Genomic DNA, 55,164 nt, shown 5'->3' on the forward strand with positions numbered 1-55,164 from the left:
AAACGCCCGGTTACATTCCGAACCCGGAAGCTAAGCCTCACAGCGCCGATGGTACTGCAGGGGGGACCCTGTGGGAGAGTAGGACACCGCCGAACTCCTTTTACAGCTCCGGCTCTTGGGCACTGCCCGAGAGCCGGAGCTTTTTTGCGTTGAGGTAGGGTCAGGGAGCACTATCGGCTCTTTTCGCACAGGAGGCCCCCGGGTGGAGGTCCAGGAGACCCGTGTCCAGACAGACCGGGTCCTCACCATCCCCAACATCCTCAGCATGGCACGGCTGGCCGGCGTACCGCTGTTCCTGTGGCTGATCCTCAGGCCGGAGTTCGGCGGCCCCAAGAGCGATGGCTGGGCCCTCCTGGTGCTGGCTCTCAGCGGGGTCAGCGACTATCTCGACGGCAAACTGGCCAGGCGCTGGAATCAGATCAGCAACCTCGGCCGGCTCCTCGACCCCGCCGCCGACCGCCTGTACGTGCTTTCCACACTGCTCGGCCTCACCTGGCGGGAGATCCTGCCACTGTGGCTGACCGCGCTCCTGCTGGCCCGTGAAGCGGTCCTGCTGGTCATGGTGGGCATCCTCCGCCGGCACGGCTATCCGCCGCCGCAGGTGAACTTCCTGGGGAAGGCCGCCACGTTCAACTTGATGTACGCCTTCCCGCTCCTGCTGCTCAGTGACGGAAGTGGATGGATCGCGTCACTCGCTGCCATTTTCGGATGGGCTTTCGCCGGATGGGGTACAACCCTCTATTGGTGGGCAGGAGTGCTCTACGTGGTGCAAGTCCGCCGATTGGTTCGCGCGGAGACCACGACCGATTGAACTCGGCGATTGTCCAGACATGACGCCTCGATGGCCCGCGGTGTAAAAGTGCGGGACAATCTGGACGGGTGAAGTCGGCTAGACCGTCGTCTCTGGAGGAGGACGCTTCCGACATGAAGGCCGTCGTGATGGCCGGGGGCGAAGGCACACGCCTGCGCCCCATGACCTCTAGCATGCCCAAGCCGCTCCTGCCCGTGGCCAACCGCCCGATCATGGAGCATGTGCTGCGGCTGCTCAAAAGGCACGGGCTCACCGAGACCGTGGTCACCGTGCAGTTCCTGGCGTCGCTCGTCAAGAACTATTTCGGTGACGGCGAAGAGCTCGGCATGGAGCTGACCTATGCCAATGAGGAGAAGCCACTCGGTACCGCCGGAAGCGTCAAGAACGCCGAGGAGGCATTGAAGGACGATGCCTTCCTCGTCATCTCCGGCGATGCCCTGACCGACTTCGACCTCACCGAGCTGATCAACTTCCACAAGGAGAAGGGTGCGCTCGTCACGGTCTGCCTGACCCGCGTGCCCAACCCGCTGGAGTTCGGCATCACCATCGTCGACGAGGAAGGCAAGGTCGAACGCTTCCTGGAGAAGCCGACCTGGGGACAGGTGTTCTCGGACACCGTCAACACGGGCATCTACGTGATGGAGCCCGAGGTCTTCGACTACGTCGAGGCCGATGTGCCCGTCGACTGGTCCGGTGACGTCTTCCCGCAGCTCATGAAGGAAGGCAAGCCGGTCTACGGCTATGTCGCCGAGGGCTACTGGGAGGACGTCGGCACGCACGAGAGCTATGTGAAGGCCCAGGCCGACGTCCTCGAGGGCAAGGTCGACGTCGACATCGACGGCTTCGAGATCTCCCCGGGCGTCTGGGTGGCCGAGGGAGCCGAGGTGCACCCCGACGCCGTACTGCGCGGACCGCTGTACATCGGCGACTACGCGAAGGTCGAGGCCGGCGCGGAGATCCGCGAGCACACCGTCGTCGGCTCGAACGTCGTCGTCAAGAGCGGGGCCTTCCTGCACAAGGCCGTCGTGCACGACAACGTCTACGTCGGGCAGCACAGCAATCTGCGCGGCTGTGTCGTCGGCAAGAACACCGACATCATGCGCGCCGCCCGGATCGAGGACGGCGCGGTCATCGGTGACGAGTGCCTGATCGGTGAGGAATCGATCGTCCAGGGCAATGTCCGTGTGTACCCGTTCAAGACCATCGAGGCCGGCGCCTTCGTCAACACCTCGGTGATCTGGGAATCGCGCGGCCAGGCGCACCTGTTCGGCGCCAGAGGCGTCTCCGGCATCCTGAACGTGGAGATCACCCCCGAACTGGCGGTGCGGCTCGCCGGCGCCTACGCGACGACCCTGAAGAAGGGCGCCACGGTCACCACGGCCCGCGACCACTCCCGCGGTGCCCGGGCGCTCAAGCGCGCGGTGATCTCCGCCCTCCAGGCCAGCGCCATCGACGTACGGGACCTGGAGAACGTGCCGCTGCCGGTGGCCCGGCAGCAGACCGCGCGGGGCAGCGCGGGCGGCATCATGATCCGTACCTCGCCCGGTGTGCCGGACTCGGTCGACATCATGTTCTTCGACGGACAGGGCGCGGACCTCTCGCAGGGCAGCCAGCGCAAGCTGGACCGGGTGTTCGCGCGCCAGGAGTACCGGCGGGCGTTCCCGGGCGAGATCGGCGACCTGTACTTCCCGGCCAGCGTCTTCGACTCGTACACCGGGTCGCTGCTGCGCAACGTCGACACGACCGGGATAGCGGAGTCGGGCCTCAAGGTCGTCGTGGACGCCTCCAACGGCAGTGCCGGGCTCCTGCTGCCCAGCCTGCTCGGCAAGCTGGGCGTGGACTCGCTGACCATCAACCCCGGTCTCGACGAGACCCGGCCCACGGAGACGGCCGAGATGCGGCGCAAGGGCCTGGTGCGGCTCGGGGAGATCGTGGCGTCCTCGGGTGCCGCGTTCGGTGTCCGGTTCGACCCCGTCGGCGAGCGGCTGTCGCTCGTGGACGAGAAGGGCCGGATCATCGAGGACGACCGGGCGCTGTTGGTGATGCTGGACCTGGTGGCCGCGGAGCGGCGCAGCGGACGGGTGGCGCTGCCGGTCACCACGACCCGGATCGCCGAACAGGTGGCGGCGTACCACGGCACCCAGGTGGAGTGGACCACCACCTCGCCGGACGACCTCACGCGCGTGGGACGCGAGGAGGGCACCATCTTCGGCGGTGACGGCAAGGGCGGGTTCATCGTCCCCGAGTTCAGCAGCGTGTACGACGGCACGGCGGCCTTCGTACGGCTCATCGGGCTCGTGGCGCGCACCCAGCTCACGCTGAGCCAGATCGACGCCCGTATCCCGCGGGCGCACGTCCTCAAGCGGGACCTGGCGACGCCGTGGGCCGTCAAGGGCCTGGTGATGCGGCGCGTGGTCGAGGCCGCCGGGGACCGCTCCGTCGACACGACCGACGGCGTGCGCGTCGTGGAGAACGACGGGCGCTGGGTGATGGTGCTGCCCGACCCGGCCGAGGCCGTCACCCATCTGTGGGCCGAGGGCCCGGACGACGCCTCCGCGCAGGCGCTGCTGGACGAGTGGTCGGCCGTCGTGGACAGCGCCGGCCGGTAGGACCGTCAGTGAAGGGCCCCGGGGCCGCCGGTACGGCGGTCCCGGGGCCCTTCGCCGTTTCGCGGACCGGCGGCGGAAAAGCCGTCGCACGCGCGCGTGCCGGACACGTGTCCCCCTGGCGGGCCCGTCCGGCACGCCGGTGGGGCCGTTCGGAGGTACTGCTCGCGACATGCGACGATGTGCGGCATGCCGCAGCAACCCCCCGTTCGGAGCAGCCCCACGCGGCCGCAGCGCCCGGATGCCTCCATGTCGTTGATCACCAACGTCATGGACCACAGCCTCGACGACGGGTACGCCGAGGCGGCCGCCCGGAAGAAGGCCGACGGCGAGGGCGGCCTGCCGAAGACGCTGCGGGCCAAACTGGGACTGGCCGCCGGTCTCGTCCTCGCCGCGCTGGTCGTGACCGTGGGAGCGGCACAGGCGCGCGTGACGGCGCCCGTGGTGGCCAAGGAGCGCCAGGAGCTGATCGACCGCATCGACGACGAGACGGCGGACGCGGACAAGCTGGAGAGCGGCGTCGACGAGCTGCGGGACGACGTCGGGGCGCGGCAGCGGGCGGCTCTGAGGTCGAGCGGCGGAAGCGCCGAGGCGGATCTGGTGGGGCTGCTGTCGGGTGCCACCGCCGTGCACGGACCCGGCGTCAAGCTGGTGGTGAACGACGCCAAGGAGGCCAGTGGCGGCGGTGACGCCGCCAACCCGCGCGAGACGTCGGGCTTCTCCGACACCGGCCGGGTGCGGGACCGCGACATGCAGCGGGTGGTCAACGGACTGTGGGCGTCCGGGGCCGAGGCGGTCTCCATCAACGGGCAGCGGCTGACCGCCCTGTCCGCGATCAGGGCCGCGGGAGACGCGATACTGGTCGACAACAGGCCGCTGGTGCCGCCGTACACGGTGCTGGCGGTGGGGGACGGGCAGAGGCTGAGCACCAGGTTCCAGGACAGCGCCGACGGCCTGTACCTGCACGCCCTGGAGGAGAACTACGGCATCCGCGCCACCATCTCCGCCCAGGGCGACGTCCGGTTGCCCGCCGCCCCCAGTGTGATCGTACGTACAGCACAGCCGAAGTCCGAGAAAACCGGGAAGGGCACATCGTGATCGCCGTACTGGGCCTCGTCGTGGGAGTCGTGGCCGGCCTGTTGGTCCGGCCCGAGGTTCCGGCGGTCGTGGAGCCGTATCTGCCGATCGCCGTCGTCGCGGCGCTGGACGCCGTCTTCGGGGGCCTGCGGGCCATGCTGGACGGCATCTTCGACGACAAGGTCTTCGTGGTGTCGTTCCTGTCGAACGTGGTCGTCGCCGCCCTCATCGTCTTCCTGGGCGACAAGCTGGGCGTCGGCGCGCAGTTGTCCACGGGTGTCGTGGTGGTCCTCGGCATCCGGATCTTCTCCAACGCCGCGGCGATCCGCCGGCACGTGTTCCGGGCGTGACACTTATGAGCGAACAGAACGACCCGAACCAGGGCGACGGCCGCGACGACCGGCCCGGCAACCGGCTGCGCCGGGAACTGCCGGCCGAGGTGCCGGTGCCCGCGCCCCGGCCCGCGCAGCCCGTCGAGGGGCGGCCCGAGCAGTCGCTCACGGGCCGCCAGCGGCTGGTCAAGGGCCTGTGGCCGCCGCGTTTCACCCGTGCCCAACTCATCGTGGCGCTGCTGCTGTTCGGCCTCGGCTTCGGCCTGGCCGTGCAGGTGGCGTCCAACAGCGACACCGACAGCGCGCTGCGCGGCGCGCGTCAGGAAGATCTCGTTCGCATCCTCGATGAACTGGATTCGCGTACCCAGCGTCTTGAGGACGAGAAGCAGGGACTCGAAAAGCAGCGCCAGGAGCTGCAGAGCAGCTCCGACCAGGCCGCGGAGGCGCGCCGGCAGACCGCCGAGAAGGCGAGGCAACTCGGCATCCTGGCGGGCACCGTGGCGGCGCAGGGTCCCGGCATCACCATGACGATCGAGGACACGAAGGGGGCGGTCCGGGCGGACATGCTGCTCGACGCGATCCAGGAGTTGCGCGCGGCCGGCGCGGAGGCGATCCAGGTCAACGGGGTCCGCGTGGTCGCCGGCACGTACTTCGCCGATTCCGGCGCGAGCGTCGGCGTCGACGGGAACAAGATCAACGCGCCGTATCGTTTCCAGGTCATCGGCAAGCCGCAGGACCTGGAGCCGGCGCTGAACATCCCGGGAGGCGTGGTGCAGACTCTGGAGAAGGAGCAGGCCACGGTCACCGTCGAACGGTCGGACAAGATCATCGTGGACGCCTTGCGGCAGGCGAAGCGGCCTGACTACGCTCGGTCGTCCTCCCGGTGAACCGGCGGTGCATGGGGCCGGACGGGCAGGGGCATGAGCTTGCGGGGGGTCGGCGCACCGAAGAGGTGGTGCGTGGTGGAAACTGTTTGGCGGATACGGACGTTGTGAGAATGTCCGGCTCGGCCGGTGTAGGCAATCAGGGTTCGTCCTGCCCCACGGGCGGGTCTGTTTCGGTCAAGGGGAATCGCCCGTGAAGTTGTTTGCGAAGTTGTTCGGCAAGAGCGCGCGAGAGGGCAACGCCAACGCGACCGCTCGTCATCGCGCGCAGCCTGACGCGGAGGGCCAGCGCCCGCTGTTCCGGGACCAGGTCGCTGGTCCGGGCGGTGACATTTCGGGAGGTCAGGGCGCGGCGTCTGTTGACCCTGCCCAGTCCGGCGGCATAGGTTTCGGGCAACCGTCAACCTCAGGTACGGGTGGAGGGTTTGCCTCCGGTCCGTACGCGTCCAACGCCCCGGCGGGGCAGCCGCGGCAGGAGGATCCGTCGATGTCGGTCCTGGTGTGTACGAGGTGCGGTAACCGCAATGCGGAGAACGCCCGGTTCTGTTCCAACTGCGGGGCGCCGCTGCGCCCCGGGGTGGCACCGGAGCGGGCCTCCGAGACGACGTCCACCATCTCGATCTCCGGGCTGGAGGCCTACGACTCCGAGGCGACCGGCCAGACGCCGCTGCCGATGCTCTCTCCGGAGGCACAGGCCGCGGTGGACGCGCTGCCGCTGGGCTCGGCGCTGCTGGTCGTGCGCCGGGGGCCGAACTCGGGCAGCCGCTTCCTGCTGGACAGCGACCTGACGACGGCCGGCCGCCATCCGCAGAGCGACATCTTCCTGGACGACGTGACGGTCTCCCGGCGGCACGTGGAGTTCCGGCGCTCTCCTGACGGCTCCTTCACGGTGGCCGACGTGGGCAGCCTGAACGGCACGTACGTCAACCGCGAGCGCATCGACCAGGTCGCTCTGTCGAACGGTGACGAGGTGCAGATCGGCAAGTACCGGCTGGTGTTCTACGCGAGCCGGCAGGGCATCTGACCCGCCCCCGGACGGACGTCCGGGGGGACCACCCCCAGGGAAGGTCCATGCTTCAAACACCGAGCGGCGGTGCCGGAAGCGGTACCGCCGCCAGGGACAGTGGGCTGATGAGCATCGGCACGGTGCTGAACGTGCTGCGCGACGAGTTCCCCGAAGTCACCATCTCCAAGATCCGCTTCCTGGAGTCGGAGGGCCTGGTCGAGCCGCGGCGGACCCCGTCGGGGTACCGCAAGTTCAGCGCCGGGGACGTCGAGCGCCTCGCTCATGTCCTGCGGATGCAGCGGGACCACTATCTGCCGCTCAAGGTGATCCGGGAGCATCTGGACGCCATGGCGCGGGGCGAGGCCGTGGCGCTGCCCGTGGTGGGCCGCCAGCGCACCGGAGAGGACGGGCCGGCGCCCGTGGAGGGTCCCACGGTGGCCAGGATCGGCAAGGCCGAACTGCTGGCCGCGGCGGACATCACCGAGGACGATCTGAAGGAGTGGGAGTCCTACGGGCTCATCGCTCCCCTGGAGGACGGGGCGTACGACGCCGAGACCGTCACGGTGGCCTCGCTCGTGGCCGAACTGGGCCGGTTCGGGATCGAGCCGCGCCACCTCAGGGTGATGAAGGCCGCCGCCGACCGCGAGGCGGGTCTGGTCGACCAGGTGGTGGCCCCGCTCAGGCGCCACCGCAATCCGCAGACCAGGGTGCACGCCGAGGCCCGTACGCGCGAGCTGGCGGCCCTGACGACGAAACTGCACGCGGCCCTGGTGAAAACCGCTCTCGGGGTGCGGAATCCCTGAACCCCGGGGCCTCCGGGCGGCCGGATCGGGCACCTGTTCCCGGCCCGACTACCCAAACGTCCCGGGCACGGCCTAGGGTTGCTGTGTGAACGAGCTCGATGTCGTAGGTGTCCGGGTCGAAATGCCCTCCAACCAACCGATCGTGCTCCTGCGCGAAGTGGGAGGCGACCGTTACCTCCCTATCTGGATCGGGCCGGGGGAGGCGACGGCGATCGCCTTCGCCCAGCAGGGCATGGCCCCCGCGCGGCCGCTGACCCACGACCTGTTCAAGGACGTGCTGGAGGCCGTCGGCCAGGAGCTGACCGAAGTGCGCATCACCGACCTGCGGGAAGGCGTCTTCTACGCGGAGCTGGTGTTCGCCAGCGGGGTCGAGGTCAGCGCCCGCCCCTCCGATGCCATAGCGCTCGCCCTGCGCACCGGCACGCCGATCTACGGCAGTGACACGGTGCTGGACGACGCGGGCATCGCGATCCCGGACGAGCAGGAGGACGAGGTGGAGAAGTTCCGCGAGTTCCTCGACCAGATCTCGCCCGAGGACTTCGGCACCAGCAGCCAGTGAGACACCAGGAGCCGGTGAGACACCAGCAGGCGCTGAGCCGCCGCGCCGCAGTCGGCCAGGCGCGCGGCCGGCCTCCGGACCGGAGCTTCTCCCGGTATGGGCGGCGGCTTCGCGGGGCCGGCGCCCCGGCAATTGCCTCCGGCCGGTGAGAGCGTCCTACGGCCCGCCGCGAGGGCATTCGGCTAGCCTTTCCCCGCGGTGGGGCACGGGAAACCACTCCTAGGGTGATTATCACTCGGCGTGCCGAGTGTGGCGATCGTTGACGCACCCCTGGTGACTGCCTACCGTCGAGAAGGCAGGTCAAGGACGGAGGTCGGCGTGAGAACCAGCGGCGACGGTACGGCTGGGGGTGCCCCCGGACGCGGTTTCGGGGAGAGCGGTCCGTACCCGCCCCCGAACGCGCGGCTGCGCCCCGGCGCGGGACATGCCCATCCCGGCGGCGCGGTGGAGCACGCTCCGCAGCTTCCGACGGCGGTGCCGAACGGCGGAGGGGTTGCGTCCATGACGTCCGAGCAGATCGGCTACCGCGGGCCCACGGCCTGCGCTGCCGCCGGTATCACCTATCGGCAGCTCGACTACTGGGCCCGCACCGGCCTGGTCGAGCCCAGTGTGCGACCGGCCTACGGGTCGGGCACCCAGCGGCTGTACAGCTTCCGGGACGTCGTCGTCCTGAAGATCGTGAAGCGGTTCCTGGACACCGGGGTGTCGCTGCAGAACATCCGCACGGCCGTGCAGCACCTGCGGGAACGCGGTTTCCGCGACCTGGAGCGGATGACCCTGATGAGCGACGGGGCCACCGTGTACGAGTGCTCCTCGCCGGACGAGGTCCACGCCCTGCTCCAGGGCGGCCAGGGCATCTTCGGGATCGCCGTCGGCGTGGTGTGGCGGGACGTGGAGAGCGCCCTCTCCCAACTGCACGGCGAGCGCATCGACACAGGCGAGACCCTCGTCGGGCACAACCCCGCGGACGAGCTGGCGCGACGCCGCAACCGGGCGGTCTGACCGCCGGACCGGCCGGGGCGCCCCGGCACCGCGGCCGTTGTCAGTGCCGTGGTGCAGCATCGGAGATGTGAGAAACGCGCCCACGATCCTGCATCTCGACATGGATGCCTTCTTCGCCTCGGTGGAGCAGGCGTCCAAGCCGAGCCTGCGCGGGAAGGCGGTCGTCGTGGGCGGGCTCGGACCGCGCGGTGTGGTGGCCACCGCGTCGTACGAGGCACGGGTGTTCGGGGTGCACTCGGCGATGCCCATGGCGCAGGCCCGCCGGCTGGCGCCCAACGCCGCCTATCTGGTGCCGCGCTTCACGCTGTACCGGGCGATCAGCGAGCAGGTGATGGCGCTGCTGCGGGAGCTGTCGCCGCTGGTGGAGCCGCTGAGCCTGGACGAGGCGTTCGTGGACCTGGAGGCCGGGGGGACGGCCTGGGACGAGGAGTCGGCGCGGCGGGCCGGCGAGAAGCTGCGGAGGGACATCCGGACGGTCACCGGCCTCACCGGATCGGTCGGGCTCGCCGCCTCCAAGATGCTCGCGAAGATCGCCTCGGAGCAGGCCAAGCCGGACGGACTGGTGCTGATCGAGCCGGGCGGCGAGCGGGCGCTGCTGGGACCGCTGCCGGTGCGCACGCTGCCGGGCGTCGGGCCGGCCACCGGCGACCATCTGCGCCGGGCCGGGATCACCACGGTGCAGGAGCTGGCCGAGGCGGGGGAGGACGAACTGGTCCGGCTGCTCGGCAAGGCGCACGGGCAGGCGCTGTACGCGATGGCCCTGGCCCGGGACGAGCGGCCGGTGGTGGCCGAGCGGGAGGCCAAGTCGGTGTCCGTGGAGGACACGTACGACGTGGACATCCACGACCGGGCGCGGGTCGCTCTGGAGGTGCGGCGGCTGGCCGACCGGTGTGTGCGGCGGCTGCGCGGGGCCGGGCTGTCCGGGCGGACCATCGTGCTCAAGGTGCGGCGGTACGACTTCTCCACCCTGACCCGCTCCGAGACGCTCCGGGGGCCCACGGACGACCCGGCGGTCATCCGCGAGGCGGCGGCCCGGCTGCTGGACTCCGTGGACACCACGGGCGGGGTGCGGCTGCTCGGGGTGGGGGTGTCCGGGCTCGCCGACTACACGCAGGAGGACCTGTTCGCGCAGGCGATGCCGGTGCCCCTGGAGGAGGAGCCGGAGGCGGGCGCCGCCGAGTCCGCCGTGGAGCGGCCGGAGCCCGTCGAACGGCAGTGGCGTGCCGGGCAGGACGTACGGCACGCCGAGTACGGGCACGGGTGGGTGCAGGGCAGCGGGCTGGGGCGGGTCACCGTGCGGTTCGAGACGCCGCTGTCGGCTCCGGGGCGGGTGCGGACGCTCCCCGTCGCCGACCCCGACCTGGTGGCGGCCGATCCGTTGCCGCTGGTCGCGGATTCCCCCCGCCCGCCCGGCGCCGGGGCGGACGTGTCGGGTCAGACCTCCTCCGAGCCCGCCAGCTTGCCGAAGTCGTGGTCGGGGACCGCGGGGGGTGGGGCCGTATCGAGTCCGTAGTGGTGGTAGAGCTGGAGTTCCTGCTCCGGGGAGAGGTGACGGCCCACGCCGAAGTCGGGGGCGTCCTTGACCAGGGCGCGGTCGAAGGGGACGCGCAGCGTGCCGTCGACGAGTTCGCTCGGTTCCAGCGGGACGAAGGCGTCCCGGGAGAAGAGGCCGGTGCGTATGGCCGCCCACTCGGGCACGCCGGTGGCGTCGTCCAGGTACACCTCGTCGATGGTGCCGATCTTGGTGCCATTGCGGTCGAACACCTTGCGGCCGATCAGGCTGCGCGGATCGATGTCGGTCTGCACGGTCCCGCTCCCTCCACGTGGTCGCGACTCATCCGTCAGCACTACCAAAGAGCACATTCAGGCAGGCGGCCACTCGAAGACCACGGCGTTGACCTCGCTGATAGGCTGACGGCGGCTGCTGACCCCGCGCGGGAGAGTCCTCCGACCACCTCGGAGGCGCCGAAGGAGCAACTCCTCCCCGGAATCTCTCAGGCTCACGTACCGCACGGACGAGGTCACTCTGGAAAGCAGGACGGGCGTCCGACGGCTCCCGTCCTCACCGACGGTGAAAGCCGGTGCCCGCGGGCGTCCGGTGAAGCTCTCAGGTGCAGATGACAGAGGGGGAGGCCGTCGGGGTGCCCGTGCCGGGGCGCCCCTCGCAGGTCGCGTCAGACCAGGAGGCCTCCGCAATGACCGCCCACCGCATTCCGCTCGCCGAGCTCGAAGCGGGCATCCCGTTCGAGCAGCGCCACATCGGGCCCGACCAGGAGGCGCGGGCCAAGATGCTCGCCCAGGTCGGGTACGGCTCGCTCGACGAGCTGACCGCCGCCGCGGTCCCGGATGTGATCAAGAACGCCGACGCCCTGGACCTGCCCGGTGCCCGCACCGAGGCCGAGGTGCTCGCCGAGCTGCGCTCGCTCGCCGACCGCAACCAGGTCCTGGGCTCGATGATCGGCCTGGGCTACCACGGCACCTTCACCCCGCCCGTCATCCTGCGCAACGTCATGGAGAACCCGGCCTGGTACACGGCCTACACGCCGTACCAGCCGGAGATCTCCCAGGGCCGCCTGGAGGCCCTGCTGAACTTCCAGACGATGGTCGCCGAGCTGACCGGCCTGCCCACCTCCGGTGCCTCCCTGCTGGACGAGGGCACGGCCGCCGCCGAGGCGGTCGCCCTGTCCCGGCGCATGGGCAGGAACAAGAAGGGCCTGTTCCTGATCGACGCGGACGCGCTGCCGCAGACCATCGCCGTGATCCGGACGCGCGCCGAGCCGACCGGCGTGGAGGTCGTCGTCGCCGACCTCTCCGCCGGCATCCCGGCCGAGGTCGCCGGGCGCGAGATCAACGGCGTGCTGATCCAGTACCCGGGCGCCTCCGGAGCCGTACGGGACATCAAGCCCGTCATCGACCAGGCGCACGAGCTGGGCGCCCTGGTGACGGTGGCCGCGGACCTGCTCGCCCTGACCCTGCTGACCTCGCCGGGCGAGCTGGGTGCGGACATCGCCGTCGGCACCACCCAGCGCTTCGGCGTGCCGATGGGCTTCGGCGGACCGCACGCCGGCTACATGGCCGTACACGAGAAGTTCGCGCGCAGCCTGCCCGGCCGCCTGGTCGGCGTCTCCGTCGACGCCGACGGGCACCGGGCCTACCGGCTCGCGCTGCAGACCCGTGAGCAGCACATCCGCCGGGAGAAGGCCACCAGCAACATCTGCACCGCGCAGGTGCTGCTCGCCGTCATGGCCGGTATGTACGCCGTCTACCACGGCCCCGACGGCCTGAGGACGATCGCCCGCCGCACGCACCGCTACGCCACCCTCCTCGCCGCGGGCCTGACGGCCGCCGGTGTGGAGATCGTCCACGGCGCGTACTTCGACACCGTCACCGCGCGGGTGCCCGGCAAGGCCGCCGAGGTCGTCGCCGCCGCCCGGGACAACGGCGTCAACCTGCGGCTCGTCGACGCCGACCACGTCTCCATGGCCTGCGACGAGACGACCGGCCGGGCCCAGCTGGACGCCGTCTGGGCCGCCTTCGGCGCCGACGCCGACATCGAGGCGCTGGACGCGACCGCCGAGGACACCCTGCCCGAGGCGCTGCTGCGCACCGACGACTACCTCACCCACCCGGTCTTCCACCAGCACCGCTCCGAGACCGCGATGCTGCGCTACCTGCGCAGGCTGGCCGACCGGGACTACGCGCTCGACCGCGGCATGATCCCGCTGGGCTCCTGCACCATGAAGCTCAACGCGACCACGGAGATGGAACCGGTCACCTGGCCCGAGTTCGGCCAGCTGCACCCGTTCGCGCCGGCCGAGCAGGCGCAGGGCTACCTCACGCTCATCCGCGAGCTGGAGGAGCGTCTCGCCGAGGTCACCGGCTACGACAAGGTCTCCCTCCAGCCGAACGCCGGTTCGCAGGGCGAGCTGGCCGGCCTGCTCGCCGTACGCGGCTACCACCGCGCCAACGGTGACGAGCAGCGCACCGTCTGTCTGATCCCGTCCTCCGCGCACGGCACCAACGCGGCCAGCGCGGTGATGGCCGGCATGAAGGTCGTCGTCGTCAAGACCGCCGGGGACGGCGAGATCGATGTCGAGGACCTGCGGGCCAAGATCGAGCAGTACCGCGACGAGCTGGCGGTGCTGATGATCACCTACCCGTCGACGCACGGTGTGTTCGAGGAGCACGTCGCCGACATCTGCGCCCGGGTGCACGAGGCCGGCGGCCAGGTGTACGTCGACGGCGCCAACCTCAACGCGCTGGTCGGCCTCGCCAAGCCGGGCCACTTCGGCGGCGACGTCTCCCACCTGAACCTGCACAAGACGTTCTGCATCCCGCACGGCGGCGGCGGTCCGGGCGTCGGCCCGGTCGCGGTCCGCGCGCACCTGGCGCCGTACCTGCCGAACCACCCGCTCCAGCCCGAGGCCGGCCCGGAGACGGGCGTCGGGCCGATCTCCGCCGCCCCCTGGGGCAGCGCGGGCATCCTGCCCATCTCCTGGGCGTACGTCCGCCTGATGGGCGGCGAGGGCCTGAAGCGGGCCACCCAGGTCGCCGTGCTCTCGGCGAACTACATCGCCAAGCGCCTGGAGCCGCACTACCCGGTGCTCTACACCGGCCCGGGCGGCCTGGTCGCGCACGAGTGCATCATCGACCTGCGCCCGATCACCAAGGCCACCGGTGTGACCGTGGACGACGTGGCCAAGCGTCTGATCGACTACGGCTTCCACGCGCCGACCATGTCCTTCCCGGTGGCCGGCACGCTGATGATCGAGCCGACCGAGTCGGAGGACCTCACCGAGCTGGACCGTTTCTGCGAGGCCATGATCGCCATCCGCGCGGAGATCGAGAAGGTCGGCTCCGGCGCGTGGCCCGCGGAGGACAACCCGCTGCGGGGCGCCCCGCACACCGCCGCCGCGCTCGGCGGTGAGTGGTCGCACGCCTACAGCCGCGAGGAAGCCGTCTTCCCGGCCGGTGTCTCGGCCGCCGACAAGTACTGGCCGCCGGTGCGCCGCATCGACCAGGCCTTCGGCGACCGCAACCTGGTGTGCTCCTGCCCGCCGCTGGACGCCTACGAGGACTGAGCGAGCCGTAAAGGCAGGCCCCGCCCGGATGTCCGGGCGGGGCCTTTCCTTTTGGGCCGGGCGGCGGCCCCGGGCTGCGGCCGGAGGGGGTCGGTCCGCTTAGGCGGTGTGCCGGGCGACGGTCCCGGGCTGCCGCCGCATTGCGCCGGTCCGCTCATCCCGTGTGCCGGGCGGCGGCCCGAGGGCGCCGGTGCGCTCAGGCCGGGTACGCGTGGGTCTGTGCCGCCTTGACCGTCGCCCAGACCGGTGCGCCCGGACGAAGGTCCAGCTCGGCGGCGGCGACCGTCGTCAGGTCCGCCGCGAGCGGCAGCTCACCCGTGAGGTCGGCGCGGATCTGGTCGCCGTGCGTCTCCAGGCCCGCGACCTCGCACCGCCACAGGTTGCGGGCGCTGGCGCCCGAGGGCCGGTCCCGGAACAGGGTCACCGCGGACGGCGGGAACGCCACGAAGACCGGCCCGGACAGCTCCTCCGTGGTCGTGATCGACGGTCCCGCGCCGAGCCGTACGGTGTGCCCGGCGGCCTGTCCCCGGTAGAGGTTGAGGCCGACGAGCCGGGCGATGTAGTCCGTGCGCGGGTGCCGGGCGATGTCGGCGGGCGTGCCCGTCTGCACGACCCGGCCGTCCTCCACGACGACCAGCCGGTCCGCGAGGACCATGGCGTCCAGCGGGTCGTGGGTGACCAGGACCGACACCGCCTCGAACTCGGCCAGGTGCCGGCGCAGCCCGGCGCGGACCTCCAGCCGGGTCCGGGCGTCCAGGGCCGCCAGCGGCTCGTCCAGGAGCAGCAGCCGGGGCCGGGTGGCGAGGGCGCGGGCGAGCGCCACGCGCTGGGCCTGGCCGCCGGACAGCCGGCGCGGCCTGGTGCCCGCGTGGTCGGCGAGCCCCATGCGGTCCAGCCAGGCCGCGGCCTGGGCACGGGCCTCGGCCTTGCCCACGCCCCGGCAACGCGGACCGAAGGCGACGTTGTCCAGGGCGGACAGGTGCGGGAAGAGCAGATAGTCCTGGAAGACGACACCGACCGGGCGGGCCTCGGGCGGCGTGTGCTCCAGGGGCGTGCCGTCCAGGAGCAGACGGCCGTCCGTGAGCGGGGTGAGGCCGGCGAGGGCGCGCAGGGCGGTGGTCTTGCCGGCGCCGTTGGGGCCGAGGAGGGCGAGGACCTCTCCGGGGGCCGCCGTCAGGGTCACGTCCAGGCGGAATCCGGGGCGGTCGACGACGAGGCGGGCGTCGAGACCGGTGGCCGGGGCCGGGGGCGGGTTCGGGGTGGGGCGCCGCTCCGGGTCCTCGGCCGCGGCGTCCGGCTTCGCGTCGGCGCCGTCGGTGCGGCTTCGGTGGGTCATGGGGTCGTCATCCAGCGGTCCCTGAGGGCTGCCAGCACCGCGATCGACACGGTGAGCAGCACCAGGCTGAGGGAGATGGCGGCTTCGGGGTCGTTCTGGAGGGCGAGGTAGACGGCGAGGGGCATGGTCTGGGTACGGCCGGGGAAGTTGCCGGCGAACGTGATCGTCGCGCCGAACTCGCCGAGCGCCCGGGCCCAGGCCAGCACCGCGCCGGCCGCGATGCCGGGCGCGATCAGCGGCAGCGTGACCCGCCGGAACGCGGTGAAGCGGGACGCGCCGAGGGTGGCGGCCGCCTCCTCGTAGCGCGGGTCGGCGGCGCGCAGGGTGCCCTCGACGCTGATCACCAGGAACGGCATCGCCACGAACGCCTCCGCGAGCACCACTCCCGCGGTGGTGAACGGCAGGGTGATCCCGAACCACGCGTCCAGCCACCGGCCGACCACGCCGTTGCGGCCCAGGGCGAGCAGCAGGGCCACCCCGCCGACGACCGGCGGGAGGACCAGCGGGAGGGTCACCAGGGCGCGTACGAGGCCCCGGCCGGGAAACTCCGTACGGGCCAGCAGCCAGGCCAGCGGCACACCGAGGACGATGCTGACGGCGGTCGCCGCGGTGGCGCTGACCAGCGACAGCCGGAGCGCCTGCCACACCTCCGCGCTGGTCAACTGGCCGGGCAGCCCGTGCCAGGGCGCGCGCACGAGCAGCGCGAGCAGCGGCAGCAGCAGGAACGCCAGCGCCAGCAGACCCGGCAGCAGCAGCGGCAGCGGCACTCCGCGCCGGCCCGGCGCGCCGGCGCGACGGCGCCCCGGCCGGCCCGTGCGGGGGCCGGCCGCGGCGCCGGGCTGGTCGAGCGAGGTCACGGCTTGAGGAACCCGGCCTCGCTCAGCACCTTCCGGCCCTCGGCGGACCGCACGAGGGCGAGGAACGCCTTGGCGGCCTCGGCGTTCGGCGCGTTCTTCAGCACGGCGATCGGGTAGTCGTTGACGGCGCCCGCCGACTCGGGGAACTCCACGCCCTCCACCTTGCCACCCGCCGCCCGCACATCCGTCTTGTAGACGAGCGCCGCGTCCGCCTCGTCCAGCTCCACCTTGTTCAGGGCGCTCTTGACGTCCTGCTCGTAGGAGACCGGGGTCAGCTTGATCCCGGCGGCGTCCAGGGCCTTCTGCGCGGCGGCCCCGCAGGGCACGGTCCGGTCGCACAGGACCACCTTCAGACCGGACTTGGTGAGGTCCTTCAAGGAGGACACCCCGGCCGGGTTGCCGGGCAGGGTGGCGATCTCCAGTTGATTGCGCGCGAAGGTGGCCGGGGTGCCGGCCGCGTCGCCCCGGTCCGTCACGGTCTTCATCGTCTTGGGGCTGGCCGCGGCGAAGACGTCCGCGGGCGCTCCGCCGGTGATGCTCGCGGCGAGGGTGTCGCTGCCGCCGAAGCTGAAGGCGACCTTGGTGCCGGGGTGCCGGTTCTCGAACTCCCGGCCCAGGGCGGTGAAGCTCTCCTTCAGGGAGGCGGCCGCGAACACGGTGACCGTGCCGGACAGCTTCGGGGAGGCCGGGGTGCCGGAGTCCTGCGCGCGCGACTCCTTCGGCTCCGAGGGCGAGGCGCAGGCGCCGAGGGCCAGCAGCGCGGCGGCTCCCGCACCGGCCAACTGCAGGGTCCGCCGGGTCCGGCGGACGGGACGGATCATCACGGGGCTGCTCCTCGGCTTGGGGACAACGGTCGCGCCCTGGCACGGCCGGGCATCGGCCGTCCGGCGATGATACTGCCGCATCTGCCAGGCGGAAGTCTGCTGTCGCTTCGCATGAGCTGCCGGGTGGTGGCATGTGGCTCGCATGTGCGTTTCTACAGTGGCGGCCTTGGCCGAGGAGAGTGCCCGTGTGCCGGTGAGCCGGCCGGGTCAGACGCGGTCGATGTGCACGTTGGTGGACTTCACGCGCGCGGTGGCCTCCATGCCGACCTCCAGGCCCAGTTCCTCCACGGCTTCCCTGGTCAGCAGCGAGACGAGCCGGTGCGGGCCCGCCTGGATCTCCACCTGGGCGGCGACATCGCCCAGCTTGATCGCGGTGACGATGCCGGGGAAGGCGTTGCGGACGGAGGTGTACGGGGTCTCCTCCTCGGCACTGCCTCCCTTGGCCAGTTCGACCGAGAACGCGGCGAGGTCCCCGCCGTCGATGAGCCGCCGCCCGGCCTCGTCGCGATGGGTGGCCACCCGGCCGGCGTCGGCCCAGCGGCGGGCGGTGTCCGGGCTGACGCCGAGCAGCCGTGCCGCCTGGCCGATCGTGTAGGACTGCATGCCCGTCACGATAGGGCCCCGGTGGCCGAAACCGGGGACGGGGGCTGGCCGTTCGGTATAACGCGATATAGCGTTTGTCCGGGACGGGCCCGGGGAAGAACCAGGACGGGCCGGGAATGAACCGATACGGGGGGTGAGAGCGATGTCGGCGGAGCTGGTGGGGACGGCTGAGCCGGACGGTCTGCGGGCGGCGCACGTGGACCGGGACCGGGTGGTGGAGGCGCTGTCGGCGGCCGCGGCGGAGGGCCGGCTCACGGCCGGGGAGCTGGACGAACGTGTGGAGGCGGCACTGACCGCGCGCACCTTCGGAGAGCTGGCCGCGCTGACGGCCGACCTGCCGGAGCGGACGGCCCCGGAAGCGCCCCGGGATGTCGTCCGGATCGAACAGCACGGGGCGTCGGCACCCGGAGCGGCGAGTGGGCCGTGCCGCGCCGCATGGAGATCGAGTCGGCCTGGGGCGACGTCACGCTGGATTTCAGCGAGGCGCTGATTACGTACGACACGCTCCGCATCGACCTGGACATGCAGGCCGGTGCCCTGCGGCTGATCACCCGGCCCGGCGTGGTGGTGGACACCGACTCCCTGGTGATCGGCTTCGGCGGCACCAGGATCCGGCCGGCCGCGGACCCGGAGACGCCGGCCGTGCTCCGGGTGGAGATACGGGGCCGGCTCAGCTACGGGCAGCTGGAGGCACGGCCCCGGAGACGGTGGTTCCGCAAAGGGTGGTTCGGTAGGCGCTGGTTGGGGAGAGGGTGACATCCCCGGTGGTGCCGGTGCTGGTGCCGGTGCGGGCGGGTGCCGGAGCCGGTGACGGTGACGGTGACGGCTTCGCGCGGGGCAGCCGGTGCCCGCCCGTCGGGGCTCAGCCCGTGTGCACCCGCGGGCGCCGGGCGCGGTCCGGTTCCGCCTCGCGCAGCACCTCCCGGGTGACCGGGGCCACCTCGCCCTGGCCGAAGAGGAAGAAGCGGAGGAAGTTGGTGAACGGATTGCCCTCGGTCCACTCGAAGTAGATGTGCGGGGTGCGGCCCGTGACGTCACGGATGTGCAGCAGCAGCGCGGCCAGGGCGTTCGGGACGGAGGCGGACTCCAGCGTCAGGACCCGGTAGCGGCCGTGCAGCACCTCGCCGCGCACGGTCAGCCCCGCCTCGAACTCGGACGGGTCGGTCACCGTGACCTCGGCGAAGACGAAGTCCTCCTGTTCCGGCAGGTCGTTGTCGGCGCGGATCTGCTCGATCTTGTCGCGGTACTCGGCCTTGTCCCGGTGTCCCGGCTCGTTGGCGATGAACCGCATCTTCCGGCTGGCCATGTCCCGGATGAAGCGCTCGGCCATCGGATCGAGCGTCACGCTCGTCACGCGCAGCTCGAAGGCGCGGGCCAGCCGGGACAGCAGCGAGACCAGGATGATGCCGGCGATGAAACAGGCACCGATCTTCACGCCGTCCGGGCGCTCGATCACGTTCACCACGGTCGTGTAGAGGAACACCGCCGAGATCGCGCCGAACGCGAGGGTCCACCCGTGCTGGGCCGCCTTGCGCGCCGCGATGGTCACCGCGATCGCGGCCGAGCTGATCAGCACCAGCACACCGGTGGCGTAGGCGCCGCCCTGCTTGTTGACGTCGGCGTCGAAGATCCAGGTGACCAGGAAGGCGATCAGGGTGAAGACGATGACCATGGGGCGCACCGCACGGGCCCAGTGCGGGGCCATCCCGTAGCGGGGCAGATAGCGCGGCATCAGGTTGAGCAGGCCGGCCATGGCGGAGGCGCCCGCGAACCACAGGATGGCGATGGTCGAGACGTCGTAGACCGTGCCGAAGGCACTGCCGAGATACTCGTGCGCGAGGTAGGCGAGCGCGCGGCCGTTGGCCTGGCCGCCCGTCTTGAACTCCTGCTCCGGGATCAGCAGCGTCGTGATGAAGCTGGTGGCGATGAGGAAGCAGCTCATGATCAGCGCGGCGGTGGTCAGCAGCTTCTTGGTGTCCCTGATCCGGCCGGCGGGCCGCTGCTCGGTGTCGCCCTGGTCGCCCCGGACGTGCGGCATGACGGCGACGCCGGTCTCGAAACCGGACAGGCCGAGGGCGAGTTTCGGGAAGACGAGGAGCGCGACCCCGACCATCACGAAGACGTTGCCGTGCTCGGTGGTCAGGGCGCCGCTCCAGTCGGTGATCACATGTCCCGCGGTGACGACATGCCATAGGCCGGCGGCCACGACGACGACGTTGAGCGCGAGATAGACGCCGACCAGGGCCACCGCGACACCGACCGCCTCCAGGAAGCCCTTGAGGAACACCGCGCCGAGCAGCGCCACCAGGAACAGGGTGATCACCATCTGGTGGCCTTGCAGGGCGCCGGTGAGGTGCGGGTTCTCCACCAGGTGGGTGGAGGCGTCGGCCGCGGAGAGCGTGATGGTGATCAGGAAGTCGGTCGCCGCGAAGCCCAGCAGGGTGAGCACGAACAGCTTGCCCTGCCAGAACGACAGCAGCCGCTCCAGCATCGCGATGGAGCCTTCGCCGTGCGGGCTCTCCTCGGCGACCCGGCGGTAGACCGGCAGGGCGCAGGCCAGGGTGACGACGACGAGCACGATGGTCGCCACCGGTGACAGCAGACCGGCCGCCAGGGCGGCGATGCCGGGCTGGTAGCCGAGGGTGGAGAAGTAGTCGACACCGGTCAGACACATCACCCGCCACCAGCGCTGGCCCTGGTGCGGAGGCTCCGGCTCGGCGTGCGGTCCGGTGTGGCCACCGGCCTTGCCCATGTCGGACAGCCCCTCCAGCATCCAGGCGCGCAGGCGGCCGGTACTGGGAGGGCGCTCGGTCGTGGCCATCGGGCGTGCTCCTGACGTGCGGCAAGCTCTTTTCGGCCATCCCGCGGACGGCGGCACCAGCGTAAGCGGAGAGTGACGTTCGGGCCCCTGCATCGGTGGCCCGGCGGCGTCAATCTTGCGTTAAGAATGGCCCGGGAGCGGCGGGTCCGCACGAAGAAGGCGAGGCGGGAGGCCGTTGCGGGGCACCGGCACCGTACCCGGGCGGCCCGGCGGGGGAGCGGCTCCGGTGTCGGCCGGGTGCCGCCGGTCGACCACCGAGCGTCATGGGGTGCGGCGGGAGGGGCCGGTCACGCCGGGTGTGGTGGGCTGGGTGTGGCAGGCCGGGTCTGGCGGGCTGGGTCTGTCACGCGGGACCGGCAGGCCAGCGTGCCGACTACTCCCAAGCCCGGCCTGCCGGCTGCTCCTGGCTCGACGTGCCGTTTAGTGCATGCACTGCGTGCCGGCTACTCCATGCCCGACGCGCGGAACACGCCCAGGGCCGTCTCGCTGTCCAGGCGGCGGGCCAGGTCGTGCAGGGCGGTCGTACCGGACACCAGCAGGCCGGCCGCCTCGGCGCGGCGGGCGCCCTCGTCGAGCCGGTACCACAGGTGCGGGTTGCGGACCAGGACCTCGGGGTCGATCTCCACCCGGCGGTCCAGGGCGTCGCGCAGCAGCAGGCGTTGGCTGACGCCGTCCACCGGGCGTACCGCGGTCAGCAGATCGGTGCGGACCCGGCGGGTGCACAGCAGCCGGCGGGTGGCCAGCCAGCCCGGACCGGCCGACACGCGCGCCGGGTACAGCACCAGGAACAGCAGCAGGGCCAGCAGGAGCCACAGGGCGCCGCGCCACCAGTTCAGCGAGCCGGCCGTCCCGTCGATGCCCAGCAGCAGTGCCAGCAGCGCGCCGGCGCAGCGGACCGCGCCGCGTACCTCGCCGGCCCAGTCGCGGTCGTACGCCACGGCCCCGGTGCCGGACGGGTGCGAACCGGTCGTCTGGGGGCGGGTGTCGTCGCGGTGCTCCATGAGGGAAACGGTAGTCCGCCGGCGGTCCGGCGCCCGCCGTCCTGACGCCACCCTGACGCCAAGGGAGCCGTTCTTGACGCGACGGCAGCGGGGGCCGGGGAGCCGGCCGGCCGGGGTGCGCGGACCGGGTCAATGGCCCTTGCGCGCAGTAAGATTCGGCGCTCGTACCGAAATTTTTGACCGCCTCCGGGAGGCGAGCATGCGGACCTACGACAACCCGGTCATCCCCGGCTTCCACCCCGATCCCAGCGTGTGCCGGGTCGGGGACGACTACTACCTGGTGTGCTCCAGCTTCGAGTACTTCCCGGGCGTCCCGCTGTTCCACAGCCGGGACCTGGTGCACTGGCGGCAGATCGGCAACGTGCTCGACCGGCCCGGCCAGTTGGCCCTGTCCGACGAGGTACCGGCGTCGGGCGGCGTCTACGCGCCGACGATCCGGCACCACGACGGGCGCTTCTACGTCATCACCACCGGCGCGGGCGCGGGCGGCACCTTCCTCGTCACCGCCGACCGCCCCGAGGGCCCCTGGTCGGACCCGGTGTGGATCGACCTGCCCGGCATCGACCCGGACCTGGCGTGGGACGAGGACGGCGCCTGCTGGTGCGCGATGGCCGGGGTCACCGTGGCCCGGATCGACCCGGACACCGGCCGGGTGCTGGAGGGCCCGCTGCCGATGTGGTCGGGCACCGGACTGCGGGACCCGGAGGCCCCGCACCTGTACCGGATCGGCGACTGGTGGTACCTGCTGCTCGCCGAGGGCGGCACCGCCCTGGGGCACGGTGTCGCGGCCGCCCGCGCGCGTTCGCCGCGCGGCCCGTGGGAACCGGCCCCCGGCAATCCGCTGCTCACCCACCGCGGCACGGGCCTGCCCATCCAGTGCACCGGCCACGGCGACTTGGTCGAGGCGGCCGACGGCACCTGGTGGATGGTGCTGCTCGGCACCCGGCCCCGCGGCTGGTTCCCCGAGTTCCACGTCCTGGGCCGGGAGACCTTCCTGGCGCCGGTGGAGTGGGCCGACGGCTGGCCCCGGCTGGGTCCGGTGCGCGAGCGGCATCCGGCCCCCGCCGCCTGGGCCCCCGTCGAACAGCCGCCGGTGCGCGACGACTTCACCGCCGCGGTGCTCGCGCCGCACTGGATATCGCCGCGGCGGAGGCCCGAGGGCTCCTGGTCGCTGACCGAACGGCCCGGCCGGCTCACCCTGACCGCCACCGGCGACAGCCTCGACCGGCCCGGGCACACCTTCGTCGGCCGCCGCCAGCAGCACCACGACTGCCGGGCCGCGACGCTGCTGGAACCGGGGGCGGCGCGGGCCGGACTGTCGGTCCGCCTGGACGAGGCCCACCACTACGACCTGGAGGTGAGCGCGGGCACGGCGGCCGTGATCGCGCGGATCGGTCCGCTGCGGCAGCGCGTCGCCGAGCACCCGCTGCCGGCCGGTCCCGTGACCCTGGCCGTCGAGATCCGCGCGACCCGGCAGCCGGGACCGCCGCACGGCCCGGACCTCCTGGCCTTCTCCGTCGAGACCGCCGGGGGAACCGTCCCGCTCGCCGAGCTCGACGGCCGTTATCTCTCCACCGAGGTGGCCGCCGGCTTCACCGGCCGGGTCATCGGGATGTACGTCACCGAGGGCAGCGCGGCCTTCGACTGGTTCGCGTACGCGCCGGTCACGCCCGCGCCCTGACCTCCGCGCCCAGGCAGGCGCTCGAAACTTTCGACGGCGCGGCGGGCCGTGCATCGGGGCCGGTACGCACGGCGTGTGCGTGGCCGGCCCCTGGTGTGTGTCGTGCCCCGCTCAGGCGGCGGTCATCACCTGTTCCGCACCCAGCGGGCGGTGCGGGGCGATGATGCTGCCGTCGGGCAGCAGCTCACCGGTGTCCTCGAAGAGCAGGACGCCGTTGCACAGCAGGCTCCACCCCTGCTCCGGGTGGTGCGCCACGAGGCGGGCGGACTCCCGGTCGGCGGATTCGGCTGGCGGGCACGGTGGCTGGTGCTGGCACATGGGCGGGATCTTTCCCTCTGTCGTGAACATGTCCGTCCCCCGTGAATGAAGAGTCGGTCTGCGCCCAGTGTTCTCCCCTGCGTGTCATTCCGCAGGGATTTCGCAGCACCGCTTCTCACAGATTCAAGACGCGTCACCCGCGCGGGCGGTTCAGCCCAACTGGGCGGTCCCTTCGGGTGGTTCGCACTGGCCGGATGTGACTAGTCCGGCGGAGAGGGACCCGGCGGGAGCCCGGAACATCACCGTACCCCGCTTCCCGGGCGGGAAGCGGGGTACGCGGGCGACGGTCAGGCAGGCGAGCCGAGCGCCGGTGAGCCCAGCAGTGGGAGAGGAGTCGCCCGATGGGTCAGTACCGGAAGCAGCTCGGCGACCCGGAACGGACGGTGCGCCGGGATGCCCGGCGGGGCCGGCGCCAGCGGGACGAGCAGGTCACCGGCGGCCGGATGGCCCTCGGTGCCGTCACCGGAGCGGTCACCGTGCAGCCACAGGGTGAGCATGTACAGGCCGGGAACGGAGAGCAGTCTCGCCTGGTACGGCTGGGGCAGCGCCTCGGCCTGCTCCAGGGCGCGCTCGGTGGAGGCGACGTACGGGCCCTCGAAGAAGTGCGAGAAGGCCCAGCCGTCCGGAGTGAGCATGGTCTCGGCCGCGGCCACCGCGCGGTCGCCGCACCGGATCAGGAACCGCCAGCCGGCCAGCCTGGTCGCGGACAGGCCTTGGGCGGTGATCCGGTCCAGCACGTGGACGGGGAGCGGGAGTTCGGGTGTCGCCGGTCCCTGCGCGGCACGCAGGGCGGGAGTACGGGCCTCATGGACCGCGGTGGGGGAACCGAGGGCCGTGAGGACGGAGCGCAGGGCGGGCGCGGGGGCCGGGGGTATGTGCAGCGGCATGTGGGTCGCCTCTCATTAGACAGGCGCGGCGGCGCGAGGAAGTGGGGCGGACGGCGCTGTCTGCTCACGGAAGGCCCGAGAGGTGGGAGCCCGGATCGGTGTGACGAGGGTGCGGCTCGGCCTGCCGCCCGTCAATCGGTACGGCGGAAACTCCGCGGCAACCAGCACCGAAGGGTGCCACCCTGTGCCTTGTGGACGGAGTTTATACGACGCGTGTTCGGCAGATGTTTCGGCTATCTGAATCCGGTTGACCGGACAAGGGTGAATTAGGCCGTCGATGTGCGGAACTCATCCCGATTTTCCGTCCGGCGCGCGCCGCTGACCTCGCCATACGCGCCGGTAACGGTCGGCCGAATGGCGTCGGCGTTTTTCATGAGGCGTTCGGGGCACTTGATGGTCAACGTGCGGCATGCCTCGTGAATGTGCCGCCGGGAACATCTGACAGAGTAGCGGGCGACAGGCCCGCGCGGGACGTTATCGATCGCTTCGGCTGGGCATCATCCCTCCTGACCCGGGAGAGCCCGGCGGCCGGATCGTCGGCCCGCCCATCCGAGGAGGGACACTTCGATGGGGGAGAAGGTCGTGGCGGGGCAGTCCGACCTGTCCGATCGCCAGCGCTACCGTGAAAAGCTCCAGAAGTGCCTCACGGGACTGGAGCGGCTGCTGCGGGAGAAGCGGTTCGACCGTCCAAAGAACCTCATGGGCGTCGAGATCGAATTGAATCTCGCGGGGCCCGACGGTATGCCGAAAATGTTGAACGGGCAGGTACTGGAGCGCATCGCGAGCCGCGATTTCCAAACAGAGCTGGCCATGTTCAACCTTGAAGTCAACATAGCTCCACACCGCTTGGGCGACCGGGTATTCGACCGGCTCGCCGAGGAACTGCGCACGTCGCTGGCCTACGCCGACCGCAAGGCGGCCGAGGTCGACGCGGGCATCGTGATGATCGGGATCCTGCCCACCCTGGGCCGGGACGACCTGGTCTCCTCCAACCTCTCGGAGGTCGACCGCTACACCCTCCTCAACAACCAGATCGTCGCCGCGCGCGGCGAGGACTTCCGGCTCGACATCGACGGCGTGGAGCACCTCGTCTGCACGTCCAAGTCGATCGTGCCCGAGGCCGCGTGCACCTCGGTGCAACTGCACCTCCAGGTCACCCCGGGGCGGTTCGCGGACGTGTGGAACGCGGCCCAGGCGGCGAGCGCCGCGCAGATCGCCGTCGGCGCCAACTCCCCGTTCCTCTTCGGGCACGAACTGTGGCGCGAGTCCCGGCCCCCGCTGTTCCTTCAGTCCACCGACACCCGGCCGCCCGAACTCCAGGCGCAGGGCGTACGGCCGCGCACCTGGTTCGGCGAGCGGTGGATCTCCTCCGCCTACGACCTGTTCGAGGAGAACCTGCGCTACTTCCCGGCGCTGCTGCCGATCTGCGACGACGAGGAGCCGCTGGAGGTCATCGAGGCCGGCGGAGTCCCCGGGCTCGCCGAACTCGTGCTGCACAACGGCACGATCTACCGCTGGAACCGGCCGGTGTACGGCATCGCGGACGGCGTGCCGCACCTGCGCGTGGAGAACCGGGTCCTGCCCGCCGGGCCGACCATCACCGACGTCATCGCCAACGCGGCCTTCTACTACGGCCTCGTGCGCGCCCTCGCCGAGGAGCCCCGGCCGGTGTGGACGCGGCTGCCGTTCGCCGCGGCCGAGGCGAACTTCGACGCGGCGTGCCGGTACGGCATCGACGCCCGCTTCGTCTGGCCCCGGCGCGGACGCTACGGCGGCACGGGTGAGATCGACGCGGTCACGCTGGTCCGCGACGAGCTGCTGCCGCTCGCCGCGGCCGGGCTGGACGCGTGGGGCGTGGAGGCCGCGGACCGGGATCTCTACCTGGGCGTGATCGAGGAGCGCTGCCGGCGCCGGGTCAACGGGGCGTCCTGGCAGACGGCCACGTTCCACCAGGCGCTGGAGCGCGGGCTGTCCCGCGACGCGGCGCTGGCGGCGACCACGCGGCGCTACGCCGAGCTGATGCACGGCGGCGAGCCGGTCCACACCTGGCCGGTGGGCCTGCCCGCACCGGCACTCACGGGCTGACGACCGGGGGGCGGCGACTGGCGAGCGGAGGACGGCGACCGGAGGGCGGCGTACGGCGGGCGCGGGTTTCGGCTTGGTTGATCCGTGAAGCACCGGGCGCCGCGCCCCCGGTCGCCGGAAGCGGGGGCGTCGGTCGCCTGATGCGGGGGCGCGTGATCGACGGGCCCCGGCGTGGCCCGGACGCGCGAGACCCCGGCCGTCTGCCGTCTGCCGGGGGGCGAGGGGCCGGGGCGGTGTGAGGGGCTGCCGGGTTCTTCTGCGATCCTTGCGGGCGAACGGTGGGCCGGGGGCCCACGAGCCGGCAGGAGGTTGACTCGGTGGCCGATTCCTCGGTGCGGACGCCTGACCCGCGGCGGATGCTGCGGGACGAGACGCTGCTCGTGCTGGCGCTCTCGCTCGGGGCGAGCGGAGTGTCCGCGCTGATCAGTTTCATCGGCTCGGTCACCAAGCCGGGCGGTCTCAAGGACCAGGCCGCCACCCTCAACGCTTCCGCCGCGCCCGGCCGCCCCTGGCTGGACCTGGCCTGGCAGCTCTTCGGCATCGCCACCGCACTGGTCCCCGTGGCGCTCGTCGCCCACCTGCTGCTGCGCGAGGGCACGGGACTGCGCGCCCTCGGCTTCGACCGCACCCGGCCCTGGTCGGACCTGGCCCGGGGCGCCGGGGTCGCGGCCGTGATCGGCAGCACCGGCATCGCCTTCTATCTGGCCGCCCGTGGCCTCGGCTTCAACCTCACCGTCGTACCCGAGGCACTGCCGGACGTGTGGTGGAAGTACCCGGTCCTGGTGCTGTCGGCGGTGCAGAACGCGGTGCTCGAAGAGGTCATCGTCGTCGGCTATCTGCTGCGCCGGCTCGGGCAACTGGGCTGGTCGCCGGGTGCCGCGCTGCTGGCCTCCGCGGTCCTGCGCGGCTCCTACCACCTCTACCAGGGCATCGGCGGCTTCCTCGGCAACCTGGCCATGGGCGTGGTGTTCGTCTGGCTGTACCGCCGCTGGGGGCGGGTCGGCCCGCTGGTCGTCGCGCACTCCCTGCTCGACATCGGGGCCTTCGTGGGTTACGCCCTCCTCGCCGGCAAGGTGGGCTGGCTGCCGACGGCCTGACCGCGCAGACCGCCGGCGGGCCGCTCAGGCGCGCAGTTCGCCCTCGATGACCGTCACCGCTCGGCCGGTGAGCAGGGTGCGCTCGCCGCGCAGGCCGGTACGGACCAGCCCGGAGCGGCGGGAGGCCTGGAGCCCGGTGAGGTCGTCGCGGCCGAGCCGGGCGGACCAGTGCGGGGCGAGCGCGGTGTGGGCGCTGCCGGTCACCGGGTCCTCGTCGATGCCGACGTTCGGGAAGAAGCAGCGGGAGACGTAGTCGTAGCCCAGGGACGCGTCCTCGGCGCGGGCCGTGGCGATGATGCCGCGCGAGGAGTAGGCGCCGAGGGACTTGGTGTCGGGGGAGAGACCGAGGACGGCCTTCTCGTCGGCCAGTTCCACCAGCAGGTCGCCGACGTTCGGGCCGGTGTCGAAGGCGGCGACCTGCTGCGCGCCGAGCGCCTCGGCGACCCCGGCCGGGATCTCGACCGGGGTGAGCGGAGCGGTCGGGAAGTCGAGGGTGACCGGACCGTCCGGGGCGGGCGTGGCGGTCAGCACGCCACTGCGGGTGGCGAACCGCACCGGTCCCTCGTGGGCGCCGGTGGTGTGCAGGACGTGGGCCGTGGCGAGGGTGGCGTGCCCGCACATGGCGACCTCGGCGACGGGGGTGAACCAGCGCAGCGCCCAGTCGGCGTCACCGCCCGCGGGCAGCCGGTGCGCGAACGCGGTCTCGGCGTGGTTCACCTCCATTGCCACGTTCTGCAGCCAGTCGTCGTCCGGGAAGACGTCGTCGAGGATCAGGACCCCGGCCGGGTTGCCGGCGAACGGTCGGTCGGTGAAGGCGTCCACGATTCGAATGCGCATGCAGCCGACGCTAGCGGCTGCCACGGCCCCCGGACCAAGTCCACTTCACGAGTCCCGGCCCGTTTTCCCGCCACGCGCCGCCCGGGACCGCCGACTGCTCCCGGCGGGCCGGCGGGGGAGCGGACGATCACCGGGCTCGGGCCGGAACGCCGGTCAGTCGAGGGTAGTCCGTGCGTCCAGGTTGCGGGTAACTACCGGGGGCTCGCCAAGACGTCGACCGAGGGGTTTACTCGCCGCATTGCTCGCACTGTTGTTCGTGTTGCTAAGTGGGGTCAGTCCCCAGTGTTTGGCGGGCGGCGGCGACCAGGGCGTCCCATGCTTCTGTGTACCGGTCCCCGGCCTCGATGACGATGAGGGTCTGGTCCTCGTCGGGGAGGTAGGCGAGCAAATGACTCTGCTCGAAGGTCAGTTCGCGGACATCTTCCAAGGTCCTCGCGGCTTCAGTACGCCAGCGCGCGAGGTCCTCGTGTGTCGTGTCGTCGGCCGGGTGAGGCGCGGACGGCGTCGTCACGGCACGGTGTGCTCGACCGGCTGGTGAATCGTGGCCCTGTGCGGCGGCAAGGCCGCGCAGGGTTGTATGTGCGCTGATCAGGTCTCTGCCCCGGATGGATTGTTCCACGTGAAATAACGTTCTGTCCTTTAGATCGGAGACCAAGGGGCGCATCTCGGCGGGTGCGCTGAGTTCGGCCTCGGCGTACGCGTAGAGGAGGGCGTGCCGCCGCTCCTCTACGTCGGCTTCAAGAGCCGGTCCGTCCACGGTGATCAGACTTCCAGTGACACGGATGTCGGCGCTCAATGCGTAGAGCCGATTCGCGCTCTCGTGGAGGGCGGCGGCTGCGCGGAGGTATTCGGCGAGGGTCGCCCAACGGCGTTCGATCACTGCTTGACGCGCCGTGGCGGCGGCGATGGTGGTAGCTGCGTCGCGTGCGGCTTGGGCTTGGTCGTGTCCGCCGCGGGCTTGGATGCGGGCGCCGAGGACCGTGCCGGCAAAGGTTCCGACGATGGTGCCGCCCACACCGATCGCACCGATCAGCGCGATGGCTATGTCGTTGTCCATGTACTCAACCTCCCATAACGATCAGCCGAATCTGACGCAGGCAGCCAAGTAGTAAACCTTCGCTGACGCAAAGCGCCTTGATCTCCTGGCAATCGATCACCGATCACTGGCACAGGTCACGAAGAGACAGGTGGCGTGGGGACGGCAGGGTGTTGTCTGGCGATCGGTTCCGATATATCGTTGACGTGTCGTGAGCGAACGCGATGCAGACGTGACTGATCAACGATGGAATGGGAGTGATCGCTATGCGGTCCCGCGGATTCGAGCGTGGACATCGGCACGAGGGCCCCGGGCGCCGGGGCATGGGCGGGTTCGAGGGCCGACGGGCCGCCTTCGGGCCGTTCGGGCCGGGCGGCCCGGGGTTCGGTCCCGGCGCACCCGGATTCGGGCCGGGCCCCTGGGGGCCGCGCGGACGGGGCGGGCGGGCGCGCCGCGGTGACGTGCGCGCCTCGATCCTGGCGCTGCTCAAGGACCGGCCCATGCACGGCTACGAGATGATCCAGGAGATCGCCGAACGCAGCGGCGGCGCCTGGAAGCCCAGTCCCGGGTCGGTCTACCCCACCCTCCAGCTCCTGGAGGACGAGGGCCTGATCGCCAGCGAGAGCGAGGGTGGCAAGAAGCTGTTCGCGCTGACCGAAAGCGGCCGCACCGCCGCCGAGGAGGGGCCGGACGCCCCCTGGGAAGAGGCCGGGCGCGGGGTCGACTGGGAGGCCCTCGGTGAGATCCGTCAGGCCGGCTCCGGTCTGATGGAGGCCTTCGCGCAGGTCTGGAAGACGGGCAGCAAGGAACAGCGGGCGAAGGCGCTGGCCGTCGTCAACGACGCCCGCAAGAAGCTCTACCTGATCCTCGCCGAGGAGGACTGAGGCTCGTACGCAAGGCGGCGCGCGCTCCGCGTCGGTATTCGGCCGGATCTCCTCCGTGAGGATGAAATCCAGGCCGGTCACGTCCACTCCGCGTGGGACGCGAAGATGGTTCCCCTCGTGGATGCCCCGTCCCGTTGGGGCTGATGAGGTAGGGGATGTGCAACCCCGTACAGTCCACCGGACCGCTCCCGGCGCAGCGGTTCCGCACCAGGACGGCGCTGCCGGGCTCGACGCCGAGCTGGCAGCGGTGGTGACCGGTGCCCGGCGCAGGGCCGTCCGGGACCGGGACCGCCAGACCGACACCGCCCATCTGCTCCACGCCCTGCTGGAACACGACCCCGGGGCCCGCGCCGCCGTAGGCGAACCGCGCCGGCTCGCCCGGCTCCTCGGCTACCTCGTGCAGCGCAGCATCGGCTACGGACTGCGCTGGCAGCGCAGCGTGGAGGACTCCGCCGCGCTCCCCGCCGTACCCGCGCCGGCCGGCGGCCCCGAGCACCCGGTGACCGAATCCCCTGGCGGCCCCGGGCATCCGGTGGCAGCCATGTGCGGCTCCAGAGAACCGGCCGCGCGCGTCTGTAGTTCGGGGGACCCAGCCGCGCACGCGCGAAGCCCCAGGGATCCGGCCGCGCACGCGCGAAGCGTGGAGGGTGCGGCCGGGTGCGCCCGGGGCCGGTCCGTCGCCGGGCCGGGCGTTCCCGTCGCCGGGCGGGACGGTGTGGCCGGCGGCGCCGAGGGTTGGTCGGCCGGCGGCGCCGAGGGTTGGTCGGCCGGCGGCGCCGAGGGTTGGTCGGCCGGTGGCGCCGGGGGGTGGTCGGCCGGCGGTACCGGGGGCTGGTCGCCCGCTGCCTCCGCCGCGCTCGCGGAGGCCCGGGCCCGCGCCCGGCGCCGGGGCGCGGCCCGCGTCACCGGCACCGACCTGCTCGCCGCGCTCGCCGCGGACCCGCACTCCCGGGCCGTGGAGGTGCTGGACCGCGCCGGCATCCCGGCCCGCGAACTGCTCGCCCGGATCGAGGCCGGCACCGGCGCGTACGCCGACGACGGCACGCCGGCCCGCCGGCGGTCGTCCAGCAACTGAGACAGGTGTCAACAGGAGTGAAGCTCCTGTCGGCGCCTGTCATCATGTGCGGGTGCGTACGTCTGTGAGCAGTCAGGGCAGTCCCGGCAAGGGCGCCGGTCTCGGTCTCGCGCTGGTCTCGGCACTGGCCTTCGGCGGGTCCGGGGTGGCGGCGAAGCCGCTGATCGAGGCGGGACTCGACCCGCTGCACGTGGTGTGGCTGCGGGCAGCCGGCGCCGCCCTGGTGATGCTGCCGGTCGCGGTGCGCCACCGCGGCCTCCCGCGCCGTCGGCCCGCGCTGCTCGCCGGATTCGGCCTGCTCGCCGTCGCCGGCGTCCAGGCCTGCTACTTCGCCGCGCTCTCCCGGATCCCGGTCGGCGTGGCCCTGCTCATCGAGTATCTGGCGCCCGCGATGGTGCTCGGCTGGGTGCGCTTCGTGCAGCGGCGGCCCGTCACGCGCGCCGCCGCGCTCGGCGTGGTCCTCGCGGCGGCCGGGCTCGCCTGTGTGGTCGAGATCTGGTCCGGGCTGAGCTTCGACGCGCTGGGCCTGCTGCTCGCCCTCGGCGCCGCCTGCTGCCAGGTCGGCTACTTCATCCTGTCCGACCAGGGCCAGGACCGGGGCGACGCGGCGCCGGACCCGCTCGGAGTCATCGCCTACGGCCTGCTCGTCGGCACCGCCGTGCTGACCGTGGTGGCCCGCCCCTGGACCATGGACTGGTCGGTGCTGGCCGGCCCGGCGGATCTGCACGGCACCGCCGTACCGGCCGGGGTCCTGCTCGCCTGGGTCGTCCTGGTCGCCACGGTGATCGCGTACGTCACCGGGGTGCTGTCCGTGCGCCGGCTGTCGCCGCAGGTCGCCGTCGTCGTCGCCTGCCTGGAGGCGGTCATCGCGACCGTGCTCGCGTGGGTGCTGCTCGGCGAGCACCTGTCCGCGCCGCAGGTTGCCGGCGGCGCGGTCGTCCTGCTCGGCGCGCTCATCGCCCAGTCCGCCACCCCGGCGGACGAGGGCACTCCGGAGCCGGTCGCCCCCGGTGGCGCGGAACGGGAGATGTCCGCGCGGGGCAGCGCCGCCTAGCGTCCGGGTCACGCCGCGGAACGCACGCGTCGTTTCGCTCCCGACCGCGTGGGTGAGCGGAGCGCGGGCCGCCGGAGCTGGGCCGGCCGTGTTGCGGACCGGGTACTTCGGCACGGTGGCCCGACCGGCCAGCCGGCCTGGCCGTGACCACCGTCGATCCCCTTGGCGCGAGCCCGACACTCATCACGCTCGGCGCCGCCGGTGTCGGGGCGCCGGCCTGCCTGGCCGTGCTCGCCTTCGGTGGCTCGGCCGCGATCGTCCGGCGGGCGGGCGTACGGCACAACGACCCTGCTCACCCGCCGGCCCAGTCCGGGCATGGGCACCGACCGGACGGCCGCGGTGGCACCGGCCGCCGCCGCGCCGGGCCGTCGTCGTTACCGCTGCGCCAGGTAGTCCGGCAGTTCGATGCCGGGGGCCAGGTCCGGGTTAGGGACCGCCGTGTCGTAGCCCTTGCGGAGCGGGACGACGCCGGCCCAGTGCGGCAGGGCCAGGTCCTCGGGCTCGTCGCTGGCCGCGCCGGCACGGGTCTTCACCGAGACCTCCTCCAGATCCAGGCGGATCACCGCGGTGGCGGCCAGTTCCTTCCTGGTCGCGGGCCGGGAGTCGGCGGCCCGGCCCGGTACGACGTGGTCGACCAGCGCGTCCAGGGCCAGCCGCCGCTCCTCCGGGTCGGTGACCTCGTACGCGACGCCGTGCACCACGACCGAGCGGTAGTTGATCGAGTGGTGGAAGGCGGAGCGGGCCAGCACCAGCCCGTCGACATGGGTGACCGTGAGGCACACCGGCAGGCCCGGGTCGGCGGCGCCGGCCATCCGCAGCGGACGCGAACCGGTCGAGCCGTGCAGGTACAGCCGCTCGCCGACCCGGCCGTACAGCGTCGGCAGCACCACCGGGGCGCCGTCCCGGACGAAACCGAGGTGGCCGACGTACCCCTCGTCCAGCAGCGCGTGCACCTGCTCCTTGTCGTACGACGCCCGGTCCGGGTAGCGCGTGGGCACGGTCCGGTCGGTCGGGGAATAGGCGGCGGCCCGGTTGTTCTCGGTCGTGCCCTGCATGACGGTCCTCCATTGCGACGAGCTTTGTACTAGTGCATAATGCTGTTTGTGCTAGGAGAGTATCGGATTACAGGACGCGGCGCAGCCGATATCGCGGCCGGTATCGAGCAGGCGGTCGGCGACGGGGAGCTGCAACCGGGCCAAGCCCTGCCTCCCATGCGGGAGTTGGCGGCCCGGCTCGGCGTGAACCCGAACACGGTCGCCGCCGCCTATCGCACCCTGCGGGAGCGCGGGGTGATCGAGACGGCGGGCCGCCGGGGCAGCCGGGTGCGTCCCAAGCCCGCCACCACCGGCCGTGAGCAACTGCGCGTCGAGGTGCCCGCGGGCGGCCGTGATCTGTCCACGGGCAACCCCGACCCGGCCCTGCTGCCCCGCCTGGCCCCGGCCCTCGCCGCGGCGGCCGCGCAGGGCGATGCCCGGCCCGTCCGCTACGGCGACGATCCCGTGGACCCGGACCTCGCCCGCCTGGCGCGGGCCGAACTCGACGCCGACGGTGTCCCCGCGGGCCCGCTCACCGTCACCTCCGGCTCCCTCGACGCGATCGAACGCGTCCTCGCCGCGCACCTCAGACCCGGTGACACGGTCGCCGTCGAGGATCCGGGCTGGGGCAGCCTCCTCGACCTCGTCCCCGCGCTCGGCCTGCACCTGGCCCCGGTCGGCGTGGACGACGACGGGCCGCGCGCGGACGACCTGCGCCGCGCCCTGGAATCCGGAGCCCGCGCCCTGATCGTCACCGACCGGGCCCAGAACCCGACCGGCGCCTCGGTCACGGCCACGCGCGCCCGTGCCCTGCGCGCGGTGCTGCGCGACCACCCGGGAACCCTGCTCGTCGAAGACGACCACGGCCACGGCATCGTCGACCTGCCGGTGCACCCGCTCGCCGGCGTCACCCGCCACTGGGCGTTCGTCCGCTCCGTCGCCAAGGCCTACGGCCCCGACCTCCGCCTCGCCGTCCTCACCGGCGACCCCGTCACCGTGGACCGGGTCCGGGGCCGGCTGAGTCTGGGCCCCGGCTGGGTGAGTCTGCTGCTGCAACGGGCCGTGGCCCATCTCCTCACGCACGGCGCGGTGGACCGGGCGGCGGTGGCGCGGGCCTACGGCAGCCGCCGGGACGCCCTCGTCGACGCGCTCGCGGAGCGTGGCGTCACCGCCCACGGCCGCAGCGGCATGAACGTCTGGATCCCGGTCCCGGACGAGACCGGCGCGGTGGCCCGCCTGGTCCAGGCGGGCTGGGCGGTGGCACCGGGAGCCCGCTTCCGCCTCGCCTCACCGCAGGCCGTCCGCGTCACGGTGTCCTCGCTCACTCAGGAGGACGTCATCCCGCTCGCCGACGCGGTGGCGACGGCGGTACGCCCGAGTCCGGCGCGCGTCTATGGCTAGCGCCCTTCGTCTCTCCTGGGGGCCTGGCGCGCGTCTGCGGTTAGCGCCTCTCGTCTCTCCTGGGGGCCTGGCGCGCGTCTGCGGTTAGCGCCTCTCCTATCTGCTGGGGCCTGGCGCGCGTCTACGGCCGGCGCCCTGCGCATCTCCCGGGGCCCGGCGCGTATCTACGGCTAGCGCCGCTTCGTATCCCGCGGGCCCCGGCGCCGCACCCCAGCCCCACGTCGCCCATCCCCACAGGCGCGGTCGCCCCCCTCGCCCGCCGCTCAGGCCCGCTTGCCGCGTGCCTGTGTCAGTGCGGCGCCCGCCAGTACGATCACCGCGCCCACCGGCGTCGTCCACCGGAGCGACTCGCCGAGGATCGCCACGCCCGCCGCCGTGGCGATGACCGGGATGAAGTACGTGACCATCTGCGCGGTGGTCGGCCCGACCTCGGCGACCAGGCCGTACTGGATCAGCACCGCGAGCCCGGTCCCGACCGCCCCGAGCGTGGCGACGGCCAGCAGCGGGACGACGGAGAAGTGCTCCGGGACGCTGGTGAACAGGGGCGTCACGATGGCGAGCTGGACCGTGGCCAGCAGCAACTGGCCGCCGGTCATCGACAGATGGGAGTTCCCGGTGCCGGCCAGGGTCCGCCGGACGTAGATCCAGCCCACCGGGTAGCTCAGCGAGGCCAGCAGCGCCATCGTCGTGCCCTTGGCGTCCAGGCCGTGGAAGCCCTGCCAGGCGCCCAGCACGGTCAGCACGCCCAGGAACCCGAGCCCGAGCCCGGCGACCCGGACCCGCGACGGCCGGTCCTCGGACAGGGCGACCAGGGACAGGACCATGCCCCACAGCGGGGACGTGGCGTTGCAGATGCCGGCGAGCGTGGACGGAATCGTCAGCTCGGAGTAGGCGAAGAGGGAGAACGGCAGGGCGTTCAGCAGGAACGCGGCGATCGCCATGCGCCCCCACAGCCGGGCCCCGCGCGGCAGCCGCTCCCGCTTCACGGCCATGGTCACCACCAGCACCGCCGTACCGAACGCCAGCCGGCCCAGGGTGACCTGAAAAGGCGCGTACCCTTCGGTGCCCACCTTGATCAGCAGGAAGCTGAAGCCCCAGATCACGGACAGGGCGCCGAAGCGCAGCCGCCAGTCGAGGCGGCCCCGGGGGAGGCCGGGGGCGGTGGACCGGGTGTGTGTCGACGAGGTGACCGTGCTCATGCCTCCTAGCTTTGCCGGGGGCAACCACGTAGCACAATCGAGATTTCGGCCCCGGTACCTCTTAGAATTGCTTACATGTTGAACCTGGAGCGCCTGCGCACTCTGGACGCGCTGGCCCGGCACGGCTCGGTCAGCGGCGCTGCCGAGGCGCTGCACGTCACCACCTCGGCAGTCTCCCAGCAGTTGGGCAAGCTGGAGCGGGAAATCGGCCAGCGGCTCCTCGCCAAGAACGGCCGGGGCGTGCGGCTCACGGACGCCGGCCGGCTGCTGTCGGAGCACGCGGCGCGCATCCTGTCGCAGGCCGAACTCGCCGAGTCCGACCTGGAGGCGCACCGCGGCCAGGCCGTCGGCGAGCTGCGGCTGTCGGCGTTCCCGACCGCGGCCCGCGGACTGTTCCCGGCCGCGCTCGGGGCCCTGCGTGCCGAGCACCCGGGACTGCGGGTGCGCTCCAGTGAGCTGGAACCGGAACAGGGCATCGCGGGCGTCGTCCGCGGCGATCTCGACCTCGCCGTGGTCCTGGACTGGTACAACAAGCCGATGCCCGTGCCCGACGGCCTGGTCAAGGCGCCCCTGCTGGACGACCCGGCCGAGGTCGCCCTGCCCGCCGGGCACCGGCTCGCGGGCCGGGACGAGGTGGATCTGACCGAGTTCGCCGAGGACGAGTGGATCACCTGGGGCGAGGGCGAGTTCTGCCACGAATGGCTGATGTTCACCCTGCGCTCCAAGGGCGTCGAGCCGATCGTCGGCCACCGCGCGGGTGAGACCCACACCCAGCTCGGGCTGGTGGCCGCCGGACTGGGCGTGTGCATCGTGCCGCTGCTGGGCCGGCACCCGGTGCCCGAGGGCGTGGCCCTGGTCCCGCTCAAGCAGCGCCTGCGCCGCCATGTGTACGTGATATGGCGGGCGGACGCCGACCGCCGGCCCTCGATCCGCGCCGCGGTGGAGGCCCTGCGCACGGCGGCACGGAAACTGGGCTGAGCGCCGCGCCCGCGCTGTGGGCCGCCGCGGCCCGGCTATCCGCCGCTCAGTTTCCGGAAGTCCCAGGACACGATCTTCTCCGGGGTCAGCCGGGCCCACGCGTGGCGGCCGTCGTGCGGCATCTCGTCCAGACCGAAGTACTTGCGCGCGAACAGCGTCTCGGCGGTGTCGAGTTCGGCGCACAGCCCGCCCCGGCGCGGCACCTCGCCCACGGACTCCACCCGGCCGGACAGCTCGGCCCCGCGCAGCGCGTCGTACTCCTCGCCGGAGTCGACCACGACCGCCACCCGCGGATCGCGGCCCATCTGCGCCCAGCGCCGGCTGCGCACGACGGAGTACAGCCACAGCGAGGTGCCGTCCCAGACGAACCACAGCGGGCTCACGTGCGGCGTCCCGTCGGCCGAGACGGTCGCGACCCGGCAGGTGCGCTGGGCGCCGAGGAACCGGTCCAGTTCGCCGGGCGTCATCATGATCCGCCGGCCCCGGCGCTGCTGACCGACGGTCATGCGGTCCCCTCACTCTTCGCTCGGTGCCGGCGGGCCCCGCGGTGCCGGCGCCGGGACCGCTCAGGCCAGCCTGATCTCGTCACCGGAGACGGTGATCCGCGCCGCGGGCAGCGGGCGGGTCGCGGGCCCCTTGCGCACGCTGCCGTCCGCCGCGGAGAACTCGCTGTGGTGGCACGGACAGACGATCACGCCGTCCTTCACACCGCCCACCGCGCAGCCCTGGTGGGTGCACGTGGACGAGAACGCCTTGTAGGTGCCCGCCGTCGGCTGGGTGACCACGACCCCGCGGTCCTTGAAGACCGTACCGCCTCCCTCGGGAATGTCCGCCGTCTTCGCGAGCGCGGTTCCGCCGCCGTCGGGCGCGGCGCGGTCGGCGCCGGCTCCGGCGGCGACGCGGCCGGAGGAGCCGTCGTCCGTGCCGCAGGCGGTCAGGGCGGCGGCGAGCCCCGCCGCCCCGGCCGCCGCCATGACGCCGCGGCGGCCCGGTCCGGCCGCGGGGTGGGGCGATGCGCTGGTCATGGGGGTTCCCTTCCGCAGAGCGTTCCTCGTCGTCCGCCCTGGGGTACGGCCGGGGGAGCGCGGCCGTTCAGCCGCACACGCAAACCGGCTCCGTTCACTGCGAGCGGCGGTGTCCGTCCACCGGTCCGGGCGTCGGCTGACGAGGCGGCGATGAGTTTTCGCGGCCGGGAGAGTCTCACCACCGTTGTCACACCACAGGAGGAGCACGTGGCTCAGTTGCTGAGAGTCCAGAACTTCAACGTCTCGAGTGACGGGATCGGTGCCGGTGAGGGCCAGAGCCTGGAGAGTCCGTTCGGCCACGCCGTCGACCCGGCGAAGCTGTTCGCCTGGGCCGGTGCCACGGCGAGCTGGCCCATGCGCACCGATCCCGGAGGGAGCCGGGGCCTCGACGACTACTTCACGCGGGACTACGCGCGCAACATCGGTGCGGAGATCATGGGCCGCAACAAGTTCGGACCCCAGCGCGGGCCCTGGAACGACCACGAGTGGCGCGGCTGGTGGGGTGACGAGCCGCCGTTCCGCACCCCGGTGTTCGTCATGACGCACCACCAGCGTCCTTCGTTCACGCTCTCCGACACCACGTTCCACTTCGTCGACGGCGACCCGGCCACGGTCCTGGAACAGGCGCGGGAGGCGGCGCGCGGAAAGGACGTCCGGCTCGGCGGCGGGGTCACCACCGTCCGGGAGTTCCTGGACGCCGACCTCGTCGACACCCTGCACGTGGCGGTCTCGCCGGTGAAGCTGGGGTCCGGACTACGGCTCTGGGAGTCCCCCGACGAACTGCTCGACCGCTTCCACCTGGAGGTCGTGCCCAGCCCGAGCGGCGTGACGCACCACCTCTTCTGGCGAAAGTAACCGAACCCCAGGGCCGGCCCCGGCGGCCCCGCTCGGCTGCCGCGCCGCCCCCGCGAGTCCGGGCGCTCCTCCCCGGCTGTCACGCTTGGTTACTATGCTCACTTCGTGCCGGAGGCCGGAAGCAAGGGGCACCGCCGTCGACGGGTGAGTCGGACGTGGCCGTCCCAAGCAAGGCAAGTGAGCGGGGAAGCCGTAGAACATGTTGAGAGAAGTCACCGCTACCCGCTACATCACGCCGCTGCGTGAGGGTGGCTCGCTGCCGGGGCTCGTCGAGGCCGACGACTTCGGGACCTACGTCATCAAGTTCACCGGCGCCGGACAGGGCCGCAAGACCCTGGTCGCCGAGGTGGTGTGCGGCGAACTCGCCCGGCGCCTCGGCTTCCGCATGCCCCGGCTGGTCACCGTCGGCCTGGACCCGGTCCTCGGACTCGGCGAGCCGGAGCAGCAGGTGCAGGACCTGCTCCGGCACAGCGGCGGCGCCAACCTCGGCATGGACTTCCTGTCCGGCGCCCTCGGCTACGACCCGCTCGCCTTCCCGGTGGACCCCGGGGAGGCCGGCCGGATCGTCTGGTTCGACGCGCTGATCAACAACGTCGACCGCTCCTGGCGCAACCCCAACCTCCTCGTGCACCACGGCGAGCTGTGGCTCATCGACCACGGCGCCACGATGATCTGGCACCACAACTGGCCCGGTGCCCAGACCTCGGCGGCCCGCCCCTACGACGCCTCCGACCACGCCCTCGCCCGCTTCGCCCCGGACGTGTCCGCCGCCGCGGCCGAGCTGGCGCCGCGGATCACCGAGGAGCTGCTCGCCGAGGTCACCGCCGAGATCCCGGACGTCTGGCTCGCCGGCGAACCGGGTTTCGACACCCCGGACGACCTGCGCCGGGCCTACGCGCGGCCGCTGCTCGCCCGGGCGGCCGTCATCGCCGACCGGATCACCGGCATCGGCACCGGAGCGAAGGAGAGCATGTGAGCGAGCGGCACATCCACATGGCCGGTCATGTCACCGAGCGGCACATCACCCGGGCGGGCCAGGGCGGCGACCGGGACGTGTTCGAGTACGCGCTGCTGCGGGTCGTACCCCGGGTGGAGCGCGGGGAGTGCATCAACGCGGGCGTGCTCGTGTACTGCCGGGCCCGCGGTTACGTCGGCGCCCGCACCCATCTGGACGAGGCCCGGCTGCTCGCCCTGGACCCGGCGGCGGACGTGGCCGGGGTGCGTGCCGCGCTCGGCGCGATCGAGCGGACGTGCGCGGGCGGCGAGCAGGCCGGACAGGCGGCCGGCGACGACGCGGGGCGCCGTTACCGCTGGCTGGTCGCGCCCCGCTCCACCGTGGTCCAGCCCGGACCCGTGCACACCGGTCTGACCGCCGACCCGGCCGCCGAGACGGAGCGCTTGCTCGACCTCCTGGTGAGGTAATGGATCACACCGGCCGATGCGCCGTTGACACCGCGTGCCAGGGCTTCTAGCGTCACGGGTACCGAAGGTACTAAGCGGTCGCTCACCGCACGAGGGGACTCTCTCCGAGAGTCCGCCAGGTTCTCTCAAGGGCGAGGAGAAACAGCATGTCCACCACCGAACAGCGGGTCGCGGTAGTCACCGGCGCGGCGCGCGGCATCGGCGCCGCCACCGCCGTACGGCTGGCCGCCGAAGGCCACGCGGTCGCCGTGATCGACCTCGACGAGGCCGCCTGCAAGGACACCGTCGAGAAGATCACCGCCGCCGGCGGCACCGCCCTCGCGGTCGGCGCCGACGTCAGTGACGAGGCGCAGGTCGAGGCGGCCGTCGCCCGGATCGCCGAGGAACTGGGCGCCCCGGTGATCCTGGTCAACAACGCGGGCGTGCTGCGCGACAACCTGCTGTTCAAGATGAGCGTCTCCGACTGGGACACGGTCCTCAACGTGCACCTGCGCGGCTCGTTCCTGATGACCAAGGCGGTGCAGAAGCACATGGTCGACGCCGGCTGGGGCCGGATCGTCAACCTCTCCTCCTCCTCGGCGCTCGGCAACCGCGGCCAGGTCAACTACTCGGCCGCCAAGGCCGGTCTCCAGGGCTTCACCAAGACCCTCGCCATCGAGCTGGGCAAGTTCGGCATCACCGCCAACGCCGTCGCCCCGGGCTTCATCGCCACCGAGATGACCAAGGCCACCGCCGACCGCGTCGGCATGGGCTTCGAGGACTTCAAGAAGGCCGCCGCCACCCAGATCCCGGTGCAGCGCGTCGGCGAGCCCGAGGACATCGCCAACGCCATCGCCTTCTTCACCGGCGAGGCCGCCGGCTTCGTTTCCGGCCAGGTGCTGTACGTCGCCGGCGGACCGCTCAACTAAGGGACCAGGCACATGACTTCCGCTGAACTCTCCGGCAAGGTCGCGATCGTCACGGGCGCGAGCCGCGGTATCGGCTACGGCATCGCCGAGGCCATGGTGGCCCGCGGCGACCGCGTCTGCCTCACCGGCCGGGGCGAGGACGCCCTGACGGAGGCCGTCGAGCGGCTCGGCGCCGACCGGGCCATCGCCGTGGCCGGCAAGGCGCACGACCTCGACCACCAGACCGAGGTCGTCGAGCGCACCATGGCGGCCTTCGGCCGCGTCGACTTCCTGGTCAACAACGCGGGCACCAACCCGGTCTTCGGCCCCCTCGCGGACCTCGACCCGGACGTCGCCCGCAAGGTCTTCGAGACCAACGTGGTCTCCGCCCTCGGCTTCGCCCAGAAGACCTGGCACGCCTGGCAGAAGGAGAACGGCGGCGCGATCGTCAACATCGCCTCGGTCGCCGGTCTCGCGCCCTCGCCGTTCATCGGCGCCTACGGCGTCAGCAAGGCCGCGATGATCAACCTGACCCAGCAGCTCGCGCACGAGTTCGCGCCGCGGGTACGGGTCAACGCGATCGCCCCGGCCGTGGTCAAGACCAAGTTCGCCAAGGCCCTGTACGAGGGCCGCGAGGAGGAGGCCGCGGCCGCCTACCCGCTCGGCCGGCTCGGCGTGCCCTCCGACATCGGCGGCGCCGCCGCGTTCCTCACCTCCGCGCAGTCCGACTGGGTCACCGGTCAGACGCTCGTCGTCGACGGCGGCATCTTCCTCAACGCCGGCGTGAGCTGAGCCCGACGGTACCGGGCGCCGATTTCCGGACGGATCGGCGCCCGGAACACCCATGATGTGCGCTCGGCGGACTGACAACGTCGTCATCGCCGAATCGATCAAGAAGCCCTGTTCCAGGGGAGGTTCAGCCACCGGGACGCTGCGGTATGGTCTGCCGACCCTTGGTATGGCAGATCGAGGAGCGTGCGCGTGTTCAACCGGAACCGATTCCTGCGGAGCGTCGCGGCGATCGCGTCCCTAGCGCTGGCCGCCGGATGCGGGGTGCTGTCCGACGGCGGCGGCGACGACCGGGGTGCGATCGTCGTGGGCACCACCAGCGCCCCCAGCACGCTGGACCCCGCCGGCGCCTGGGACGGCTCCTGGGAGCTGTACCGGAACATCTTCCAGACGCTCCTCGCCTACCCGAACGGCGCCACCACCCCGCAGCCCGACGCCGCCGAGAGCTGCGAGTTCACCGACTCCACGAGCCGCACCTACCACTGCCGGTTGCGCTCCGGGCTGACGTTCTCCGACGGCGACCCGCTGACCGCCGAGGCGGTGCGGCACTCGATCGACCGCATCCGCGCCATCAACGCCCCCGGCGGCCCCGCCGGACTGCTCGGCAGCCTGGACCGCGTGGAGACGTCGGGCGACCGCGACATCGTCTTCCACCTCAACCAGCCCGACGCCACCTTCCCGTTCGTGCTGGCCACCCCGGCCATGTCCCTGGTCGACCCGGACGACTACCCGGCCCACTCCCTGCGCAAGGACAGCGACGTGCACGGCTCCGGGCCGTACCGGCTCCAGTCCTACGAGGAGGGCGCCGAGGCCGTCCTGGTCCGCAACGACCACTACAAGGGGTTCGCCAAGCGGCAGAACGACGCGGTGACCGTCCGCTACTTCAAGGACTCCGCGGGCATGGTCAAGGCGCTGCGGGACAAGCAGGTCGACGTCACCTACCGCGGCCTGGCCGCCGACGACATCCTCGCCCTCCAGGAACACGACAACGAGAACCTGCAACTGTTCGACGGCGCCGGCACCGACATCAGCTACCTGGTGTTCAACCCCCAGGACCCGTGGGCCAGACAGCCCGCCGTACGCAAGGCCGTCGCCCAGCTCGTGGACCGGGGCGCGATCGCGCACAAGGTCTACAAGGACACCGTCGACCCGCTGTACTCGATGGTCCCCAAGGGTCTGACCGGCCACTCCACCGGCTTCTTCGACGACTACGGCGATCCCAGCGCGGCCAAGGCCCGCACGATCCTCTCCGACGCCGGCATCACCCGGCGCGTCCCGCTCACCTTCTGGTACACCACCGACCGCTACGGCTCCGAGACCGCCCGGATGTTCCAGGAGCTGAAGAAGCAACTGGACGGCTCCGGTCTGTTCGCCATCACCCTCCGAAGCCGCCCCTGGAAGAGCTACGTCCTCGGCTACCAGAAGCACGAGTACCCGGTGTTCGGACGCGGCTGGTTCCCGGACTTCCCCGACCCCGACAACTTCATCGCCCCGTTCGTCGGCGAGGACAACGCCCTCGGCACGCCCTACCCGGCCAAGGAGATCACCGGCCGGCTGCTGCCCCACGCGCGCGCCGAGAGCGACCGCGCCCGGACCGTCAAGGACGTGGAGGCGGCCCAGCGGATCATGGTGGACGACGCCCGGCTGCTCCCCCTGTGGCAGGGCAGGCAGTTCGTGGCCGCCAGCGTCGACATCGCCGGCGGCGAACAGGCCCTGGACCCGTCGACGATCATGATGATGTGGACGCTGCACCGCAAGACAAGCTGGTGAACCACCCTCACGGCACCGGTTGTCAGTGGTCGCCTGTAGGTTCGGGAGCCTGGAAGTGGACCGACACCGTGAGGACGTTGACGTGACCGACATCGCCATGCTGCCCGAGTCCTGGCGCGGGGTTCTGGGCGACGAACTGCAGCAGCCCTACTTCAAGGAGCTGACCGAGTTCGTCGAGGAGGAGCGGGCGAAGGGCCCCGTCTACCCGCCGCGCGAGGAGGTCTTCGCCGCGCTGGACGCGACGCCGTACGAGCAGGTCAAGGTCCTCGTCCTCGGCCAGGACCCGTACCACGGCGAGGGCCAGGGCCACGGCCTGTGCTTCTCGGTCCGCCCCGGCGTGAAGACCCCGCCGTCCCTGCGGAACATCTACAAGGAGATGCAGCAGGAGCTGGGCCTGCCCGTACCGGACAACGGCTATCTGATGCCGTGGGCCCGGCAGGGCGTGCTGCTGCTCAACGCGGTCCTCACCGTCCGGGCCGGCGAGGCCAACTCCCACAAGGGCAAGGGCTGGGAGAAGTTCACCGACGCCGTGATCCGCGCGGTGGTCTCCCGGCCCGACCCGGCGGTCTTCGTGCTGTGGGGCAACTACGCGCAGAAGAAGCTCCCGCTGATCGACGAGACCCGGCACGCGGTGGTCAAGGGCGCGCACCCCTCGCCGCTGTCCGCGAAGAAGTTCTTCGGCTCCCGCCCGTTCACCCAGATCAACGAGGCGATCGCCCGCCAGGGCCACGAGCCGATCGACTGGCGCATCCCCGACCTGGGCTGACGGCCGGGGGCCCGGGCGGGGGGCCGTGACCGGGCCACCGGTGCGCCGCGGGACGGCGCCGCCTGACCGGGAATCCGCGGTCCGCCGGTTAGCGTCGGGAGCGGACAACCGACGACGGCCCGGAGGGACCCCGTGGCGGAGCGACAGGAGCAGGCGGCCCCGGATGCCGTGCTGACGCGGATCGGGCAGGTCGTGATGCTGCACCACGGCGGCGACCGCGAGGAGGCCCGCAGCCGTTTCCTGGACCTGTGGGCGGAGATCGGCGAGGACGGCGACCCGCTGCACCGCTGCACCCTCGCCCACTACCTCGCCGACACCCAGGACGACCCGGCGGACGAACTCGCCTGGGACCTCAGGGCGTTGTCGGCGGCCGGGGAACTGGCCGGCGGCCGCGCGGGCGGCGATCCGGCCGACGTGCGGGGCTTCCTTTCCTCCCTGCACCTGAACCTGGCCGCCGACTACGCCAAGCTGGGCCGCACCGAGGCCGCCCACAGCCATCTGCGCCGGGCCCGCGCCGCGGCGGCCGCCCTGGCCGACGACGGCTACGGCGAGCAGGTCCGGTCGGAGATCAGCCGCCTGGCACGGCGGCTCGGCGAGGACGGCACCCCGGACCCGGAGAGCCCGGGACCGTTCCGGCGCAGGTGACGGGAGCGGCTCACGGGCCGTAGACCTGGGCGCAGATCCTCGCCTCCGGGCTGTCCTGGCGCCAGCCTCCGTAGGCCCTGCCCAGCGCGCAGACGTCCGAGGGCCTGGGCGGGGCCGGGACGGCGCGCGGGGAACGGGCCGGGCGCGGCGGCCGGTGGCCGGGTGCGGCCGGGACGCGCGGCCGGACGGGCGGTCCGGACGGTGCCGCGCGCCGGGGCACAGCGGTCCGCTCCAGCGCCTCGGCGGCCGGTTCCCGTGCCTTCCCCGGCCGCGCGCCGCCGTCCGGGCGGGCCGCGGCCGGCTGCGAACGCGCCGGACCCGGAGCCTTCGGGTGCCCTACCGTCACACAGCCGCCGAGGGCCGAGACGGCCACGGTGACCAGAAGCACTGCGGTGGTCGTGGTTCGATGCACCCGCGCCACTCTGCTGGTCCGGCGCCCGGCCCGGGGCCAGGCCGCCCCAGCCCGTGCGCCGTACGGGTGATCCCGTACCCCGTGCGGAGGGCTCCGCGGCGCCGCGGCTGACGCCCGTATGCTTCCGCAAGGCACCACTCAGGCAAGGCGTAAGGGGAGAGCACGTGAAGGTCGGCTGCATCGGACTCGGGGACATCGCGCAGAAGGCGTATCTGCCGGTGCTCGGCACGCAGCCGGGAGTGGACCTGCACCTGCACACCCGCACCCCCGCCACCCTGGACCGGGTCGCGGACGGCCTGCGCCTGCCCGCACGGCAGCGGCACACCACGCTGGACTCGCTGCTCGCCGCCGGCCTGGACGCGGCCTTCGTGCACGCGCCCACCGACGTCCACCCCGAGATCGTCACCCGGCTGCTGGAGGCCGGCGTCCCGACGTACGTCGACAAGCCGCTCGCCTACGAACTCGCCGACTCCCGGCGGCTGGTCGACCTCGCCGAGCAGCGCGGTGTCTCCCTGACGGTCGGCTTCAACCGCCGGTACGCGCCCGGGTACGCGCAGTGCCTGGACCACCCGCGCGAGCTGATCCTCCTGCAGAAGAACCGCACTGGGCTGCCCGAGGAACCGCGCGCGATGATCCTGGACGACTTCATCCACGTCGTCGACACCCTGCGGTTCCTGGTGCCCGGCCCGGTCGACGACATCACCGTCCGCGCCCGCGCCAAGGAAGGGCTGCTCCACCACGTGGTGCTCCAGCTCGCCGGGGACGGCTTCACCGCGCTCGGCGTGATGAACCGGCTCAGCGGCTCCAGCGAGGAGATCCTGGAGGTGTCCGGACAGGACACCAAGCGCCAGGTGGTCAACCTCGCCGAGGTGATCGACCACAAGGGCCAGCCCACCGTGCGCCGGCGCGGCGACTGGGTGCCGGTGGCCCGCCAGCGCGGCATCGAGCAGGCGGTCCTCGCCTTCCTCGACGCCGTACGGGCCGGACAGGTGCTCAGCGCGAGGGACGCACTGGCGAGTCATGAGCTGTGCGAGCGCGTGGTACGCGCGGTGCGGGACGGGGCCGGCGCGGCCTGAGCGCCCGGACGCCCTCCGCCACGGCCAGCGCGGCCAGCACCAGCAGCGCGCCGAGCGCCGGCCAGTCGCCGTAGCGGACGTACGGCGTGCTGCCGTGCGCCAGCGGTACGTCGTACACCCGGGCGGCGCGCGCGCCGGTGCCGAGCCACGGGCCGAGGCGCCGCCCGTCCGGGCCGTACACCGCCGTCACACCCGTGAGGGTGGCGTGCACCATCGGGCGGCCCGTCTCGGCGGCGCGCAGCGCGGCCAGCGAGGCATGCTGCTCGGGCGCCCAGCTCTGCTGGAAGGACGAGGTGGAGGACTGGCCGAGGAGGACGTCCGCGCCGTCCTCGGCGAGATGCCGGCTCATGTCCGGGAAGGCGGTCTCGAAGCAGATCAGCGGGCCGACCCGCAGCCCGTGCCCGACGTCCAGCACGGTCTGCGCGGTGCCCCGGCGCCGGTCCTCGCCGGCGGCCCGGCCCACGGAGGTGGCCCAGCCCAGCAGCGAACGGGCCGGTATGTACTCGCCGAACGGGACCAGCCGCATCTTGTCGTACCGGCCGCCGGTCGGACCGTCCGGGCCGACCAGCACCGCACTCTTGTAGATGCCGGGCCGGTCCGAGCGGCGGGCGTCCACGTTCACCAGCACGTCGGCGCCGGTCGCACGGGACAGCGCCGCCAGCCGCCGGGCCAGGGCGGGCCGGCCGGCCAGGTCGGAGCCGACGCTGGACTCGCCCCACACCACCAGGTCGACGTCCTGTCCGGCGAGCCGCCGGGTCAGCCGCTCCTCCTCGTCGAAGCGCCGGTCACCGCTGTCCGTCCCGGCCACGACACCCGGCTGTACGACGGCGATCCGCACCCGCCCGTCGACCTCCGGGCGCGGCGCCCACCCCCACGCGGCCGAGGTCACCGCGGCCGTGGCGACCAGCGAGGCCACGGCCGGCACGCGCGCGGCCCGCACCGCCACCAGCACGGCCACCGCCGCGTTGACGGCCACCACCAGGAAGCTGAGCAGCCACACCCCGCCGACCGAGGCCAGCCGCAGCGCCGGCTCCACCTGCCACTGGCTGGCGCCCAGCATGCCCCACGGCCCGCCGAGCCCCTGCCAGGACCGGACCAGCTCCACCGCCAGCCAGGCCGACGGCAGCACCAGCAGCGCGGCGGCGGCCCGGCCCGGCGACGGCACCCCGCCCAGGAGGCGGCGCACCAGCAGACCCCACGGCGCCCACAACAGGCCCAGCAGCGCGGCTATCAGGAAGATGAACACGTGCAGGCTCGGCAGCAGCCAGTGGTGGACGGCCACCAGGAAGCCGAAGCCGCCGCACCAGCCGTCGTACGCGGCCCGGCGCCCGGTCGGCGCCGAACGCGCCAGCAGGATCCACGGCACCAGGGCGACGTAGGCGAACCACCACAGGGAAGGGGCCGGGAACGCGAGCACGGGCAGCGCGCCGAGGAGCGCGGCGGCGGCCGAGCGGCGCCAGGGGGAGGTCAGCAGGCGGTTGATCGTCCTCATAAGGACCCTCCCTACCCAGCTGTCGTTCCCGTGTGCGCCGGACGTGGTGCCGGCGTGTCCCGGAACGCGGGCCGGGTGCCGCCTCCCGGCCGTCTCCTACGGGGCGCCGGTCCCGTCGGCCGCCCGGCGGCGCCACTTCTCGTGGACGACGACCTCGCGCAGCCGCCAGCCGTCCGGAGTGCGCAGCAGCCCGAAGTCGTACCGGCCGCCGCACAGCAGGTCCGGTGCGGGACCGGCGGAACCGGCGAGGCGCAGGGGGCTGAGGTAGTCGGCGCGCACCCGCGCGGTGTCGCCGGTGTCCTGCTCCAGCGCACCGAACCGCACCTGCCGGTTGACGATCAGATGCTGGCGCGGGGCGGACAGGGCCAGGCTCTCGGCGAGCCAGACCGCGACCCGTTCCGTCTCGCCCTCGATACCGCCCGCCGAGCGGTAGTCGGCCCGCCCGTCCGCCGTGAACAGCGTCCGGTACGCCGCCCAGTCACCGTCGTCCACCGCCACCGCGTACGCGGTGACCAGGTCGTCCACGGCCAGCCGGTCCCTTACCGTCGCGAACTCCGCACGCTGCGTCATCGGGACAGTCTTGGGCACGACGGGCCCGCCGCCAAGAGGGCATGCCCGGCGGAACCGGGCGGCCTGCGAGCGGGGGCCGGCGCGTGGCCCGGCCGGGGTCTGCGAAGGGGGGCCGGGGAATGGCCCAGGCGGGGTTGGCGGGTGGTCTGCGTGCGGGGGCCGGCGCGTGGCCCGGCGCGGGTCAGGCCGCCTCGGCCACCTGGGCCGCCCGGCCGGTCTGGTCGCGGATCGCCGCGGCCCACTCGACCACCAACAGCTCGTACTCCGCGCGCTCCGCGGGCGACAGGGTCCCGCCCGAGCGCAGCCACAGCGCCCTGATCCGCTCGTTCACCTCGGCGGCGGAGCGCGCGGAACCAGGGGGCGGGGAATCGGGGGACATGCCGCACAGCCTAGGGCTAAAGGCTGACCGTGCGCTACCGGGCGGCTACGCAGACGGTACCGGGTTGGTCACCGGCACCACGCGATCACCCGTCCGTGGCCGCGCACTCCCGGGCCCCCGCCCGGCCCCGCCCAGGTCACAGCCGGGCCCCGCCCTCCGGAAAATGGCCGGAACCGGAACGGTGCCGCGCCGGTCAGCCCGCAGACTCGGCCGCGTGCGGGCTCAGCAGGCCCAGGCTGACCAGGGCGATGATCACGATGCCGAGGGCGACGCGGTACCAGACGAACGGCATGAAGCTCTTGTTGGAGATCCATTTCATGAACCACGCGATCACCGCGTATCCCGAGGCGAACGCGATCACCGTCGCGAACAGGGTGGGTCCCCAGGCCACATGGCCCTTGGCCAGCGAGTCCTTCACCTCGAAGGCGCCCGAGGCGAGGACGGCCGGGATGGCGAGCAGGAACGAGTAACGGGCCGCGGCCTCCCGCTTGTAGCCCATGAACAGACCGCCGCTGATGGTCGCGCCGGAGCGGGAGACGCCCGGGATCAGCGCGCACGCCTGGCAGAGTCCGAAGATCAAGCCGTCCTTGACGCCGAGGTTCTCCAGCGTCTTGCGCTGCTTGGGCGCCCGGTGCCGGCGGCCGGTCTCGTCCCGGGCCGCCAGCCGGTCGGCGATGCCGATGACCACGCCGACGACGATGAGCATGGTCGCGGTGACCCGCAGATCCCGGAACGGCCCCTCGATCTGGTCCTTCAGCGTCACGCCCAGCACGCCGATCGGGATCGAGCCGACGATCACCAGCCAGCCCATCTGCGCGTCGTGGTTGCCGCGCATCGACTTGTCGAACAGCGAGCGGAACCAGGACACGATGATCCGGCCGATGTCCTTGCGGAAGTAGATGAGCACCGCGGCCTCGGTGCCGATCTGGGTGATCGCCGTGAAGGCCGCTCCCGGGTCCTCCCAGCCGGAGAACGCGGCCGTGAGCCGCAGATGCGCGCTGGAGGAGACGGGCAGGAACTCGGTCAGCCCCTGGACGAGTCCGAGGACGAGGGATTCAAACCAAGACATGAAGGCAGAGCGTCCAAGTGCTGAAAGGAGATGAGGTGATCATGTGACGGAGGAAGCGTAGCGGGCCCGGCCGGCGGGGCGGCAAGAGGGGCGCGCGGTTCGCGCACCGGGCGGCTGCGGACGCCAAGTCGACAGCCCCGCAAGGCTTTCGGCATCACGCCGCTCGGTTGTCGGCGGACCCGGGCGGCCGTCGACGGGTGGGCGGCTTGGCGGCGGGTGCGTGCGGCTGTCGGCCTCGCGCCGTCGTCGGCCCCAAGCGGCCGTCGGCGGTCTCGCCGTCGTCCTCCGTCCTACGCGGCCGTCGGGCCCGAGACGGTCCAGCCCGGGGCCTGTGGACGGGCCGTCAGGTGCTCGTGACGCACCGGGTCGCCGCACGCCTGGCACGTCACCACGGGCACCAGCGCGTCGCCGCAGACGTGCTCCACGACCATCGGCAGGTCGGTTCCCCCGCGCAGGTGCCGGTCGCCCCACTCCTTGAGGGTCATCAGCACCGGCTCCAGCTCCAGCCCGGCCTGCGTCGGGCGGTACTCGAAGCGCTGCGGGCGCTCGCTGTACGCGTGCTTGGCGAGGATGCCGGCCTCCACGAGCCGGCGCAGCCGGGCGGCCAGGATGTCGCGCGGGGCGCCGATGTTGCGCACGAGCTGGTCGAACCGGCCGTTGCCCAGGCAGACCTCCCGCAGGACGAGCAGGGAGTACTTCTCGCCGACCAGCGCGAGGGCGTCGGCGATGGAGCAGGGGCGCGGATCCTTCGTGGCGGCCATGGCCCCAGTCTAGGACAGGGTTGGGTTTTCCAACCTGATGCGAGTGCCGCGCCCGGTCACCGGCCCAGGATGCGCCCGGCCGCCGTCACCACCGCGTCGGTCGCGGCGATGGCGGCCTCGCGGCGGGTGGCCAGGACCGTGTGGTCGGCGGACCCGCGCAGGGCGAACGCGGCCAGGGCGGCCTCGCGGGCCGGCTGGGCGAGGGCCGGTTCGAGGACGGAGACGGCGACCAGCGGGGCGGTCACCGCGGAGCGGGTGGCGTGCGAGGCCGCCCGCGCCGCCCCCACGGCCTCCTGGCTCGCGCCGTTCAGGACGAGGTCCTCGCGGTGCCACAGGGCCCGCCGGTGGTCGCCGAGGGCCGCCACCAGTTCGCCCAGCGCCACGCGCAGCGCCTCCGCCCGCCGTTCCTCGCGGGCGGACCGCTCGCGCCGGAGCTGGAGCAGCCCGGTGAGCGCGCCGCCGAGCAGGGTGCCGGCCACGGCGATGACGCTGGACCACATCGGATGCCTCTTCTCGGCGGACGGACGCGACGGCTACCGGGCGCGCAGCCGGTCCCGCTTGCGCCACGCCACCACCGTGCCGACCAGCGCCGGTACGGCGATGCAGGCCATGGCGATCAGGAAGGCGGGGGAGGTCGGCGCGGAGGCGCGGGCGCCGGCGACCGCGTAGGCGGCGGTGTTCGGGATCGAACCGAGGCCGGTGGCCAGGAGGAAGGACAGCCAGCCCATCCGGGAGACGGCCGCGCAGTAGTTCGCGGCCCAGAACGGCACGCCCGGGAAGAGCCGGAGGGCCAGCATCGACCGGAACCCGTGCCGGCTGAGCTGCCCGTCGGCCGCCTTCAGCCAGCGGCCCCGCAGCAGCGGGCGCAGCGCGTCCTGCCCGAGCATCCGGCCCAGCCCGAACGCCACCCCGGCTCCGAGCACCGTGCCCGCGAGCGCGGTCGCCAGCCCCAGTTGCGAGCCGAACAGCGCGCCCGCGGCCAGGTTCAGCAGGGGCCGTGGCACGAACGCGACCGTGCACAGCCCGTACGCCACCGTGAACACGGCGGCCGCCGCGGCCCCGCCGAGCTGTGGAGGCCAGCCGTGCGTCAGCAGCCGCTGCGGCTCGAACAGCAGCACGCCCGCCGCCGCGCCCGCCAGCAGCGCGAACAGCAGGGACAGCCGGGCGTAGGGAGACAGCAGCGTCCGCGTGCACCGGGCGGCGAACCCGGCGCGCGGCGGCGCGGGCACGGCGAGGGCGCCGGAGGCGGAGGAGGGGACGGAGGCGGCGGCCAGAGCGGCGGCCCGGGGAGAGACCGTGGCGGTGCCAGAGCGGTTGGCATCGAGCATCCGACGACAGTAACCGACGGACATGTGTGATCGCCGTATGGACCGAACTGGCTTGCGGTGAAGGGCGACCACGAAAACCGCCGCGCCCGGGTGAACGGGCCGGACAGCGGTGGAGCGGGCGGAGCCGGTGGCGCCCGGGGGAGGTGCCGGCGGCGACCGGGGCGGTGTCCGGTGCCGGCCGGGTGGGGGAGGGGCCGACAATGGCCGGGTGAACGCATCGATACCCGTCACCCGCGCCACCGACCACGGCACCGCCCGGCTGATGCCCGACGTCGACCGGGAGCGGGCCTGGCTGCTCACGGTCGACGGGGCCCCGCAGTCGTACGTGGACCTGGACGAGCCCGCCTATCTGGAGTTCGAGTACGCGCGGCGGCTGGGCCATGCGCTGGACACCGTGGCCGAGGCCGGCCGGGCGCTGGACGTGGTGCACCTCGGCGGGGGCGCGCTGACGCTGCCCCGGTACGTGGCCGCCACCCGCCCGGGCTCCCGGCAGGACGTCGTGGACGCCGACCGGGGTCTGCTGGAGCTGGTCACCGAGTGGCTGCCGCTGCCGGCGGACTCGGGCGTCTCGTTGCACGCGGCCGACGCCCGGGCCTGGCTGGAGGCCGCGCCCGACGACCGTGCCGACGTGCTGATCGCCGACGTGTTCGGCGGCTCCCGGGTGCCCGCCCACCTGACCACGCTGGACTACGTCCGCACGGCCGAGCGGGTGCTGCGGCCGGACGGGGTCTATCTCGCCAACCTCGCCGATGCGGCGCCGTTCGGTTTTCTCCGTTCCCAACTGGCCACGGTCTCGGCGGTGTTCGAGGAGGTGGCGCTGATCGCCGAGCCGGCGGTGCTGCGCGGGCGGCGGTTCGGCAACGCGGTGGTCGTGGCCTCGCACCGGCCGTTCGACACCGCCGCGCTGGCCCGGCGCACCGCGGCGGACGCCTTCCCGGCGCGGGTCGAACACGGCGCGGCGGTACGGGAGTTCACCGGGCCGGCGCGGCCGGTGACGGAGGCCGACGCCGTACCGTCACCCGTGCCTCCCGGCGGCTCCTTCGGTATCGGCTGAGCCGACGGGGGCCGTGGCTGCCCCCGCCGCCGGGACCGATCACTCCACGACCGGGTCGCCGTGCAGTCGTACCGTCGCCAGGACCTTCTCGACGGTCGCGTCGGGCAGTTCGTCCTTGACGCCCTTCGCGCCGTACAGCGTCCACGAGACGAAGCTGCCCGTGGAGTTCTTGAAGGCGAACGTGACCGCCTTGCCGTCGGTGTCGCACTTGTCCTTCTTCGGCATGCCGGCGACGTACGACGTCGCGACGCTGCCGGTGAGGCCCGACGCGGTCGTGAAGGACTTCGCCTTGCCGATGTGCAGGTACTTCTTGGCCGCCTCCGACTGGTTGGTGTACCCGCCGAAGGCGAAGGTGGCCGAGTCGCCGCGGGCGATGCTCGCGGTGTCCTTGGCGCCGTTCTCGCCCTTTGTGCCGCTGCCCGCGAGCGCGTGCGACTCCTTGGTGCCGCTCTGCTCGGAGGTGCAGTAGTCGGGCTTGAGGAACGAGGCGCCGGAGAAGCCGATGTACGCCGAGCCGTCGCCCTTCTCCTCGTCCTCGAAGAAGGAGAAGACGCCGGGCCGTTGCACCTCCCAGTCGGCGGGCACGTCGAAGGCCGTGCCGTACTTGGGGTTGACGACGACCTTCCAGCCCGGGACGGTCGGCTTCTCCGTCCCGCCGGCACGCGGGTTGTCGGCCGCGGACGACGTGGGCGAGGCGGGCGCGGTGTCCGTCGGCGACGGGCTCGTGTGCCGACCGTCCTTGCCGTTGTCCGCCTCGTCGTCCTTCGCGCCGCCGCCCAGCACCAGGAAACCGGTGACGGCGGCGGTGACCACGACGGCCGTGGCCGCGACGATCGCGATCAGCTTCGTACGGCCGCCGCCGGGCGGGGGCTCCGGCGCGGCGGGCTGGTCGTACCGTGTGGGCTGCCCGTAAGGGCCCTGCGGCGGCTGCCCGTACGGGCCGGCCGGGGGCTGCTGTCCGTAGGGGCCGGCCTGCGGCTGCGCGCCCGGCGCCTGCTGCCCGTACCGGGCGGCCTGCGGAAACTGCTGGTAACCGGGCTGCTGGTACGGGTTCGGCTGCTGCTGACCCGGCTGCTGGTACGGGTTCTGCCGTGGATCGTGCTGCGGGTTCTGCGCGCCCCCTGGCGGCTGCTGATCTGGCCACATGGCCCTAGACCCTAGTGCGCTTCTCTGGCCAGGCTTCCCTACTCGTGAGTAACATGACGGTCATGAGCGCAGACCAGATGTCGATCGGCGAGATGCTTGCCGCCACCGTGCCCATGGCCCGGACCCTGAACCTGGAATTCCTCGAGACCTCGGCGGACAAGGCCGTGGTGTCCCTGCCGGACCAGAGCGCGTACCACAACCACGTGGGCGGCCCGCACGCCGGCGCGATGTTCACCCTCGGGGAGTCGGCCAGCGGCGCCATCGTGCTGGCCGCCTTCGGGGACCAGCTCTCGCGCGCCGTTCCGCTCGCCGTGCGGGCCGAGATCGCCTACAAGAAGCTGGCGATGGGCGCCGTTACCGCTACCGCGACGCTGGGCCGCCCGGCCGCCGAGGTCGTCGCCGAACTCGACGCGGGGCAGCGCCCCGAGTTCCCCGTGTCGATCGAGATCCGGCGCGCGGACGGCGCGGTGACGGGCGAGATGACCGTCCTGTGGACGCTCCGGCCGACCGACCGGGGCGAGTGAGCCGGCCGTCGGGCGGACGCGCCGC

Annotated in this window: 55 protein-coding genes, 1 rRNA gene, 1 pseudogene and 1 riboswitch; of the genes and pseudogenes, 33 read left to right on the forward strand and 24 right to left on the reverse strand. The window is 72.5% G+C overall.

Translation table 11 applies throughout. The features are described 5' to 3' along the window. The 11 genes from rrf to ACZ4SV_RS33545 all read left to right on the forward strand — a co-directional run. Positions 1-95, forward strand: a 5S ribosomal RNA gene (gene rrf / locus ACZ4SV_RS33495); the annotation flags it as partial. A gap of 107 nt (positions 96-202) precedes the next feature. Beyond that, positions 203-811: a CDP-alcohol phosphatidyltransferase family protein gene (locus ACZ4SV_RS33500; RefSeq protein WP_397941328.1), complete on the forward strand. Its 609-nt coding sequence runs from the start codon at positions 203-205 to the stop codon at positions 809-811. 113 nt (positions 812-924) lie between these two features. After that, positions 925-3,420: a mannose-1-phosphate guanyltransferase gene (locus ACZ4SV_RS33505; RefSeq protein ID WP_365879029.1), complete on the forward strand. Its 2,496-nt coding sequence runs from the start codon at positions 925-927 to the stop codon at positions 3,418-3,420. A gap of 177 nt (positions 3,421-3,597) precedes the next feature. After that, the gene (locus ACZ4SV_RS33510) at positions 3,598-4,515 is read left to right on the forward strand and encodes a DUF881 domain-containing protein (RefSeq protein WP_365879027.1); all 918 of its coding nucleotides are present in this window, start codon (positions 3,598-3,600) and stop codon (positions 4,513-4,515) included. Beyond that, on the forward strand, positions 4,512-4,844 hold the full coding sequence (locus tag ACZ4SV_RS33515; protein WP_003988855.1) for a small basic family protein: 333 nt from the start codon (positions 4,512-4,514) through the stop codon (positions 4,842-4,844). Before ACZ4SV_RS33510 ends, ACZ4SV_RS33515 begins: the two co-directional genes overlap by 4 nt. Before the next feature lie 5 nt (positions 4,845-4,849). Then, on the forward strand, positions 4,850-5,713 hold the full coding sequence (locus tag ACZ4SV_RS33520) for a DUF881 domain-containing protein (RefSeq protein WP_365879025.1): 864 nt from the start codon (positions 4,850-4,852) through the stop codon (positions 5,711-5,713). A gap of 190 nt (positions 5,714-5,903) precedes the next feature. Next, positions 5,904-6,734, forward strand: a complete 831-nt coding sequence (locus ACZ4SV_RS33525; protein WP_365879023.1) for an FHA domain-containing protein — start codon at positions 5,904-5,906, stop codon at positions 6,732-6,734. A 47-nt stretch (positions 6,735-6,781) separates the two neighbouring features. Continuing rightward, entirely contained in the window at positions 6,782-7,519 is a 738-nt protein-coding gene (gene ftsR / locus ACZ4SV_RS33530) for a transcriptional regulator FtsR (protein ID WP_365879021.1), read from the forward strand. A gap of 85 nt (positions 7,520-7,604) precedes the next feature. Beyond that, positions 7,605-8,078 (forward strand): bifunctional nuclease family protein, encoded by a 474-nt coding sequence (locus tag ACZ4SV_RS33535; RefSeq protein ID WP_026253112.1) that lies wholly within the window; start codon positions 7,605-7,607, stop codon positions 8,076-8,078. 318 nt (positions 8,079-8,396) lie between these two features. Next, a complete protein-coding gene (locus ACZ4SV_RS33540) occupies positions 8,397-9,080 on the forward strand; it encodes a MerR family transcriptional regulator (RefSeq protein WP_365879019.1) in 684 nt (227 codons plus the stop codon). 67 nt (positions 9,081-9,147) lie between these two features. Beyond that, positions 9,148-10,593, forward strand: a complete 1,446-nt coding sequence (locus ACZ4SV_RS33545) for a DNA polymerase IV (protein WP_468009692.1) — start codon at positions 9,148-9,150, stop codon at positions 10,591-10,593. Here ACZ4SV_RS33545 and ACZ4SV_RS33550 read toward each other — a convergent pair. Continuing rightward, positions 10,515-10,886 (reverse strand): PRC-barrel domain-containing protein, encoded by a 372-nt coding sequence (locus tag ACZ4SV_RS33550; RefSeq protein ID WP_365879014.1) that lies wholly within the window; start codon positions 10,884-10,886, stop codon positions 10,515-10,517. The genes ACZ4SV_RS33545 and ACZ4SV_RS33550 overlap by 79 nt on opposite strands. A gap of 119 nt (positions 10,887-11,005) precedes the next feature. Then, positions 11,006-11,100: riboswitch (glycine riboswitch) on the forward strand. A 175-nt stretch (positions 11,101-11,275) separates the two neighbouring features. Between ACZ4SV_RS33550 and gcvP the strand changes: the two genes are divergently transcribed. Continuing rightward, a complete protein-coding gene (gcvP, locus tag ACZ4SV_RS33555; protein ID WP_468009699.1) occupies positions 11,276-14,161 on the forward strand; it encodes an aminomethyl-transferring glycine dehydrogenase in 2,886 nt (961 codons plus the stop codon). 196 nt (positions 14,162-14,357) lie between these two features. Here the strand turns inward: gcvP and ACZ4SV_RS33560 are convergent, their stop codons facing one another. From ACZ4SV_RS33560 to ACZ4SV_RS33575, 4 genes are all read right to left on the reverse strand, one after another. After that, positions 14,358-15,497 (reverse strand): ABC transporter ATP-binding protein, encoded by a 1,140-nt coding sequence (locus tag ACZ4SV_RS33560; protein WP_468009702.1) that lies wholly within the window; start codon positions 15,495-15,497, stop codon positions 14,358-14,360. Beyond that, entirely contained in the window at positions 15,494-16,354 is an 861-nt protein-coding gene (modB, locus tag ACZ4SV_RS33565) for a molybdate ABC transporter permease subunit (RefSeq protein WP_468009706.1), read from the reverse strand. Before modB ends, ACZ4SV_RS33560 begins: the two co-directional genes overlap by 4 nt. Then, positions 16,351-17,175, reverse strand: coding sequence for a molybdate ABC transporter substrate-binding protein (gene modA / locus ACZ4SV_RS33570; protein ID WP_468010077.1), 825 nt, complete (start codon positions 17,173-17,175; stop codon positions 16,351-16,353). Before modA ends, modB begins: the two co-directional genes overlap by 4 nt. A gap of 210 nt (positions 17,176-17,385) precedes the next feature. Next, positions 17,386-17,781, reverse strand: a complete 396-nt coding sequence (locus ACZ4SV_RS33575) for a TOBE domain-containing protein (protein WP_468009710.1) — start codon at positions 17,779-17,781, stop codon at positions 17,386-17,388. A 142-nt stretch (positions 17,782-17,923) separates the two neighbouring features. Between ACZ4SV_RS33575 and ACZ4SV_RS33580 the strand changes: the two genes are divergently transcribed. Both ACZ4SV_RS33580 and ACZ4SV_RS33585 read left to right on the forward strand, forming a co-directional pair. After that, positions 17,924-18,271 (forward strand): DUF1707 SHOCT-like domain-containing protein, encoded by a 348-nt coding sequence (locus ACZ4SV_RS33580; protein WP_468009714.1) that lies wholly within the window; start codon positions 17,924-17,926, stop codon positions 18,269-18,271. Then, entirely contained in the window at positions 18,217-18,537 is a 321-nt protein-coding gene (locus ACZ4SV_RS33585; RefSeq protein ID WP_468009718.1) for a hypothetical protein, read from the forward strand. Before ACZ4SV_RS33580 ends, ACZ4SV_RS33585 begins: the two co-directional genes overlap by 55 nt. Before the next feature lie 106 nt (positions 18,538-18,643). On the opposite strand, the gene ACZ4SV_RS33590 is transcribed toward ACZ4SV_RS33585, so the two are convergent. Both ACZ4SV_RS33590 and ACZ4SV_RS33595 read right to left on the reverse strand, forming a co-directional pair. After that, positions 18,644-20,602, reverse strand: a complete 1,959-nt coding sequence (locus tag ACZ4SV_RS33590; protein ID WP_468009722.1) for an APC family permease — start codon at positions 20,600-20,602, stop codon at positions 18,644-18,646. Between the two features lie 443 nt (positions 20,603-21,045). Next, entirely contained in the window at positions 21,046-21,603 is a 558-nt protein-coding gene (locus tag ACZ4SV_RS33595; protein WP_468009726.1) for a hypothetical protein, read from the reverse strand. Positions 21,604-21,802: 199 nt separating this feature from the next. On the opposite strand from ACZ4SV_RS33595, the gene ACZ4SV_RS33600 reads away from it, so the two are divergent. After that, positions 21,803-23,284: a glycoside hydrolase family 43 protein gene (locus ACZ4SV_RS33600; RefSeq protein WP_468009730.1), complete on the forward strand. Its 1,482-nt coding sequence runs from the start codon at positions 21,803-21,805 to the stop codon at positions 23,282-23,284. A 111-nt stretch (positions 23,285-23,395) separates the two neighbouring features. Here the strand turns inward: ACZ4SV_RS33600 and ACZ4SV_RS33605 are convergent, their stop codons facing one another. Both ACZ4SV_RS33605 and ACZ4SV_RS33610 read right to left on the reverse strand, forming a co-directional pair. Continuing rightward, a complete protein-coding gene (locus ACZ4SV_RS33605; RefSeq protein ID WP_365880284.1) occupies positions 23,396-23,602 on the reverse strand; it encodes a DUF5999 family protein in 207 nt (68 codons plus the stop codon). Between the two features lie 287 nt (positions 23,603-23,889). After that, positions 23,890-24,489: a hypothetical protein gene (locus ACZ4SV_RS33610; protein ID WP_468009734.1), complete on the reverse strand. Its 600-nt coding sequence runs from the start codon at positions 24,487-24,489 to the stop codon at positions 23,890-23,892. Between the two features lie 567 nt (positions 24,490-25,056). On the opposite strand from ACZ4SV_RS33610, the gene ACZ4SV_RS33615 reads away from it, so the two are divergent. Further along, positions 25,057-26,574 (forward strand): glutamate-cysteine ligase family protein, encoded by a 1,518-nt coding sequence (locus tag ACZ4SV_RS33615; RefSeq protein ID WP_397941356.1) that lies wholly within the window; start codon positions 25,057-25,059, stop codon positions 26,572-26,574. Between the two features lie 356 nt (positions 26,575-26,930). After that, positions 26,931-27,671 (forward strand): CPBP family intramembrane glutamic endopeptidase, encoded by a 741-nt coding sequence (locus ACZ4SV_RS33620; protein WP_468010083.1) that lies wholly within the window; start codon positions 26,931-26,933, stop codon positions 27,669-27,671. 24 nt (positions 27,672-27,695) lie between these two features. Here the strand turns inward: ACZ4SV_RS33620 and ACZ4SV_RS33625 are convergent, their stop codons facing one another. Together ACZ4SV_RS33625 and ACZ4SV_RS33630 are read right to left on the reverse strand one after the other, a co-directional pair. Then, on the reverse strand, positions 27,696-28,508 hold the full coding sequence (locus tag ACZ4SV_RS33625; RefSeq protein ID WP_468009737.1) for a PhzF family phenazine biosynthesis protein: 813 nt from the start codon (positions 28,506-28,508) through the stop codon (positions 27,696-27,698). Between the two features lie 262 nt (positions 28,509-28,770). Continuing rightward, positions 28,771-29,565 (reverse strand): hypothetical protein, encoded by a 795-nt coding sequence (locus ACZ4SV_RS33630; protein ID WP_468009741.1) that lies wholly within the window; start codon positions 29,563-29,565, stop codon positions 28,771-28,773. A 245-nt stretch (positions 29,566-29,810) separates the two neighbouring features. Between ACZ4SV_RS33630 and ACZ4SV_RS33635 the strand changes: the two genes are divergently transcribed. The 3 genes and pseudogenes from ACZ4SV_RS33635 (at position 29,811) to ACZ4SV_RS33645 (ending at position 32,557) form a co-directional block, all read left to right on the forward strand. Further along, entirely contained in the window at positions 29,811-30,428 is a 618-nt protein-coding gene (locus ACZ4SV_RS33635) for a PadR family transcriptional regulator (protein WP_468009744.1), read from the forward strand. A gap of 121 nt (positions 30,429-30,549) precedes the next feature. Beyond that, positions 30,550-30,912: pseudogene (locus ACZ4SV_RS33640) on the forward strand (hypothetical protein); the annotation flags it as partial. A 637-nt stretch (positions 30,913-31,549) separates the two neighbouring features. After that, positions 31,550-32,557, forward strand: a complete 1,008-nt coding sequence (locus ACZ4SV_RS33645; RefSeq protein WP_468009749.1) for an EamA family transporter — start codon at positions 31,550-31,552, stop codon at positions 32,555-32,557. A gap of 374 nt (positions 32,558-32,931) precedes the next feature. Here ACZ4SV_RS33645 and ACZ4SV_RS33650 read toward each other — a convergent pair whose 3' ends face one another. Further along, positions 32,932-33,612, reverse strand: coding sequence for a pyridoxamine 5'-phosphate oxidase family protein (locus ACZ4SV_RS33650; protein WP_365873894.1), 681 nt, complete (start codon positions 33,610-33,612; stop codon positions 32,932-32,934). Positions 33,613-33,660: 48 nt separating this feature from the next. Here ACZ4SV_RS33650 and ACZ4SV_RS33655 point away from each other — a divergent pair, with 48 nt between their 5' ends. After that, the gene (locus tag ACZ4SV_RS33655) at positions 33,661-34,992 is read left to right on the forward strand and encodes an aminotransferase class I/II-fold pyridoxal phosphate-dependent enzyme (protein ID WP_365873891.1); all 1,332 of its coding nucleotides are present in this window, start codon (positions 33,661-33,663) and stop codon (positions 34,990-34,992) included. A gap of 263 nt (positions 34,993-35,255) precedes the next feature. On the opposite strand, the gene ACZ4SV_RS33660 is transcribed toward ACZ4SV_RS33655, so the two are convergent. Continuing rightward, the gene (locus ACZ4SV_RS33660; protein ID WP_365873889.1) at positions 35,256-36,191 is read right to left on the reverse strand and encodes a DMT family transporter; all 936 of its coding nucleotides are present in this window, start codon (positions 36,189-36,191) and stop codon (positions 35,256-35,258) included. Positions 36,192-36,266: 75 nt separating this feature from the next. Here ACZ4SV_RS33660 and ACZ4SV_RS33665 point away from each other — a divergent pair, with 75 nt between their 5' ends. Next, positions 36,267-37,169 (forward strand): LysR family transcriptional regulator, encoded by a 903-nt coding sequence (locus ACZ4SV_RS33665; RefSeq protein WP_397941367.1) that lies wholly within the window; start codon positions 36,267-36,269, stop codon positions 37,167-37,169. 35 nt (positions 37,170-37,204) lie between these two features. Here ACZ4SV_RS33665 and ACZ4SV_RS33670 read toward each other — a convergent pair whose 3' ends face one another. Both ACZ4SV_RS33670 and ACZ4SV_RS33675 read right to left on the reverse strand, forming a co-directional pair. Further along, entirely contained in the window at positions 37,205-37,675 is a 471-nt protein-coding gene (locus ACZ4SV_RS33670) for a pyridoxamine 5'-phosphate oxidase family protein (protein ID WP_468009761.1), read from the reverse strand. A gap of 60 nt (positions 37,676-37,735) precedes the next feature. Beyond that, positions 37,736-38,194, reverse strand: coding sequence for a Rieske (2Fe-2S) protein (locus ACZ4SV_RS33675; RefSeq protein WP_468009763.1), 459 nt, complete (start codon positions 38,192-38,194; stop codon positions 37,736-37,738). A gap of 207 nt (positions 38,195-38,401) precedes the next feature. On the opposite strand from ACZ4SV_RS33675, the gene ACZ4SV_RS33680 reads away from it, so the two are divergent. The 8 genes from ACZ4SV_RS33680 (at position 38,402) to ACZ4SV_RS33715 (ending at position 45,328) form a co-directional block, all read left to right on the forward strand. Beyond that, positions 38,402-39,049, forward strand: coding sequence for a dihydrofolate reductase family protein (locus ACZ4SV_RS33680; protein ID WP_468009766.1), 648 nt, complete (start codon positions 38,402-38,404; stop codon positions 39,047-39,049). 199 nt (positions 39,050-39,248) lie between these two features. Beyond that, positions 39,249-40,025 carry a HipA family kinase gene (locus tag ACZ4SV_RS33685; protein WP_365873879.1) on the forward strand — a complete coding sequence of 259 codons (777 nt, stop codon included), beginning with the start codon at positions 39,249-39,251 and terminating at the stop codon, positions 40,023-40,025. Further along, positions 40,022-40,471, forward strand: coding sequence for a DUF3037 domain-containing protein (locus ACZ4SV_RS33690; RefSeq protein WP_365873877.1), 450 nt, complete (start codon positions 40,022-40,024; stop codon positions 40,469-40,471). Before ACZ4SV_RS33685 ends, ACZ4SV_RS33690 begins: the two co-directional genes overlap by 4 nt. 146 nt (positions 40,472-40,617) lie before the next feature. Next, a complete protein-coding gene (fabG, locus tag ACZ4SV_RS33695; protein WP_365873875.1) occupies positions 40,618-41,379 on the forward strand; it encodes a 3-oxoacyl-ACP reductase FabG in 762 nt (253 codons plus the stop codon). Between the two features lie 12 nt (positions 41,380-41,391). After that, positions 41,392-42,150 (forward strand): SDR family oxidoreductase, encoded by a 759-nt coding sequence (locus tag ACZ4SV_RS33700; protein ID WP_365873873.1) that lies wholly within the window; start codon positions 41,392-41,394, stop codon positions 42,148-42,150. Positions 42,151-42,339: 189 nt separating this feature from the next. Beyond that, a complete protein-coding gene (locus tag ACZ4SV_RS33705; protein ID WP_468009778.1) occupies positions 42,340-43,917 on the forward strand; it encodes an ABC transporter substrate-binding protein in 1,578 nt (525 codons plus the stop codon). Positions 43,918-43,999: 82 nt separating this feature from the next. Next, positions 44,000-44,683 (forward strand): uracil-DNA glycosylase, encoded by a 684-nt coding sequence (gene ung / locus ACZ4SV_RS33710; RefSeq protein WP_365873869.1) that lies wholly within the window; start codon positions 44,000-44,002, stop codon positions 44,681-44,683. A 132-nt stretch (positions 44,684-44,815) separates the two neighbouring features. Then, the gene (locus ACZ4SV_RS33715; protein WP_468009783.1) at positions 44,816-45,328 is read left to right on the forward strand and encodes a hypothetical protein; all 513 of its coding nucleotides are present in this window, start codon (positions 44,816-44,818) and stop codon (positions 45,326-45,328) included. A gap of 10 nt (positions 45,329-45,338) precedes the next feature. Here the strand turns inward: ACZ4SV_RS33715 and ACZ4SV_RS33720 are convergent, their stop codons facing one another. Then, complete coding sequence (locus ACZ4SV_RS33720; RefSeq protein ID WP_468009787.1) at positions 45,339-45,740, reverse strand: hypothetical protein; 402 nt, start codon at positions 45,738-45,740, stop codon at positions 45,339-45,341. A 164-nt stretch (positions 45,741-45,904) separates the two neighbouring features. Between ACZ4SV_RS33720 and ACZ4SV_RS33725 the strand changes: the two genes are divergently transcribed. After that, positions 45,905-46,816: a Gfo/Idh/MocA family protein gene (locus ACZ4SV_RS33725; protein WP_468009790.1), complete on the forward strand. Its 912-nt coding sequence runs from the start codon at positions 45,905-45,907 to the stop codon at positions 46,814-46,816. Here the strand turns inward: ACZ4SV_RS33725 and lnt are convergent. The 7 genes from lnt to ACZ4SV_RS33760 all read right to left on the reverse strand — a co-directional run bounded on the left by lnt (position 46,734) and on the right by ACZ4SV_RS33760 (position 52,415). After that, complete coding sequence (gene lnt / locus ACZ4SV_RS33730; RefSeq protein WP_468009793.1) at positions 46,734-48,308, reverse strand: apolipoprotein N-acyltransferase; 1,575 nt, start codon at positions 48,306-48,308, stop codon at positions 46,734-46,736. The genes ACZ4SV_RS33725 and lnt overlap by 83 nt on opposite strands. Positions 48,309-48,404: 96 nt before the next feature. Continuing rightward, complete coding sequence (locus ACZ4SV_RS33735; RefSeq protein WP_468009797.1) at positions 48,405-48,878, reverse strand: nuclear transport factor 2 family protein; 474 nt, start codon at positions 48,876-48,878, stop codon at positions 48,405-48,407. Positions 48,879-49,059: 181 nt separating this feature from the next. Further along, positions 49,060-49,257 carry a hypothetical protein gene (locus tag ACZ4SV_RS33740; protein WP_365873859.1) on the reverse strand — a complete coding sequence of 66 codons (198 nt, stop codon included), beginning with the start codon at positions 49,255-49,257 and terminating at the stop codon, positions 49,060-49,062. A 193-nt stretch (positions 49,258-49,450) separates the two neighbouring features. Next, positions 49,451-50,326, reverse strand: a complete 876-nt coding sequence (locus ACZ4SV_RS33745; RefSeq protein WP_468009803.1) for an undecaprenyl-diphosphate phosphatase — start codon at positions 50,324-50,326, stop codon at positions 49,451-49,453. Between the two features lie 290 nt (positions 50,327-50,616). Further along, complete coding sequence (locus ACZ4SV_RS33750; RefSeq protein ID WP_468009804.1) at positions 50,617-51,087, reverse strand: winged helix-turn-helix transcriptional regulator; 471 nt, start codon at positions 51,085-51,087, stop codon at positions 50,617-50,619. Positions 51,088-51,143: 56 nt separating this feature from the next. Then, positions 51,144-51,587: a protein kilB gene (locus ACZ4SV_RS33755; RefSeq protein ID WP_468009808.1), complete on the reverse strand. Its 444-nt coding sequence runs from the start codon at positions 51,585-51,587 to the stop codon at positions 51,144-51,146. A gap of 33 nt (positions 51,588-51,620) precedes the next feature. Then, positions 51,621-52,415: a TVP38/TMEM64 family protein gene (locus tag ACZ4SV_RS33760; RefSeq protein ID WP_468009812.1), complete on the reverse strand. Its 795-nt coding sequence runs from the start codon at positions 52,413-52,415 to the stop codon at positions 51,621-51,623. A 208-nt stretch (positions 52,416-52,623) separates the two neighbouring features. Here ACZ4SV_RS33760 and ACZ4SV_RS33765 point away from each other — a divergent pair, with 208 nt between their 5' ends. Beyond that, the gene (locus tag ACZ4SV_RS33765) at positions 52,624-53,469 is read left to right on the forward strand and encodes a spermidine synthase (protein WP_468009816.1); all 846 of its coding nucleotides are present in this window, start codon (positions 52,624-52,626) and stop codon (positions 53,467-53,469) included. Between the two features lie 39 nt (positions 53,470-53,508). Here ACZ4SV_RS33765 and ACZ4SV_RS33770 read toward each other — a convergent pair whose 3' ends face one another. Next, entirely contained in the window at positions 53,509-54,615 is a 1,107-nt protein-coding gene (locus tag ACZ4SV_RS33770; protein ID WP_468009819.1) for a DUF8017 domain-containing protein, read from the reverse strand. A 62-nt stretch (positions 54,616-54,677) separates the two neighbouring features. Here ACZ4SV_RS33770 and ACZ4SV_RS33775 point away from each other — a divergent pair, with 62 nt between their 5' ends. Then, positions 54,678-55,139: a DUF4442 domain-containing protein gene (locus tag ACZ4SV_RS33775; protein ID WP_365873845.1), complete on the forward strand. Its 462-nt coding sequence runs from the start codon at positions 54,678-54,680 to the stop codon at positions 55,137-55,139. The last annotated feature ends 25 nt before the right edge of the window (positions 55,140-55,164 follow it).

The organism is Streptomyces sp. NPDC027672, from assembly GCF_055566335.1.

Coding starts and splice junctions, on each gene's coding strand:
- ACZ4SV_RS33610 (WP_468009734.1), bottom strand. CDS start 24,489: ATGCCGCTGCACATACCCCCGGCCCCCGCGCCCGCCCTGCGCTCCGTC.
- ACZ4SV_RS33595 (WP_468009726.1), bottom strand. CDS start 21,603: ATGGAGCACCGCGACGACACCCGCCCCCAGACGACCGGTTCGCACCCG.
- ACZ4SV_RS33635 (WP_468009744.1), top strand. CDS start 29,811: ATGCGGTCCCGCGGATTCGAGCGTGGACATCGGCACGAGGGCCCCGGG.
- ACZ4SV_RS33755 (WP_468009808.1), bottom strand. CDS start 51,587: ATGTGGTCCAGCGTCATCGCCGTGGCCGGCACCCTGCTCGGCGGCGCG.
- ACZ4SV_RS33585 (WP_468009718.1), top strand. CDS start 18,217: ATGGAGATCGAGTCGGCCTGGGGCGACGTCACGCTGGATTTCAGCGAG.
- ftsR (WP_365879021.1), top strand. CDS start 6,782: ATGCTTCAAACACCGAGCGGCGGTGCCGGAAGCGGTACCGCCGCCAGG.
- ACZ4SV_RS33660 (WP_365873889.1), bottom strand. CDS start 36,191: ATGAGCACGGTCACCTCGTCGACACACACCCGGTCCACCGCCCCCGGC.
- ACZ4SV_RS33505 (WP_365879029.1), top strand. CDS start 925: ATGAAGGCCGTCGTGATGGCCGGGGGCGAAGGCACACGCCTGCGCCCC.
- ACZ4SV_RS33675 (WP_468009763.1), bottom strand. CDS start 38,194: ATGACCAGCGCATCGCCCCACCCCGCGGCCGGACCGGGCCGCCGCGGC.
- gcvP (WP_468009699.1), top strand. CDS start 11,276: ATGACCGCCCACCGCATTCCGCTCGCCGAGCTCGAAGCGGGCATCCCG.
- ACZ4SV_RS33630 (WP_468009741.1), bottom strand. CDS start 29,565: ATGGACAACGACATAGCCATCGCGCTGATCGGTGCGATCGGTGTGGGC.
- ACZ4SV_RS33510 (WP_365879027.1), top strand. CDS start 3,598: ATGTGCGGCATGCCGCAGCAACCCCCCGTTCGGAGCAGCCCCACGCGG.
- ACZ4SV_RS33650 (WP_365873894.1), bottom strand. CDS start 33,612: ATGCAGGGCACGACCGAGAACAACCGGGCCGCCGCCTATTCCCCGACC.
- lnt (WP_468009793.1), bottom strand. CDS start 48,308: ATGAGGACGATCAACCGCCTGCTGACCTCCCCCTGGCGCCGCTCGGCC.
- ACZ4SV_RS33580 (WP_468009714.1), top strand. CDS start 17,924: ATGTCGGCGGAGCTGGTGGGGACGGCTGAGCCGGACGGTCTGCGGGCG.
- ACZ4SV_RS33520 (WP_365879025.1), top strand. CDS start 4,850: ATGAGCGAACAGAACGACCCGAACCAGGGCGACGGCCGCGACGACCGG.
- ACZ4SV_RS33745 (WP_468009803.1), bottom strand. CDS start 50,326: ATGTCTTGGTTTGAATCCCTCGTCCTCGGACTCGTCCAGGGGCTGACC.
- modA (WP_468010077.1), bottom strand. CDS start 17,175: ATGATCCGTCCCGTCCGCCGGACCCGGCGGACCCTGCAGTTGGCCGGT.
- ACZ4SV_RS33750 (WP_468009804.1), bottom strand. CDS start 51,087: ATGGCCGCCACGAAGGATCCGCGCCCCTGCTCCATCGCCGACGCCCTC.
- ACZ4SV_RS33685 (WP_365873879.1), top strand. CDS start 39,249: ATGTTGAGAGAAGTCACCGCTACCCGCTACATCACGCCGCTGCGTGAG.
- ACZ4SV_RS33665 (WP_397941367.1), top strand. CDS start 36,267: ATGTTGAACCTGGAGCGCCTGCGCACTCTGGACGCGCTGGCCCGGCAC.
- ACZ4SV_RS33615 (WP_397941356.1), top strand. CDS start 25,057: ATGGGGGAGAAGGTCGTGGCGGGGCAGTCCGACCTGTCCGATCGCCAG.
- ACZ4SV_RS33600 (WP_468009730.1), top strand. CDS start 21,803: ATGCGGACCTACGACAACCCGGTCATCCCCGGCTTCCACCCCGATCCC.
- ACZ4SV_RS33605 (WP_365880284.1), bottom strand. CDS start 23,602: ATGTGCCAGCACCAGCCACCGTGCCCGCCAGCCGAATCCGCCGACCGG.
- ACZ4SV_RS33740 (WP_365873859.1), bottom strand. CDS start 49,257: ATGTCCCCCGATTCCCCGCCCCCTGGTTCCGCGCGCTCCGCCGCCGAG.
- ACZ4SV_RS33620 (WP_468010083.1), top strand. CDS start 26,931: ATGCTGCGGGACGAGACGCTGCTCGTGCTGGCGCTCTCGCTCGGGGCG.
- ACZ4SV_RS33625 (WP_468009737.1), bottom strand. CDS start 28,508: ATGCGCATTCGAATCGTGGACGCCTTCACCGACCGACCGTTCGCCGGC.
- ACZ4SV_RS33735 (WP_468009797.1), bottom strand. CDS start 48,878: ATGACGCAGCGTGCGGAGTTCGCGACGGTAAGGGACCGGCTGGCCGTG.
- ACZ4SV_RS33700 (WP_365873873.1), top strand. CDS start 41,392: ATGACTTCCGCTGAACTCTCCGGCAAGGTCGCGATCGTCACGGGCGCG.
- ACZ4SV_RS33590 (WP_468009722.1), bottom strand. CDS start 20,602: ATGGCCACGACCGAGCGCCCTCCCAGTACCGGCCGCCTGCGCGCCTGG.
- ACZ4SV_RS33560 (WP_468009702.1), bottom strand. CDS start 15,497: ATGACCCACCGAAGCCGCACCGACGGCGCCGACGCGAAGCCGGACGCC.
- fabG (WP_365873875.1), top strand. CDS start 40,618: ATGTCCACCACCGAACAGCGGGTCGCGGTAGTCACCGGCGCGGCGCGC.
- ACZ4SV_RS33670 (WP_468009761.1), bottom strand. CDS start 37,675: ATGACCGTCGGTCAGCAGCGCCGGGGCCGGCGGATCATGATGACGCCC.
- ACZ4SV_RS33760 (WP_468009812.1), bottom strand. CDS start 52,415: ATGCTCGATGCCAACCGCTCTGGCACCGCCACGGTCTCTCCCCGGGCC.
- ACZ4SV_RS33575 (WP_468009710.1), bottom strand. CDS start 17,781: ATGCAGTCCTACACGATCGGCCAGGCGGCACGGCTGCTCGGCGTCAGC.
- ACZ4SV_RS33770 (WP_468009819.1), bottom strand. CDS start 54,615: ATGTGGCCAGATCAGCAGCCGCCAGGGGGCGCGCAGAACCCGCAGCAC.
- ACZ4SV_RS33775 (WP_365873845.1), top strand. CDS start 54,678: ATGAGCGCAGACCAGATGTCGATCGGCGAGATGCTTGCCGCCACCGTG.